The organism is Paenibacillus hemerocallicola, from assembly GCF_006265175.1.
Classification (GTDB): Bacteria; Bacillota; Bacilli; order Paenibacillales; family NBRC-103111; genus Paenibacillus_AB; species Paenibacillus_AB hemerocallicola.
Genome location: NZ_VDCQ01000058.1, coordinates 1 through 57,671, shown reverse-complemented (window position 1 = coordinate 57,671; position 57,671 = coordinate 1). Strand labels below are relative to the sequence as shown.

Below are 57,671 nucleotides of genomic sequence, written 5' to 3'. Positions count from 1 at the left end.
CGATCGAGGCGTCCCAATCGCCGGATTTGCGAGCCGTCTGAATCAAGCTGTAATCGCCATGCTGTACGGCCGCTTTCACACCGATCTTGGTCCATTGGTTTTGCAACGCTTCTCCTAAAGCTTTATCGCCGCCCCAAGTCATCAAGCGCAAGGTTAAAGGATTGCCATCCTTGTATCGGATACCGTCGGAGCCCTTTTTCCAGCCCGCTTCATCCAACAACTGAGCGGCTTTTTCCGGGTCGGACTTGGCGTAAACCGCGTTTTTCGCTTCCGCATATGCGGGGTTGGAGCTTAACCAGGTCGTAACCGGGATACTTTGCCCTTCCGCGGCAAGAACGACCAGCTCGTTCCGATCGAGCGCCCACGACAGAGCTTGCCTGACTTTAACGTCGTTCAGCTGAGGTTTGCTCAGATTGAGATAGATGGTTTGCGTGTTGGCCGCCGGAGTAGCCGATAGCCTTGCCGCCTTGCTATCTTCAAATCGGGCCAAGCCTGTTGCGGGTATATTTAATGTCACATGGCTGCGCCCGCTTAATGCGGACAACACCCTCGTCTGCTCGTCGCTGATTTCCTCAAACACGATTTTGGGGATGACGGGGGCCTTCCCCCAATAGTTTCCGTTAATCTCCAGCGTCATTTTCTGTTTAGGGATAAACTCGACTACTTTATACATGCCGGTAAGATCCATCGTATCCGCAGCGTCATGTTTGGCCTCCGCATTGTGAATAACGGTCTGGTAGTAGGAAAGATTCAGCGGCACCTGCAGGTGGCTGCGTTTGGTCTTGACGCGTATCGTGTAGTCGTCCGACTTCGTAAAGGTCAAATCATCCAGGAAAGGCTTCGCTTGCAGATCGAGGGCTCTCGAGCGCTCCAATGAAGCGATCACCGCATCGGCATCAACCGCTTTTCCGTTCCAGAAGCGCGCTTTGGGTCTTAATTTGATCTGCCATGTAGTCGGATCAATCTCAGTAGCACTTTCCGCGAGCGAAGGCGCGACCGCACCCTTTGCGTCTACTTGAAACAGCGCTTCGGCGGCACCTATATTTCTTAAATAGCTTGAGGTGAGCGGCTTGACCGGATCCAGGCTTGCCGCAATTTCTTGACCCGCGACAACCAGTTGTTGATTTTTCGTATTAATCGTGCCGCTGCTTGTTGTGGCCTCTTTGCCGTCGCAGCCCATTACCGTTATGACCGCACCCAGTAACATGGCGAGGAACACCTTTTTCATCGTAACCTCCACTCCGCAACACTGCGGATGCATGAATTTCATAGATTTGCTATATCGCTTGCGCAATGACCTGCATTCGCGTTCCCAGCATGTCCTGGCTATAGTTTAGCGGTCGATCCGGCTCGTATGCGTCCACATGCGGCGCCGGTTGATCAAAAAGCCGCAGGAGGCGGAAGCCGCTTGAAGATAAATAATGCGCAAGCTCTTGAGGGAACAACAGCCGATGTCTTAAATGCTCGACGATGGGCTTATAGCCCGCAACTGTCCAGCAATAGTCCCGCTCCAGCATTTGATTGGCCGGATCGATACTGAAACGTGTCCGAAGAGAAACGACCGTATCGTTTACTTTTCTATGCTCGACCAGTTCTTCGGTAAGCCAGCGCTGTCCTTCCCCGGTAAGGAAAAAGGCGGCATTTCGCATGTCCAGATAAAGGAGCCCTCCTGCATGCAAATGATTTCGGAAACATTGCAAGCTTGCGAGCACCTCTTCATTCGTGAAGTTGTACAGAAATGTACTTCCTACGCAATAAAGCGCATCAAACTGCCGCTCCAGTGAAAAGTCGGCCTGATCGCCATAAACGAACGGCAATCCGGGATACTGTTCTTTGGCCCAGGAAAGCATCTCTTCCGAGTTATCCAGACCTACAGCTTCGTATCCGGCACGATTCAGATACGCCACCTCGCGCCCCGGTCCGGATCCGATATCCAGCACCTTCTTCCCGGCCTTGTATTCGATCAACAGCGTATGTATGAAATGCGCCATGCTTTGGTCATGCTCCCCGTTAAATGCCAAATAGAGCGAAGGATTCGTATGCAGGAAGTTATCCGTGTCGGTTTTATAATTCATATGCGTCTCCCTTCTCCTTCCCGCTCGTGTAGCAATAGAGCTGCGATGCGGCGGCACTGAACTGAGTGAACGGGAAGGGCTCCGCAATAAGCGCAGTGACGCCTTTACCCATAAATTGCGCCGCAATGGCACTGCCGGTTTGCGCATAGACGATCAGCGGAACCTTTCTTTCCCCGACACGCTCCAGGATGCGGTCAAACGTCCCGTTGCCCAACGTCATGGCCGTGCAAATGACACTGTCGGCACGATCCAGAACTCTCTCCATATCCGGTTCGACAGCTTCTCCCCACTGTGTTTCTTGAAGCTGCAGATCGCAAGGCAAACAAATTCCCCCGCGCTGCTGGATGGCCTCGACCAGAGGATTGACCACGCCAATTAGGGCGACTTGTCGAGATGCTTGAATGTCGGCCATATCCGCGATAAGGGCATCGCGTTGCTTTGCTTTTTCAATGGGCGTTCCCGCGGGAATCTCGAAGACCTCGGTACAATGGTTGGAGTGCGGATAAACGACTCCAAGATAAGCGTCCATTGCCGCAATTTGTACGGGGAGCCTCTCGTCTCGCAGCACCGTATCGAGAAAAAGCCCGGAAAATTGGACTGCAGCCGCCATATCCAGTTGATCCGCCGTATGAGAGCACGCTCCGAAATAAGCTTCCACTCTCAGCAGCAAGTAATAATTGTGATATTTGATCATGGAGGATGGGAACTGGGTGGTTTGGTAAATAGAAGAGGATCCCGTGACCGATAAGATATCCGGCCTGGGGCCAAGCTTGCCTTCCAATATGGCTTCTCGCAAATCGGTCACGGAGTACCGGGCACGCGTTTGCATTCGTTTCACACACTCCCTTTCAGGTATCAAAACTCAGTATCAATCGATCAAGCGCTTTTTCCGCGTACAATCTGGCGTTTAACCCTACTGCGTCCTCCGTAACCACGTGACCCAAGTAGCAGGCATTGTCGATCGGAGTCTCGATAAACTTTCCTGTACAATTCTCAATCTTGTAGCGGACAACATGCTCATCCGACTCGAGCGATTCAATCCCCTGAGTGCGAGTAAGGGTACCGCTTCGAGGGGGGACGAGGAACATGACGGCCGCACTGGCAATACCGCAGTCCTTTGCGGCGAGAACAGGTTCCATGCCTAATGAGAGATCGACGAACGCTTGAAGTAAATCGATGCCCGTGACGCGTTGGATAAGCTCTACGATATAATTCCCGGCCGTTCTTGGATTGATTTCGACGATCCGAGGGCCTTCGGCCGTGAGCTTCACTTCCGTATGGGCGATACCGTGATCGAAGCCTGCGGCTTTCAGCGCGTCCCGAACAAACTGTGTCACCGCTATTCGCGTCTCATCGCTCAGCTTTGCCGGGAACATATGGCCATTTTCGATGAAGTAGGGAGTCCCTGTAACGGATTTGTCCGTGATGCCCAATATCGCCGTCTCGCCATAATACGAAACGCTTTCTACGCTAACCTCCTCGCCATTCATATATTCCTCAAGGAGATAAGTGCAGTCTCTTTGCTGATCTCTAAAATTGAGCGGGAAAGCTTCAAGGGCTTGATAAGCGCCTTGCAACTCCTTGCCATTTTGAATAAGGCTGACAAATGCACTGGAAGCCAGGTCTACCGGTTTTAAAACCAGAGGATAGCCGATGGCGGCAGCAGCTTCTTCCGCTTCAGTCCAACTGTTCGCGAGACGATAGTTCGGGTTTGACAGACCGGCCCGGTCCAGCGCTTGGCGCATGAGATGTTTTTGCCGCACTGTTTTCACTTCGGCCGGGAAAGGGCAAGGGAGGTTAAACGCTTTGGCCACCTCTCTCGCGACCTCGATGTAGTAATCGCAGACCGTAATGACTCCATCGAAACGATAGGGCTTCAGGAATTCGATCAAGCCGGGAATATCGTTCGTTTCGGTGACGAGAACCGAATCGGCATAGCCCAGTACAGGATGCTTCTCCGTACTGTGCGCGCTTTGATAATGCTCGGGCTTGCGGGTAACGAAGGTATACTTGTGTCCCAGCAATTGCAGGAGAGGCGGCAGCAGGTTGCCGCTTGCTCCTACCCAACTCTCGATCATCATAAGATGTGCCATAGCAAACCTCCGGTAAATAATAATGGTATTCATTCTCAATTAGTGCTTCCAAGTGGCAGCCTTCACATCCGGTTCATCGTGTAAACATGTGCAGACCTCCTTTATTCGTAATTTTTACTAATTGAAAAGAATATACAATACAATTCCATCCAGTGTCAATCATTTGCAACAAAGAAAAACAATAGCGAATGAGACTCATAACTTTACCATGTCCTTCATATCGTCTAATAATTTGACGAACTAGGATGTGACAAGCGTTTATGGAAAGCCTCCTCCCTCTTCGAATGAATCTCCTTCTTGTCGCCGTATTCTTCTTTTGGTCGATTACTTATCTATTGATTATTTGGAGAAGCTTCCGCGACCGGACATGCGGTATGCCTTTTGCAGCCCTATGCGCCAACATTACGTGGGAATTCGCTTACTTGTTCGTGTTCACCCACGGTTTTCCCCGAAATGCGGCGACCGCCGTATGGCTTGCTTTGGACTGTGTAATCCTGATTCAATTCGTTAAATATTACCGCGGGATAGGGTCAACGGCTAAGCTCAAGTACGCGGTTCTTGCGTTTTCCTTGTTAATCGCCTTTCTCGTACAAGTTGGGGTGACCGTTGATTTTAATGATCCGGAAGGGAAATATACCGGATTCGGGATTAATTTGATGATGTCGATTCTGTTCATTGGCATGCTGCTCTCCCGGGGAAATGCCGGGCAATCCGTGTCCATCGGGTATGCGAAGATGATTGGTACTTTTTGTGCCTCGCTCGAGTTTTATACCCGGTATCCGGAGTCCGTGCTGCTGACTCTGCTCTATGTGCTGATCCTGCTGCTGGACGTCATCTACATCTATTTGCTCTATACGCGGCCCGGAAAGCCGACGCCAATCATTTGATTATATTTAATCCCATTAATTAAAAAAAGCCGCAATTGCAGCGACTTTTAATGGGATTAAATATTATGCGGACGAACGCCTCAATCTTCCCTTAAGTCTATGGGAATGACCATATTCCATGTATTCCGGATAACGGCGAAGCCCCTTTGTTAATCTAGTTTGTAAACCATTGTTCCATAATACAAAACCATACTTTTTCTAGCCTTGCTATTCAAAAGAGAGGTTGCTGGAATGGATCGTTTTTGTGTGATACAATTTCCCGTATTAGTTACAGATTTTTACTGGGGGAACTTATGAACCATTTAAAAACCGTTCTAAAAGATCATTATGATATAGTAATGACAAACGTCTCGCCTCAGCAAGGCGGTTGGGCGGCGCTCGCTTATAAAGTGTTTGACGGCAATCATGCCTACTTCCTGAAGGTTTATGAAAAAAGCAGGGCTTCCACTCCGAAATGGACGGCACTTATCGATAAGTACGTGCCTATCCTGGTTTGGCTCCTGCATAACAGCGGCTTGACAAATAAAATACCCGTACCTCTTCCAACAAAGAATGGCGAATACAAGTGTGAAGACGAACATGGAATTTACTTGCTGTACGAATATATTGACGGAGAAACAATCGGAGATAAAAATTTAACAGCGGACCAAGTTTGTCAACTCGCGGATATCATAACGGAGCTTCATTCATATGGAGAGAAACTCCCGCTTGAGACGGATTCCATCGAGGAAAATTATGATGTCCCGTATTGTCTGCAACTGAGCGACTTATTGGATAAGGATTATCGAGATCTTCCCGACGAGTTGAAAAAAGCCATACATCCTCATCTTAAACAACTTAAAGATCTGGTTCATACTATCGAAGAGCTGTCCGCACGATTGAAAAAAAGCAATTTAAAAATGGCGTTATGCCATACGGATATTCACAATTGGAATTTGATGCAATCCGATCGACAGCTGATTTTGATCGACTGGGAAGGGTTGAGATTGGCACCTGTCGAAGCGGATCTCATGTTTTTAGTCGACAAGCCTTACTACGAGGAATTCGCAACCCTTTATCGGAAATCCCATAAAAATTTTGAAATCAACCCCGATGCCCTGCAATTTTATAAGGGCAGACGCGAGTTGGAAGATATATGGGAATTTATCGAACAGCTTTTATTCGACAAGCAGGATGATCATCAAAGAGCCGGTACGCTAAAAAGCTTAAAGGAAACGCTGACCCTTCTTTCCTGAGACAATTTGCCGAGAAGCTCCCCGAACGTTCCGCTTCACTGCAAGAAACGATAGAATCACTTCGACGAGCAGAGGCAAATGCCCTCGATTATTATTCGGATAGCGTATTTGAGGGTGAACAGAGCCGGGGGATTTCGTTCCGATTTGAAGAAAGAGAATTTCTCAATAAAACACATTTGAGGCTAAACCTGCAATTACGCTTTCCTGTACTCCCGTGGCGGCATGCCTGCATGGTTCGCGAACACTCTGGCGAAATAGAGCGGATCTTGATAGCCGACCTCACGAGCGACTTCGGACACCGTCAGATCGCTGCTCTGCAAGAGCTGCTTCGCTTTGTCCAGCCTGATCTTCGTAATGTACTGCGTCGGCGTGCAGCCCGCGACCTTTTTGAACATGACGGAGAAATAGCTTGTCGATAGCGTTGCCACTTCCGCCAGCTCCTCTCTTTCCAATGGCTCGGCGTAGTTGCTTTTAATATATTCCATGCTTTTGGCAATGGCGCGGCGGACAAGGTCGCCTTCGTTTCTTTGCGAGTACAGCTTGCGCACCTCGTTGATGATGTCCAGGAACATCAGCCTCGCCTGCCACTCGTAATCCCCGTCCTTCTTATGCCAGACATCGTATAGGCGCTTCATAGGAACGGTAAAGTTCTCGACGTCGGCCGTTTGTGTCACAACAGGCAGAGGCATGCCGCTCTCCTGCGGGTCTAGACAGGTGACGGTGCTGCCGTCCCACTCGATCAGTTTGTAGTCGTAATGCACGGAATAAAACTGCATCGGCTGCTCCGACGTATAGGTGAGTTGGCACCTGCTGCGATGCGGAAAATAAAACACGGAACCGACAGACAGCGGATGATGGACTCCGTTAATGCTCACCATCCCCTCCCCATGGGTGACAACCATGAAATTTCGCAGAAATGTCTTTTCGTACATGACCGAACGAGTCTCCTTGCCCTGTATTTGCCAAAAATTGCGGTCGCGCCACAGCACTCCGATAACCCGCGGATGAAATCGCGAGAAGAAGGCATTGTCCATAAACGATTCCTCCTGTTCCGTAAAACTATTATAGCCGCTTGGCAATGCGGAATAAATAGAATATTAAATCGAAATATGGAAGAATGATTGATGAAATGCGTACCCTGATATCGCTAACTGAAAGGGTGAGGTAGTCAAGGAATGGCAAGAGCTTGATCGAAGCTCCAAAAAAGGTAAGCGCTTCCTCATCCGGAAGCGCCTCTTCCCCGCCCATTCACATATGGCGAAGTCTATTTGTTTTTTTCCCTACGGATCGTTTCGTCGAGCAGCTCATTGTTTTCTCGCAGCACCGTATTGATATCCTTCGATCCTTCCAGCACACCCGAGTACACCTTCGCCAGCTGCGTTTGTCCGAGATCGTCGTAAACCGAAACTTCTTCGTCAGGAAACGGCTTCACGGTTGTAATCGCTTTCGTATTTTTCCCCTTCAATGCCGGCACGCTTTCCCCGAAGACGCCTCTTGCGGCAGCGCTTGTCATCGCGGGAACATAAGCATTTTTGCTGATATAGGTCTGGGCCTCCTCGGAAACCAGGAATGACAGCACCTCGAAGGCCGCCTCCTTCTGCTTCGACGTCGAGGAAATCCCGAGCACGAAAGCCTTCTTCTTCATGCCGAAGCCTTCGCTTCCTTTGAAGTAAGGGTAAGTAACCATATCCCAATTTATCGGGTTGCCGGCCTTCTCCGCCGCGACGATGTTCGACAGCTGATTCCGATACGACAGCACGGCAAGCGAGCGTTCCTTGAAAAAGGCATCCAGCCAATTTTGGGTCGACCACGAGGACGGCCGTTCCGCTCCGGGAATATCGTAGAACTGTCGCATCAGCTTGAACAGATCGAGCCAGCCGTTGGAGGTGAGGCTTGCCTTGTCCGTCTTCGGGTCGACCGGGAGCAGTCCGTTGCCGCCCCAGCGAAACGACGAAGCGTCCACGCCTACATATTGCACGCCGTCCGCTTTGCGGGTAAGCTGTCGGCTCAAGCTGTAGTAGTCCTCCCAGTACATTCCGTCCTTCGGATACGGGACGGCAAGATAGTCGAAAATGTCTTTGTTGTAATAAGTGACGCCTGAAAAATCGGCGTAGTACGGCAGCGCGATCATGCTCCCCTTGCCCATTTTCCGAATATCGTTGATCATGTACGACTCGTATTTGCTCAAGTCGATTTGGTGACGCTTGATGGACTCGGACAAATCGTACTGCACCTCGAGCGGCATGAATCTGCGCTGAAACCAAGTGGCGGATGCAAACATCAGGTCGGGGAAGCTGCCCGACGCGACCAGCTCCTCCGGATTCGAGTCTTTCACCTTGATGACCTGCAGCTTCGTGTTCGGGTATTTTTTGTTGACCAGCTCGACCATCAGCTCGTCGCCGGCTCCGTCGTCGTTCAGCAACGTCAGCGTTTGCGGCATGTCGACCGTTTTCGGCTTGGGCGGATCGGTCTCGACGCCCATTTTCCCTTTTCCCTCCGTCCCGTCACCGTTCCCGGAGCAGGCGGCGAGCAGGAGCAGCGCGGCCGTCGCACCGGCCAGAAGCCATAGCTTTGCTTGTTGATGAGCGTTCATTTCCATTCGAAAATCCCCCTTAACGTATTTGTACAAAAAGTGGATCGTCCCGTGTCGTATATCGCGCTATCGATTCAAGACGATGACGGCGTGCTGCTCCAAGCTGTCCAGCGTGATGCAAGTCTCCGTCTCCTCCCGCTGAATTCGGACTGTTCCTCCGGACGGGGAGTACGCCGTTTGCCAAGACTCGGTCAGGCGGATGGAAATAGGCCGGGTCGGCGTAAAATCTTCGGGATATATGGCGCTATTGCCGTTCGCCGGCAAATGCAGCAAGCTTTGAGGCATATTCAGCAAATGAAACACCGTCCTTCCTTCCTGCTCCCACCTCGTAACGACGACATTCGCCGGAGCATCGGTGCGGAACGGCCGCTCCAAATGCCGGCCCAATATGGCTCCGACGGCTTCGCGCGTACGCAGGCTCGGATGCTCGGCATACCCCGCTCCCACATTGGAGGCGAGCCATACCGCAGCGCCGTTTCCATGCGATTTTCTAACGATAGCGTCGCCACTGTGCAGCGGATTCGTGTTTGCCGCAATTCCGTCCGGGCTCCAGCTGTGCCGCGGCATCGGCTTCCGGTATCGGCCCGCGGCAAGCACCTCGCCCCCCTCCGTCCGCATGAGCATCGCCGTCCCGGTCAACATGCAGCTGGAGGGAATGCCCGAAGCGAGCAGCCCCGGGTCGCGGATATCCAACAGCGGTCTGGAAGGAGCGGTATCTCGCCCTTTTATGCCGAACCATTCATCCAGCGCACCGCGCTTCCGCTCCTCGCCCAGCTCCGTCAATATGCCGCAAGCGCCGGATAGCAGCACAAATCCGCCTCTTTCCACATACTGTTGCAAATGGGCCGCGGAAGCGTCGGACAAACAGCGCACATCCGGGAGTATTACTGCTTTGAACCGGTTCAAAAAGTCCGGTGTAAGCATGTTGTCGAGCAAAATTTCGGTCGGCCAATGAAGCGAATTGAGCAGATTGTGCATGCCGTGCACCGCTTTCCACGTCTGCCATGCATCCGGGCACCCATCATCCTTCACATAGGCGTAGTCCTTCGTCGCCCCTGACAGCACGAGCGCAATGCACCGCTCCGGCTCTCCGCCCACATATTCGGCTATCGGATCCAAAGCCGCCGACAATGCCGACATCAGTTCCGCATACGACGACGGTGGCGCCTCAAACCCGAAGCTGGCGTAGCCCCCGGCCGTCGCGCTGCAGCGCGCATGGAACAGCATGCTGGCCGGCTCCGGCTCCGGTACGTCAGACGCATGCTGGGCCGCGTCGCGGAAATAGTCCCACACCTCCGTCGGGTAATTGTCGTTGAGCGCCCGCAGCGTTCGATGCTGCAGCAGCAGCTGGTAAGGCTTCGAGCAAGATTCCGAGGCGATCATCGCATCCATCGGCATGCGTCTAAGCGGAGAGCCGCTCCTTTCGTCATGACCGATCCGGTTGAAATAGTTCAGCGCGATGATCGCATTCTCCTTACGTTCCCGTATATACCGGCTAAGAGATCGCCAATACGCGGTGAAATCGTCATATCTCCAGTCGGCGAACCGGCGAAAGCCCGCATTCCGGTAATCGACCGTCTCCGGTACGGATTGCCCGGTAGCCTGCCGGTACTTGTCGGTGCAGTAGGAGCAGCGGCACGCCATTCGCCCGCTATGATCGCTGTGCATATAACAGCCGTCGAACCAGATGCCGTCAAAGCCGAGCTCGCCGACTACTTCCAGGCAATATTGCTTCAACAATTCGCCGTAAGGCGAGTTGTAGCAGACGAAATGATCGTCTCTGGTCGATCGGCCGGCCTTCTCCTCTCCGAAATAGCGGAACCGCCACTCCGGATGCTGTGCGGCCGCAAGCGGCGCGGTGTTTAAATATTCCCAGCTGAACATCGCGATGCCCCGGTCGTGCGCTTCCTCCACTAGCCACCGGTACAATTCGGTGTCGGCATCCTCCCGGAACGGCAGCGCTTTGCTGCGAAACAGCGGAATCGATCCTCTTGCCGCCACGCTGTACCACCATGCTTTCACTTTGCGCGCGTACAGCAAATCGAGAACATCCTTCAGCTCCTCTCTTTTGTGCAAATCGCGCTGCGGTCTGAATTCGATCCGGTATGGTGTAAGCGCATACCCGGCTCCGTTTCTTTTTGCCAGAATGTTCATGATCGCTTCCCGCCTTATGGTTATGAAAGTTGTGCCACTACTTCAAGTGTACTCGCGCCGCGTTGGTCTGAACATGTCAGAGTCAACACATCTTTTGTGAAAATCGCTTCTCGGTATTATAATACAAGTAACCAAGAAACCGTTATCACAACGAAAGGAATCGTGGCGCATGACCAATTATTTAAATGGCATGACCGTGCACTTGCTATGGCTGGCCAATAAGATTACGTTCAAAGGCTGGCAGGATATTCGTCAGACGAAGGGCAACCATACGTTTTACTGGGTCTATGGAGGCGAGGGGATTTTCCGGACCGACCAGACGCATCTTGTCGGCAAAGGCATGCTCGTATATATGCCGCCCGGACAAGAGCTGCACATGCAATCGAGCAACGACGACCCGCTAGTCATGATGATCGCCCGGTTCGAATGCATCGTCAGCCGGTACTCGGAGCCTGAGCGAACGTGGATCACGGAGCCGTTGGAACGTCTGGGGCTGCCGTACTTGAGACTTTACGAGGGCGAGCGAGCGATGAAATTCAATCGTCTGTTCGAGGAGCTGGTCCGCAACTGGGTCCCGACCAGGGAGGGAGGCGCGCTGTTGTCCAAAAGCCGATTGCTGGAAATTTTGGAGCTCGCCCACCGCGAAGACCCCGTGGAGCAAAGCGACGATCCGGCATTACGCGCCTTCCAACAGATCAAGACGATATTGGAAGAACAATTTCATACGCCATTGCAAGTATACGAGCTGGCGATAAAGCATTCGGTCTCGCCCTCGTACTTGCGCAAAATGTTCAAAATCCGTCTCGGCCTGAGTCCGAAGGCTTACCTGGAGAAAATACGCAACGATCACGCAATCCGCTGCCTGTCGTATTCCGATGCGCCTGTGCGGATTGTGGCGATGTCCTGCGGATACGGCGATGAATTTCAATTCAGCAAAGCGTTTAAAAAAACGAACGGCTGCACGCCTACCGCGTTCCGTGCAAGGCAGACCGCCCGATTGCAGACGACATGAACGGGAGAAGCGATCGCTGTACCGGAATTGAAAACTAGTTGCGCCCCGTGATCGGGGCTTCCCTGACACAACCGATTTCTGAGCCGTCCTATCGGATAACGCTTGTAGTAGCCGCCTCGAAATCGGCCATGAGCCGATCGGACATCTTGGCGCTCCGCTCCCTATTTCTCAGCGAAAATATTAATTATTGACGGATTGGCCGTTTTCGATTATATATAAGATGGTCATACCATAATACTTTACGTTTTGACGAGCAAGGATACGAAGCGGCAATGTAGTTTTGTTCAGAACTCATTCATTTTTGCGTAATTTCGGGAAAGGGGCTCGATCATGATTGATTCTATGACGGTAAGAGGCGATCGGCTTGTAGAGATACGACTGTCCGATCGGGAACGGGAAAGGCTCATCAGCTGCGAAGCAAGCTATGCGATCGAAGGGGATCCTTGGCGGCCTGCGGCTATTTACCCCGACTTGAGCGGCGATTTCGCGCTCGATGGCAGCTATTACGTTTGGAACCAGGCCGTGACGATGGGGATCGTCCGTTTGACCGCGGACATGGAGGCGATTTACTGGAACTGTTATCTTAATGTCGGCACCTTCACGGGAAACGCTAGACTGAGACTCGTTTTTATGACGGAGGACGGCGAGTACGAGGAGGAACGAAGCGTCAACCTGGAGCAGACGGGCGTCGTTTATTTAAACGATTGGTCTCGCTATTTGGGCAGCGACGGGGTCGAGAGTCCTCGCGAGGGGGATGGGAAATGGAAGATCGGCAAAGGTCGGACCGGTCCTTATGTCGGAATGGCTTTTCACGAGCAGCTCCCTCCGATCCGAATCCCGGTACAAGTCGAAGGATGGTACGACATTTATTTCGGTACGGCGGGCGGCTGGCTGAGATTTATGGCCCGTGCGGGCGATGCCCCCTTCAACCGGGTCATGACGCCGCACCTGACTGCCGGCCACCATGCCGGCAAGGTCGATCAGGAACTGCTCTGGACAAGGTGCTATCTCCGGAACGATTGGATCGAAATCGCCCAGCTCCAAGAGACGGCGGTATCCCATTACGATTTCGGACGAATATCCTATATGAAGCTGGTGCCTGTCGACGCGCCCGTTCTTGCCGGGGCAGGATCGGAAGTGCATTCCGGCCTCCGGGCTGAGAACGGAGCCGGAGCAGATGCCGCCGTTCCCCGCTCCGGAGAGCTGATCCTGTATTACGAGCCCTATTCGTACTCCTTGCACGGCTTTCATGACGGCGCTTCGATGAACGGAGTCATGCTCGAGGAGTTTCTTCGTCTTCGCCCGACCGAGATTTCGTGCCAGACGATCCGTATCGGCATGAAATCGCTGCATCACAGCCGTCATGTGGAAAGATTGAACGAAGCCGCCGTCACCGATTTCAAAACGACGATCGACGATCCGGTGAAGCTGGTGGCGAATTGTGATATTTTACGCGAAACCGCCTCGTATATTCGCGGCCGGAACGTTCGTTTGACGGCGAATATCGGCATGAATCGACCTTATTTGTGGAACAAACCTTTATCCGAGGCTTTTGTCAGGAACAATCCCCGCTTGGTCAAGGATGGCGACCTCGATTACGGCGATCCCGAGGTTCTTCGGTACGCGCTGCTCATTATAGAAGAAATTGTGCAAGACTACGACGTCGACGGGTTAGTCTTCGATTATATGAGGCATTTCAAAAACCAGACGGTCGAATCGCTGGTCGAAACGATCTCCGCCACCAAAGCCTATATGCGACGGAAAGAACAGCTCACCGGCGCCAAGCTGGAGCTAAAAGTAAGAGTGCCTGCCGATCAGGCGGTCTATTACCGCGCGTTAAAAATTTGCGCGGCGCGAGGCGACGTGGACGGCATTATTCCCTCCAATCTGCTGACGAGCGAGCCATTGCCGCCAATCGGCCACTATATGCGGCTAAAGCACGATACCGGGGTTAAAGTCTACGGCTGCATCGACGGCTGGAAGCGCTATTTGGCAAGCGATCCGCGCGCTGGCGCCATGTTGATGCCGCATTCGCCGAGCGACATCGTACGCTATGTCGCTGCATACGACGAGCTCGGCGTGGACGGCATCTTTGTGTACCAAGCCGACGAGCTTACGGGAAATCCGTACTTGAACAAACTGTTCTGACGGCCCTCCCCCGGCTGCACAATCGGAAGCAAGCCCGGCATGGAGCATTTCCGGCCGGGCTTGCTTCTTTATGAGGCAGGCTGTTCAACATTCGGCGCCTGTCATTTCATTGGTGAACATACGCTTGTATTCCTGCGGAGACAGCTTGGCTGCGCTCTCGCAAGCATAATGGAATTGAAGCGCGCGCCGGCGTTTGTCCGACGTGTTGTTCGGCGTTCCGTGGAACAGCAGTCCATGAAAAAATAACGCGCCTCCCGGTTGAAGAGGTACCGCGATATTCCGCTCCACGGGGATGCCGGTGTCGCATAGCTGCCAGTCGCGTATGGCATAATGAGGCGTGGCCCCTTCCCTGTGCGACCGCGGGATGACATGCATGCAACCGTTATCGAGCCCTGCCTCGTCCAGCGCGATCCATACCCCGATTACCGCCTTGTGATAAGCCAGCGCTCCGTATGCCATATCCTGGTGCCACGGCTTCTCCCCGCCGCCGGTCGGCGGTTTGAGCAGCGCCATGTCCTGCACGAGAACCGGTTTCTCCCCCAGCAGCTTCTCCACGATAGCCACAATATGCGGATGGTGCGCGATACGGCGCAGCTGCTCGTTGTGATTCACATACTCGTGCACTTTTCTGACCGTCATCTCGCGCTCGGAATCCGTTTGCAGCTCGGCTTGCGACTTCGTGAACTGGATCTTCGCTTTCGTCTCCCGATCGAATACGATGTCCATGATCGAATCGATCGATTGTTGGACTTCAATGCCAGTGATCAGATCGGACACGGCCAAAAATCCCAATGATTTGTATGCGGCGCGGGCTTCTTCGCCGATGTGCGACGGATTCGGCAACGGTTCGTGAATACCACGATGCCTGTACAATCTTTCATTGATCTTATCCGGGCTTTCCTGCATATTGCTCATGCGCGTTACCTCCTTGTCGGTATAGTCCGAGTATACCGGGAACCGTGTTTCTTCTGAATGGAGTTATGCTAGAATGATTTGTAGGAAAATGCATATCTCGTTTTTCATACGAATCGCATCCCGGCACTTGTGGAGGAATAATGATGAATGTCGATCATAGCTTTCCCTTAATCGGCTTGAATTTCGAGAATGGCGGTAGAATGGGCAAGGCGCGCTGCGAGCCCGGCTGGGGCTGGCGCGTCGATCGCATGCCGGATTACGATTTATGGTACGTCCTTTCCGGCTGCGGGAGTATGAGGATTAATGGCGAATCGTATCCGATCAAGACCGGCTGTTGCTTCATCTTGCGGCCGGACGATCGTGTTCAAGCGGATCAAGATCCGGATGATCGGCTAAGCGTCGTCTATATCCATTTTCGATTATCGGTTGCCGATGGGGCTTCGTGCCCGCTTCTGCCGCGTCTCGTGGAAATCGACGACAAGAACCGTTTCGAGAGCCTGCTCAACCGGCTGCTGGAGCTGGGCGATACGGCTCCCCTTTGGTCGGACACCGAATTCGATTGGACGATCAAGCTGCTGCTGCTGGACATATATCGGCTCGACGGAATGGTCGGAACGAAGGAACGAGCCTCCTACAAGCATAAACAGATCCTCCATCGATTGATCGACCTGCTCAGGCAAAATATCGGAAATCGTCCGGATTACGACGAGTTGGCCGAAGCCGTACATTTGTCCAAACGGTATGTAAGCTTGCTGTTCAAACGGCATACCGGCAAATCGCTCAAACAATATGTGACGAAGCTTAGAATGGACCGGGCGCGCGTGCTGTTGGCGGAGACGACGATGACGGCCGCCCAGATCGCGGAGGCTGTCGGTTATGCGGATCTGTATGTTTTCAGCAAAATGTTTAAAGAGGTGCACGGCGTGGCGCCGACCTATTACAGAAAACGAACGCCTCCCGGCAATTCGCACGGATCGGGCTGAGGCTACGCCCAACCTCCCGCATCCTTCACGATGGATTGCCGAATTTCCCGCCTAATTATCGCAAGAAATTCCGGCAATTGCCCAAACGTTCCTCCGCTTTTGCACATAGTGTGGGTTAGAGTGACTCGCTAAACGAACTTACCAGTCGAATGAGAAGGGATTATTCGCATATGAAGAGACTGATGTGCAAAGGAAAGATCCATCGGGCGACCGTGACCGAGGCAAGTCTCGATTACGTAGGAAGCATTACGATCGATTCCCTCTTGATGAAAACGGCGAACATCCACCCCTACGAAATGGTTCAAGTGACCAGTCTTCGCAATGCGACACGCTGGAAGACGTATGCGATACCGGCGCAGGAAGGCTCGGGGAAAATATGTCTGAACGGTCCGCCCGCCCATTTATTTCAGCCGGGGGATCTGGTCATTATTTTGAGTCTCGGTCTGTTCGATGAAGAGGAGCTGAAGCATCTTGCTCCGAGAGTCGTCTTCGTGGATCCGGATAATCGAATAACCCGGTACGAGGATCATCCATTATTCAATGCCGCGGGGGAAGTGAATTGGCATGAGCTACAACCGAGATAAATTAACGAAGTACAGCTTATTGGCAAAATCCCCCGTTTTGTTTTCAGCGCTTCCGAAAACTCGCTCCATGACAAAGCGCCATTTCCGTTCTCTCATAAAACGGTATGATAAAGTGATCGTGAAGCCTTCCGGAGGCTCCGGGGGAGTCGGCGTCATTTCCGTTTCTTCCAAGGGCCGCAAAAGATTCAAGATCCACCATGGGACAAAAAAGAAAACGATATCCGGTCTTTCGCCCGCTTACTCGTATATCCGTCGCAAGACCAAAGGGGCCTCTTATATCGCCCAGAGAAAAATCGCTTTGGCGCGTGTGAACGGGAGACCCTTTGACGCACGGGTGATGGTACAGCGGAAGAAGGGCTCCGGGTGGGTATTGACGGGGAAATTGGCGAAGATCGCAGGGGCCGGTTATATCATTACGAATATTGCGCGAAGCAAAGGCGAAGTCGTTCCTTTATCTGCTGCTATTCGCAAATCCGACATTCACGGGGCATCCGTCAGCCGCATACAGAGCCGAATGGACAGGATTGCTTTAAGAACGGCCGAGCAGCTTCGAAAATATTACCGGATTCGTACGCTCGGACTTGATGCGGGAATAGATCGGAACGGGAAGGTTTGGATCATCGAAGCGAACTTCTCTCCGTCCAAATCGTTGTTTTTGAAGCTGAGGGACAAATCGATGTACAAGCGGATCGTCGGGTTTCATAAGAAACGAAGTTAATCTTGCTGAACGCAAAGAAGGCTGCCGAAATAGTCGGACAGCCTACTGTCGTTATTCAATTCGATTAGCCCACCACATCATGAATAAATTTTTCCAATGCGGATACTTCCATGATGTTTTTGTTGCAGGCGTCGCTGTTCACACACATATAGTTCCCGATCGCCTTGTAGTAATCAGGCGAAGCGCTAGCCGGTCTCGTCTTCGTGATTGCCGAAAATAACGCGACCTCTTCATGCCGATTGCACAAAAAGCATATGCCTTTCTTATTCGCGGGGGTATATTTCCCTTCGACGCCGACGAGTTGACCGTTCAACCGGTAGACGATGAACAATTTATTCGTCGCGATGTCGGTCCAGCCGACATAAGTGACATAGCGGTAATCGATAGCGTCCAGCTCGGGCACCTTAAGTTTTTTGTTTTTGGGGAACAGCTTCTGAAGCTGTTTTTCCGTCACTTTCTCGAATTCCGCCAAATAAGGTTCCAACGATCGCAAGTATTGCTGGAACTCTGCCGCCGTATTTAACGTCGATATGTTCCCCAACGTTTGCTTCATAAGCTCCGACGCATCCGGGAACGCCTCTAAAACTTTGGATAAGGCGCTATATCTTAACGATTCGACCACTTTCGGATCGGAAACCGTGTTGCAGGCATGCAACAGCAGATCGGCCTGCTTCTTGATCCTATTATATTGATGGTTTCTAATAAATGGTTTGTTCATCGCTTCTCAGCCCCTTATTTTTTATGAAAAGAAATAAGGTGCAAAGCCCATAAATTAGAAACGATATCAGCTCACTCGGGCGACAATATTAACGATAATTGTCCGGCCCCATGCAAAGTATCGCCCCCATACTAGGCTTTGCACGAGTCGTTGCCGATTCCGGCAAAATGATTTGCCACTGCTACCGCCTCCCCTTTGACGACCATTATAAAATAATCCGACCTTATCCGCAACTTCGGTTGGCGGCTCCAACCGAGCGACTGGAGAGCCAAACCAACCATCCGGCTATTCACCGAAACTATCGCTATTGCCGCTTCGTAGCTGAAGAGCCAGCGGCTCTTCTTCGAAAATTCAAACCGATCGAACCGGTCGAATTTCTCCCGATTAATTTGTCAGCAGCACATGGCGGAGGCGTTGTCCATGCAGGCTGGATATAACCATCAGCCTCAATGCCGCTTAGTAGAATAGACTCAACCCGCGCCAACCGATGAGGCTTTGGATTCAAATGGAGTCATCGGCTTGTATCCGTAAGACGTCCCATGGAATAAGTTTATTTCTCGAAGCAGGAATCGGAGCTGATGCTGAAAATTTTCGGCGGGATCAATATCGCCTTCGCGATTCTCGCCGCAATGATTGTCTGGTATTTGCATCAGTTGGCAAGGGCGTTCAAAAATTAAGACGGCGATAAAAAAAGACGGTCGGAACTTGGGCATTCGTTCCGGCCGTCTTATTATTTTTCGACTGATCGCCGCTCAGCGCTCGGCAGGAGCGGAGATGAAACGGCGAACTTCCGACAGCAGCGATTTGTGGTCGAACGATCCTTTCTGGATGACGCTCTTCACATAGCCGTTTAATCTTAGCCGGTCCTCCGATGTGATCGATTTGGCCGTAACGACTACGATCGGTATGGCGGACCAGGCTTCATGCTTGCGGAGCTCCGCAACGAATTGAAAACCGTCCATCTCCGGCATCATCAGATCGAGCAGGATCAGATTCGGCGCTTCTCTGGACATGCACTCCAATGCGATCCGCCCGTTTTGAGCTTGGGCGACCGAATATCCTTCCTTATGCAGCATCTTGGTCATCAATTCGCTCGTCGTCGCATCGTCCTCGATCACCAGGACGGAATGGTCCGTCCGGCTCCCGATATATTTCTCCATCACTTCGATCAGCCGATCCCTGCTTAGCGGCTTCGTCAAAAATTCGGAAGCGCCGAGCGAATACCCCAATTGCTTATCGTTTGTGACGGACCAAATCACGACAGGGATATCCCGAAGCTCCGGATCGTTCTTCAGCGCCGACAATACGCTCCATCCGTCCATGTTCGGCATGAGAATATCGAGACATATCACTTTCGGGCGCAGCTTCTTGGCGAGCGACAGCCCTTTTTGACCGTTCTCGGCAAATGCAAGCGCCCAACCCTCTTTGGCGAGATACCGCCGCATCAATTGCTGGTTGAACGGCTCGTCGTCAATGAGGAGGATGCTCGCCTGATCCATTTCCCCGGTACTGTCGCCGGCCTCTTCAAGTCCGTCCTGGTTATGGTGCTGGCCGGCAGGAACGATCGGAAGCCAGCAAGTAAACGTGCTGCCGCAACCCTCTTCGCTATGTACCGAAATACCGCCGCCCATCATGCTGCAGAACCGTTGACTGATGGCCAGTCCGAGGCCGGTTCCGCCATATTTGCGCGTAGTCGACGCATCGGCCTGCATGAAAGGCTGAAACAGCTTGTCCATCTGCTCGGTCGTCATGCCGATGCCCGTATCGACGACGCGGAAGCAGTAACCGGCAATGCCGTCTCTCGTTTCACTGTACACATCGAAGCCGATTTTTCCGTTTTTCGTAAATTTGCTCGCATTGCTGAGCAAATTGAGCAATATTTGCCTCAGCTTCGTTATATCCGTCGTAATTTTGCCATCCTCGGCATGCACTTCCGTGTAGTTCCCATTGCTCTCGATCAACGGCTTGACCGTCGTCATCACGTCATGAACGATGCCGGACAAATCCGTCAACTCGTAATATACATCGACTTTCCCCGCCTCGATCTTGGAGATGTCCAATATATCGTTGATCAGGGCGAGCAAATGCTTCCCCGCTTTGCCGATTTTCCCTAGATCCTCCACGAATACGGCTTCGCCGAGCTCTTCGGCTTCTTCCATCAGCATTTCGCTATAGCCGATGATCGCATTCAGCGGTGTTCTCAACTCGTGGCTCATATTGGCCAGAAACTGACTTTTGATCATATTCGCCTCGATCGCATCGTCATGAGCTTTCTCGAGCTCCGCCGTACGCTTCCTTACCAAATCCTCCAAATGATCATTCAGCTGCAGCAGCTCTTGGTTTTTCAAATGGATTTCGTTCGTTTTGGCCAATATTTCCGAATCTTTTGAGGAAAGCCGTTTGGAAATAAAGATGCCGAGCATGGATAGACCGAGCGTAAACAGCGTACCGCCGGAAATGAAATACGCAAGCCATTTTTGGTCCAGCACTTTGCCCGACATTAATGCAAACCTGTCGCCCAGATGAAAATCCGCGGCGTACATCCCCGTATAGTGCATGCCTACGATCGCGGCGCCCATAATCAGTCCGCTGCCGAGCTTCTTCCACGCTTCGCCGCGATCTCCGTCCCTCCGGAAATAAAACGACAGCCACAACGCCGCGATCGAGGCGATTATTGCGATCACGATGGAGAGTGTGAAATAGATCGGATTGTACGAAATATCGATGATCATCGCAGCCATGCCTATGTAATGCATCGCAGAGATGCCGCAAGCTAGCAACAATCCGCCGACGAGCAGCCGACTTGGCGTTAATCGGTTCCGGCCGACCATATATAAAGCGACGAACGAAGCGACGATTGCTACTAGCACCGACAGCAAAACCGTCGGCAAGTGATAGGCGACCTCAACGGGCAGCGAAAAGGCAAGCATCCCGACGAAATGCATCGACCAGATGCCCATCCCCATTGCGCATGCGCCAAATAAGAGCCATAACAATCGGCTTCGTCCGCTGGTAGCGCTAATTCTGCCGACCAGATCAAGCACCGTGTACGAAGCCATAACGGCCACTACATACGAAAAAACGACCAGAACGATATCATGGGATCCATGAACGTGTTCCATTGCACCCACTCTGCCCACACCCCTGCTTCTATTAATTCCTTCGACCTAACGCCGTTCATTCAAGAATACTAAATAAGCCCTATACTGACCAGCGGTTTTTGAAAATAAATTGTCGCAATTAACCGTAATTCCCCGAATTCTTCTAGGTCTAATAAGCGAATACGCAAAAACACCGCCGGGGAACGCGGCGGAACAACCTGAAGGTTATCCGTACTGTTCCCGGCGGTGCCGTTCGATTCAGAATCGCGTTATTTCGAGATGGCCCCCAGACTCGTGAGCACGCGCAGCAGCAATGTCGCGGCCTGGGCGCGGTTCGCCTCGCCGAGCGGCTTCAGCTCGGTCTCCGTCATGCCTTGCAGCCAGCCTTGACTCACGGCCGCAGCCACTGCCTCCTTCGCCCACGCGGAAATATTCTGTGCATCGGCGAAACGGTCGAGCGAAGCCGATGCCGCCGAGCTCGAAGCTTGCGGGATGCCTTGCAGTCCGGCAAAGCGCCGGAACAGGACGGCAAGCTCTTCGCGCGTAACGGCGTCGTTCGGCCGGAAGCGATTGTCCGCTCCTTCCGCCAGCCCGATCCGTACCGCTGTCGCTACGTATGGCGCATACCATGCATCCCGGGATACGTCCACAAAAGCGGAGGACGACTCATCTCGCGCGGAAAGCTCCTCTTTCCCTTGACGGAGCGATTCCACCAGCAGCTTCGTCACTTCGGCCCGCGTAATCGGGCGGTTCGGCTCGAAGCGGTCGGCGCTTGCTCCATCCACGATATGTCGGCTAACAAGAACCTCCACATCGCCTCGGCTCCAGTGGGTATTCAAGTCGATGAACGGACGGGAGTACAGCAGGATCGCATATTCGCCATAGGACGATATGTCGGCGGCAACAGTACGGCTGTCCGTGTCGACAATCCCTCCCGCGTAAGTCCAACCGGCCGATGAGGCCGTTTCCTTCTTGTAGATGCCCAGCCTCCGCTCATCGACATTCCCGATCTGAGCCGGATCGAACTTCATGGTCAGCTTCAGCGGCTTCAAAGGGACCGCGCCAACGGCAGAGATCGTTACGGATTTGGACATTCTGGAGTATCCGGCGGGCAATTCGCCATCCGATCCGTCTTGCCGTTTGAGCGTCAGCTTGGTTTCGGCGGGGAACGCTCCCATCGCTATTTCCAGTAAAGCCCATCCGTCAAACGCTCGGAAGGCGCCTCCGTCCGGACCGGCTTTCACTTCAGACGTATTCGGATCAGCTGCCGGTCCGCTTGCGGAACCGCCGCCGTACCCGCCATGGCCCCCTCCTGTGCCGGGATCGGACGCGGCTTTCGTCCGTACTTGAATCGCAGCAGCCGACGATTCGTTGCCGCTGCGATCGGCGGCGACAATCGAAACGACATATGCCGTATCCGGCGCAAGCGCGGTTAGCGTAAACGTACCCGCCCCAGGCCGGACATCGCCGGAATGAACGTCGTCAGGAGCGGCTTCCTTCGCCCACGACAAACGCAGCTTAGCCAAGTCGGAGGAAGTCGGGTCGGTCCAGCCGAGGACGATCCGATCCTCATGGAAGGCATTCGCCCTCAGATCGGCGACGGCGAGCGGCGGTGTCCAATCTTCCGCAACTCCCCAACCGGCTGCAGTCCCCTGTGATTCGTTGCCGGATTCGTCGACGGCCGTCACCTTGAACTCGTATCCCGCCGCTTCCGGCATCCTTGGAATTTGCGTCCATTTCACACCCTTGGCTACCTCGACCGACTCTCCGAATGCCGGATCTCCGGCTTTCTTCCATCGAATGCGCGCCTTGGCGTAATCGTCGTCGTCCGGTTCGTCCCATGCGACTGTCGCGACTCCGAACGTCACCCCTACTGTTAAATCGGCAACGTCGCCGGGAGGCGTTTCGTCCCTTCGAACAACCGTGATGACCCGTTCCGCGTCGCTTCCCAACGCTACCCCGGCGTAGCTTGCCAGTGAACCCGAGACCGTCAACTTGTAGGTGCCGTCAGGGATCGGATCGGCCGGCGTATAACGAATCGCTTCGGTCAGCGTCTTACCGTTCGCCTCGATCGGCTCCTTTGCCCGCACCGAACCGGCAATCGCGGATCCGGCTGAGGCGGAGACGAGAATGGAATCCGGCTGAATCGAACCGACATCGATCGGCTTGCTGAAATACACGTCCACATGCGTGCCGCCGACAGCGCTCTTAACGGTTCTCACCTGAGGCTCGGAATAAGACACCATCGGGATATTGACTTCCAGCTGCGGCGGCGGTACGTCCAGCTCGTCGCTGTAAGTCGTCTCGTAGCCGTCCTTCTCGTATTTGACCTTCCATTTGCCTTGCGGAACGTCCCACGCATATCGGCCTTGACCGTCGGTCGTGAGCGGGTTCGTCTGACCGTACCATTCGGCATCCCATACGTTCCAAGCGCCTGTTGTCATATCTTTCTCCAACACGGTCGTCGTAGCCCCCTGCACCCGATTGCCGGGAATCCCTTCGTAGACATAACCGCTCGGATCCCATATATATTTCGGATCGGCAATCGGCTTCTCCGGCGGCTTCTTGTAGCATTTCAGCTCGCTGTTGTAGTTTCGCAGATGATTTTCCAGCTCGGTCAGTTCATTATTGGCTACTTCGTCCAGCTTCTGCCCGATATAATAGCCTTCGCCCCAGAAGGCGATTCCACCCAAGCCGGAACCGAAATACGTACCGAGAACGCCGACCGCGGCTTTGACCTGTTCGTGTACGAAAATGTCCGTTTTGACCTCCCAGGCGAAATTCAAATAGTATTCCCGCGCCTGCGGATCGCAAATTTTCTCGGCCATGTCGATTGCGCGATTGATACGCCGCATGAAGTTGTCGGGATCGGCGGCGTCCATCGCTCCGGCGATTACGTCGCGGAAGCCGAGCGCCTGGCCGATCTTGCCGATCGTGAATTCGATCGTCTTCTTGACCAGCTCTTCCTTGGCCGCCAGCGCGACGACGTTTTTGCCGGCGCCGCCGGCGATTTTCTGCGAGGCTGATCCGTCCGGTACATACCCGGAAATTTTCACCGTAATTTGCGAGTCATTTTTCGTCGTACTGACCGCAAAGCCGTAGACGGGAACGCCCGATCTCTCGGCCAACTGCCGGTCCCTATCATCCGGAATGTATGCGCCTGCCGGTTCGCTGCGGATGCTCATCTGTCCCCACAAGCTGCTGCCATGCTGAAGTCGCACGGAAGCCGAGCCTTCGGGCATCGTCGTTCCGTCAGGCGTCCTTTCCCCGGGACCCGCGATCCAGTCCACGCCATAGTCGGCCAGATAGGTCGGCAAGCTGCGGCGGAACTCCTCTTCATTCGGCACCGGTCCCGGCGACTCGCCCGGATCTCTTTTCGTCCTGTACTCCACGCTGACCGGTCCCAAGTTGGAAGTAACCGGCACGCTCGCCTGGTACTTTCCGTTTACGAGCTGTGCCTGGGCTACGCTGTCTCCTACTTGGACGACGACATCGTAGACGCGGGATACATCGCGGAATTTCATCTCGAACACGAACGGATACCCCGGCGCGACGACATAAGGGAATACCGCCACACCGTTATTCGGATCGAACTCGAAGACGCGGCCGTCGTATTGGCGCATCACTACGGAGGAGAGCCCGGGATCGTTCGGATCGTACTCTACGAAAGCCCGTTCGCCGTATGTGCGCACGCCGTTTACCTCCGCTTCCGTCGTCAGCCGGTGCTTCCGCGAATTTTTATCGGAGAGCTCGATGGGGAGCACCCATGTTCCCGCCGGAGATACGGCCGTTTTGCCAAGCGCAATTCCATTGTCGTATACGGTTACTTGCGATCCGGCCGGCGCATAGCCGCTCACCTTGAATTGCGGATCGGCTACCGTCTCGGGAGCCCGTATCGTGACCGGTACGATGCCGATGACGGCCGTGCCGAATAATTCCTCTCGCGGAGAAATATCCGTATACCGGATTTTCCCGACCACCGCTATCTGCGATCGGCCAGGCTGCTCCCGGACTCGCAGCTGGAGCTGTACATTGCCCGACTCGTTGCGCTTTACGGCGCCTACCGGAATTTCAAGGGATCGGCCCGTTATTGTCGGTTGTACGGCGGCACCGTTCAGTACGAGCGTCCCCGGGACGTATTCCGCCTCTTGGGGCAGATCGATCGACATGACGCCATCGCGGGCTTCGTTCTGATCGTACCCGCCGCCATTTTTGTAAATTCCGCGCAGCGTTATGCGACCATTCGGGGTCGCCCAGTCCGACGCGCTTTCGAGGCCGTTGCCCGGTCCGTAGAATCGTCCCGGCGGCTGAAGGACAATATCCCCGAGCTGGACGAGACCTCCGGGCATGGCCGCGAAATCGACCGTGGCGACCATATCCCCGTTCGTCGATCTCACCGACAGACGATGGTTTCCGCCGCTGCCGATCGGCACGACGAACTGCTGTCTTTCTTTATCAATGGATAAATACGTTTGGTTCGTGGAATTGTCGTCCAACTGATGAAGCAGCAGCGAAACGTACGTCAACGGAGTTCCGTCCGGGCGGACGGCCCTGAACGTCGCTTGCCCGCCCGTGTTTTCCAGCCTGATCTCTATCGTGGCTTCGTTGTTGTCGCCGATGACCGCTTCTTGGCATTTGGCCGGCAATCCCGCCTCTACTCCGTCGACACATATGCTGACCGTATCGCCGGCTACCGCCATCGCGCGGTATTCATCGCCTTGTTGACTCATGACGGAGAACGATTTTCTCACATGAAAATGAACGGAGGTCCGCCAGTCCAGCTCGATCGGCCCGGCCCAATCCCCTCCGAGCAGCTTCGTGTACAGTCGAAACGTCACCTTCGCGTAATCGAACAAAGTCAAATCGATTGTCTGATCGCCCGTAACATTCCATTTGCGGCTCGGAGTCAATCGTCCCGCACCGTACTGGTTCGTCGCCCGAAGCTCTACTTCGCCTACGGGGACGAGCAAGCTGTATGAGCCGTTTCTGTCGGTTGTCGCCCTGAACGTCTTGGAGGTGCCTCCCCTTTCGATCGTGGCGGTCACTGCGCTGCCGGCGGACGGCGCGCCGTCCGTGCCGAACACTCGGCCGAGCAGCAGCGCTTCGGGCTTTTTGTCGATCGGAATATCCATAATGACGGTACTCGAATCGGCCAGCACCTCGACCGTCTTCGCCTCGTAGGACGGGTCTGACGGAACGATCGTCAATTGCAGTCGCTCGATGGACGAGCTGCCTCGAGGCAGCTGAACGGTCGCGGGAACCGAATCGTATCCGCTGCCCTCCCACGCGACGGCGCCGTCGGACATGTTTCGCAGCGTCGCTTTGTACCACATGCTCGGCATACCGTCCCTCTTCATGTTCCAGCGAAAACTGAAATTGAATACGGGAGTTATTGTCGTCTCGGCAATCTGCCCGTATCCGCGCGAAGCCGCCGTATATTGCACCGCCTTCAACGATTGCGGGCGCAGCACGAGCGAATACTCCGAGAAAGCGTACGGCACGTCGAATGTATAAACCGGCGCTTCTCCTCCGAGCGTTTTCCTATCCGAATAAAACGCATTCGGGCTGCCGGAAGCAAATACGTCCAGTGTTCCGGTTTTCAGCTGCGCGGACCATTCCGGGTCGGCAGGTACATCGAGCTTGACATGAAGCCGGCTCGCCACGTTTTTCCGGATCGGATGGGCTTGCGCGAACAAAATGCCGTCCGCCTCGAACGTCAGCTCGTTCAACCTTGCCGTTCCTTCGGCAATCGTCAAACTCCCGGTATAGACTCCCGCATATTCCGCCGATTCGGTCAGCTCCAGCCATTCCTCTTGAGCCGCCGGCGTTTCTCCGCCGTTCCACACCTCCTTGGCGAGCTTCACGCGGAGCGCAATGCCGCTTTTCGCGTTGGCCGTGACGACGGCATTGCTGCCGATCACCGGGGCTTTCGCCGATCCCGTGCCGACCTCGCGGGAGAACTCGATTTTATGGCTGTTCACCGTATCGCTCCATTTTTCCAACGGAACTTGCAGCGATTTGCTCCCGATTCCGAGCGTAACCGTCTGGTCGGACGGAGCCGAATATTCCGGCGAAGGCGCGACCGATACCGTAATCGACTCGCCGGCCTGCCGTCCGTCCAGCACGGCTCTGCCTTGCCCATCCGTAGCCGCGCTGCCGATCGCAATGCCGTTTTTGTCCTTGTACGTCACTTGCGCGGTTACCGGCGTATCGCCATATAGGACTTGGACGGACAAAGAGGCCGGGATGACCGGGTTCAATCGGGTCGAGGTCGTTGCGCCTTTGCCCACGGCCAAACCGCTTTGCCGTGCGTATACGGCCGAGCTGCCCGCATCGCGGATCTCAATGACGAGATCGGGGGCTGACGGCCAAAATAAGTCGTAGTGCGTTTTCCCCGCGGCAAGCGGCTTTATCGTCGCGCTGGCGCCCGCGCTTTGCAAAGCGAACTGCAGCGCCCCGAGCACATCGGGATATGGAGCGGTTACGTCTATCGACAGCTTGCCGGCTATGTTGACCGGCAAGCGGGCCGCATGCTTGGAGCCGGTCCCGTCTGCCAGTCTGGCCTCGATCGAATCGATTTGCGTAATGCCTTCGGCTACGGCGAACGTGGCGCGATACAAGCCGGGAGCGGCCGGCGTGTCCGTCATCGCCATCGTTGTCGTTGTCGTTCTTCCGCGGCCCGGGTCTCCTTCGATCATCTCGCGATAAGCGATCTCCGAGACAACGGCGTTGCCAGGCTTGCCGATCGCCTGAATCGTCACGATACTGCCGGGATTCAGGCTGCCGAACGTCTCATCGCCGCTCGCTGCCGACCATGTCACCGATTCAATGGCGTCGGACGGCTGGTTTTGCCGGCACTCTCCGTAACAGAACGTATACAGGCCGCCGTCTCTGCCGTATAGAATGCGATTACCGGCATCGTCGATGTGGGCGAATCGGGAATTGAAGCCGGGGTTCCCGACAAAGTCGACTTCGCCCGTATCCCGGTTGAACCGCTCGGAATAACGGATCGTATTAATGTTTCCTGAAGGGTTATAGTCGTGCAAGGAAGCTACCGCATATTTTCCGTCCCCGCTTACCGACGTTCCCTCATAAGCTTTGTCCTTCTTCCCGTTCGTTGGCCGGTTGTCCGGGAACAAATCGTCGCTCCAGTTGGCGCTGTTATCGTCTCTCATATCGAGAGCGCGCACTTTGGCAAAACCTCCGCCACTCCCCCGGTACACGACATATTTGCCGTCCCCGCTTATGCTCGGATTGCGGCCCGACCCGTTATTGCCGCTCAGCCATACATGCCGATCGGATGCGATATCGTATACGGCTATTGCATTTGCGCTACCGCCTCCGGCTGCCGGCGCCCCTTTCAGATTCGTCGAGGTCGTTTCGTAGGCGATCCGAGTACCGTCCCCGCTTATACCCGGCGAAGCGCTGATTCCGTTCCCGGTTGAACCGTCCTCCGTTTTGCTCACCAAGCTCTTGACCTTGCCAACCCTATCGTATAAGTAAATTTGATTGCTCTCGGCAAATGCCAGAAGTCGGCCGTCGCCGTTCAAGGACGGTTTGCCCGCTCTGTTCGCCGGCAACGATACGAGCTCGAGCAGCTCCGTATCCGCATCATAGATGTATACGGAAAGCTCGGAACCGCCCGGAGGCTTCGCAGCCCGCAAATTGGTCGCATCCGACGAGAAAGCGAAGACCGAGCCGGTCCGATTGACGGTCAAATCGCGGATTTCGCCGTTCGGAGCTTCTCCATCCATCGTCAGACTTAACCGCCTTTTTTCTCCGGACATCGTATCTACGCTATATAACCGGTACACTTCATCGGCATATAGAGCGGTACTTCCGTCCCCGCTCAGCGCCGGCGGAATCTCGGAAGAGAGGTCGGCCAGCTTGACCTCGCCCGACGGAGAAGTGCCTGCGAATATCGCCTCGTAATCGGATTCGTTGCCGGCTGCATCGACGGCCCGGACCCGGTATTGATACAAGCTGGCCGGCTCCAGATTGCCGAATATGGCTTCTTTCTCGGCTGTTTCTTGAAGCGGTCTGTTCTCCTTATCGTAGATGTTATAGCGTGTTACCGAAGGATCGGGCATTGTCCCTCCCTGGCCGTCCGATACGAGCGGCGGCGTCCATTGCAGCAAAACCGTTGTATTGGACGGATACAGCAGCCTCCAGCTCGCGTTCTCCACGCTTCCCGGAGGAGTTCGGTCCGCCGTTACGACCGACGGTGCGGAGCGGTCACTGGACACGTCGTTTAGTCGGGCGACCGCAGTTATCCGGTATACGCCCTCGGCAGTCAACGGCAGGTCGAACCGGAATTTCCCGGAAGCGTCGGCGGAAGCGCTACCCGCTTCGTTCTCGCCGCCGTTGTTCAGGCTGTAATCGATCAGAACGGTAGTCCCCGCAGCCGTGGTTCCCGTTATGGTTATGCTCATAGCGTTCGAATAGGCGGGCAGCGGGTCCAGGATCGGCGCAGCCGGCTTCTCAGCGGCATATACGGATTTGACGACGCCCTGAGCGTCGGTGGCCAAAACGCCAAGCTGCCGCTTGACGAGCGGATCGGCGTTCGTCTCCGACGCGGCGGGAATCGACGTAAGCGCCTCCGGCGTCAGCTCGCTTAGCAGGCTGCGCAGCATTGTCTCCGAAGCCGTCCCCTCGGCCCTCGACGCAGCCGAGACGATGCCCGTCTGCGATAGCAAGCCTGACAACGGAATTGCCAACGCGAGCGTCAGGCCGAGCGTTTTGCGCAATATTCGAATGCGGTTCCCCATTGCATTGCTCCTTTTTTCAATTCGCTGAATGGTCAATTGCCCAGCATCGGCTCTCCGACAATGCTCTTGTCGCCTTGTACGGTGACCCATAACGTTTTGACGTCCTTGATATCCGCCTCGAGCTCGTTCAATGTGCCCGATTTGACTTTCATTTCCTTGACCGTCACCTGATTTTCGTCGAACAGCTTGATGATCAGATTATCGGCCTGATTCGAATCCTGCACCCAGATGCTCGCCTTGAACTTGCCGTTCTTGAAATCGTTCTTCACCTCCATCGTGACGGAGCGATAACCGCCCGTCACATAACCGTGGCCGAACGATACTTGATCCGACGGCTTCAGCTCCTCCGGCGTCCGGCTGGACAGCCGGTAAATGGTGTTCCCGTTGTAGACGAAATCGGGCGTGAGCTTGATGTAGCTCGTCTCGCCCTGCGCCACTTGTCCGACGACCTCGCCCAAATAGGCGGTGTTCGTCTTGTCGTCCCACGCCACCTGCATCCCTGTCGCCTCGGCCACGGCTCTCAGCGGCAAATACGTGCTCCCTCTGTACGTGATCGGAACGAGACGGGTTCCGTCATCAGGGTCCGCAGGCTCGAATGATTTGCCATTCAGCATCACCTTGATGCCCGTGTTCAGAAATACTTTCACCTCCGTCAACGCATCCGCCCCGGATACGTTCATCGAAAGGCTGACAAACAGAGCCCCCGCCAGCAAGGCGCTTAAAGTCCCTTTCGGCTTCGGGCGTGTACCGATCTTCATTTGCTGTTCCTCCTCGTTATGGTTGCAGTCGCTTCAGTTTTTACCTACTTCATTATCGGGAAAGCGCAAACGGCGTCATAGCTGCCAACGGCCCATATCTCCGGCCGCCTTGTCACCACTTCTGTCAGGTGCATGACAACGAACCGAGCTTAATCACGCACAGAAGTGCATGAATCAAATGATCGATGAAGGCTAGCAGTCTTTTGCCGACGCTCGCGAGACCGCGAGTCCATAAAATAGCGGAACTCGCGTATCTTATTGCCCCTATTGCCAGTGTCGATAGCAACATAACGGAACACCGCTCCGCTATTCCGCTATTCACAATCATTTTCACTCCGAAAGTTCGGAATAGCGGAAGCCTGTGCCGGTATCCTCGGGAGTGCGACGAAATTCGGAACATTAACGGAAATCAGTTCCTCTATTGCAGAAGCATGTCGATCCCGCTCATCAGATGACCTCCAATTGTATGCGGAAACTCAGCCCTCTTAACTGGCGAAGCTGCGGCCAGAGCATTTTCAGTCAGCCATGCGCTTCCCCGGCTTTGCGGTTCGCTCGGGACTTTCACCAGTTAATACGATGCGTCGCCGAATGCACAAAAAAAGCCTACAGTCGCCTGCAGGCTTTTCATCCGAACCTTACTTCAATTTTTGCAATTCTTCCGCAATGACTTTGGTCATCTTCTCGTCGGCCTCGCGCAAGACGGTATTCACGTCTTTCCCCGCATACAGCAAATCCGTAAATGCGGCAATCGGGATTCCGGCAGCGCTGCCGACCGGCACGAATCCGAAGGGCTTCAGCACGGCTACCTTCGGCTTGGTAAAGGCAACCACATTTTTGGATGCCAGCTCCGGAGTCGCTTTACCGAACTGGGCATTGATTTTCGGATCCTTCAGCACGGACGACTGCAAATTTTTGGTCATTTCGGTCTGTACTTCATCCGACAAAATGACGGAAATGATTTGCATCGCCGCATCCTTCACCTTGCTCGTGCTCGTAATCGACATCATGGGCGAGTCGACACGTTGACCTACGCCCGGAGCCACTTTGTTGGACGGATAGGTGACGACGTCCCATTTCAAATCCTTCATCGCCAGCAGATCCGGCAGTTGACCTGAATAACCGGAGAACATGGCGATTTGGCCGGTTTTGAAGCCGTTGACCGTATTCATCTCTTTCGGCATGATCGGGGCGCCGGGGAACGTGTAGAGATTGTACCAGAGCTGGAACAAATTTTTCCACTCGTCGGTTTGGAATACCGATTTGTTGTTTTTCAGATCGACGAACGGCAGGCTCGCCTGGTATGCACCGCGATACACGTTATCCGGGAAAATCCCGTAGTATTGAACGCCGCCGTCATTACGGGTCAGTTTTACGGCAACTTCCCGCACTTCATCCCAAGTCATGCCGTCCTTCGGATAAGGTACGCCGAATTTATCGAATATATCCTTGTTGTAATAGAGGGCGAACGTATTGTTGTTCATCGGCAAGCCGGTGTAATAATTGAATCCGTTTACAACCTTGATCGACTCCAAATATTCCGGACTGATCCGGTTCAGATCGATGCCATGGGTTTTAATGAGCGCGTCCATATTGAAATCGATGCCGAGCTTCGTCAAATCGGTCAAATTGTACGGATAGTTGATCACCATATCCGGCGTCGCATTGGAGGCGACCAGTTCGTTCAGGCTTGAGCCTTTATCGGCAACGTTTATTCTTTCGATCGTAATATGCGGAAATTTCTGCTTCACGGGATCGATGAAATACCGTTTTAAATCGTTGTCGTTCAAAAGTCCGGCGTGGACGGCAATTTTGACGGTCGCCGGTTGGTTGTTCGCCGCAGGCTTCGGCGTAGCAGGCGGGGTCTGATCCGCGGGTTTGGTCTCGCCACCTCCGCAAGCGCTTACAAAAAAGATGAGCGATAAAATCGCCAAAGCAGAAATTTTTCGTGGTTGCTGCATATGAAACACGCCCCATTCGATATTTTTGTAAGAGCCTCATCATGACCAGATCTGCATATGGGAACCAAGCTTCAGGAGTTGTTCCCCATGGATGGATAGGAAAAATAAATTTCATGCCGGCAATGGCGGAGATTTCGTTCCGATTGGAGAAGAGGTCCGATGAATATGCATTGGGAGTTTTGCGCGTTACTATTGAAGAAGAAAAGCGGCCCCCGGTCAGACGTACAACTATGTTCTTGCCGGGGGTCGATCGTCGATTAAAACGTTGAAACTTTCGTAGTAACGGGGCACCAGCGCGCAGTCTGTAAATAAGGCAGCAGCACGTCCAATGCTTCATCCGTTCTGATTCGCTGAAGTGCCGTCGCCGCTATTGCCGAAACATATCTGGCGCCCTGATCCGCTTTCGAGGCAGGCAGCATAAACGTAGTCGCATCCTCGGCATGCAAAGCTTGCTCCAACGCGGGTACTGCCGCCCCCGCTTCCGGCCCTATCCGAGCCAGCGCCAAGCCTGCACTAAAGCGTACATATTGCGTTTTGTCCTGCAGCGCCTTGCCTAGAGCGGGAACAATAAGCGCACTCGGCTGCTTGATCATCCCCAGCGCTTCGACGACATGCTGACGGATGAATGGCGAATCTTCCTGCATGATTTCGATTAATTTAGGAACGGCCGGCGATGCCTGTTCCCCGATTTCCCCCAAAGCGAAAGCGATTTGACCCCGCACATCCGGATTGTCGTACTTTTCATTCAAAGCCTTGATCAGTGCGGGAACCGCCGGAGCTCCTGCCGCGGCCAGTCCATGTGCGGAAAGTCTCGGTATCGAGAAGCTGTACGGGTCGACTACTCCGGGATCCGAATGCTTCAGACCGTCGACAAGCGCCTGGATTCCTTCCGTACCCTTGGCTGCCAACGCGTATGCGGCATTGAGCGCTTCGTTCTCGTCGGCGCCGACAAGAGCGCTTGCCAATTCGTCGATCCCCCGGCTGTCCGTTGCGGCTGCGGGACCGTCTTGCCGCTCCGTCCGACCTTGCCATGACGGAGATCCGGACATCCAGCTCCATACGTGCTCCCATAATTGACGGTTCTCTTTGATCGGATGCATCTCTTTCGGCGGCTGCCAACCTCTTCTTTGATTGTTCCATTCCGGCTGCGTAGGCGCTTTCAGACGGAAGAAGAGAAATTTAAGCATGTACCTGTCGTTAAGCGAGCTGTTTGCCGACGCTCTATGCCATATGTCGTATGAAATCAGGGCAAACGTTCCCGCTTTGCCGACGACAGGCAAATTAAGCTCTTCGTTTTTATTGAATTTATACCGGTTCTGCGAGCCCGGCACGATGCCGGTCGGCCCCATATCGGGCGTAACGTCTTGAGGGTAGTAGAAAATCATGGCCGACCACGGGAGGTGATTTCTGGTCTTCTCGTTGCCCCAATAATTGTCCTTATGCCATCCCCCGTCGCTGGTGCCCGGACGGTTGTAATGACCGTGCCGATGGGCGTGCATGACGTAATCGGGCCCGAGAACGCTGGTGAGAGCGCCCTTTACGGTCGGATGGTCGAAAAGTTGTTGGATTTCCGGTATGCGGGGCACCAGATTATTGCCCGGATTCCCTTCGTTCGTATACACTTCATTCATTTTTTGCAGAACGGTTTTATAAAATTGCTCTGAGAAATCCGTCCGTAGCTGCACATAACCATGAGCGATAAATTGTGCCATCTGATCGTCGCTTAACAAATATTTGGAATCGAACAATGAATGAACCCTCCCCATTTGATCAGTACTGCCCCTTTGAAGTACATGCCCAAACGATCATTGCATTGTGACTGATCGGTATGCGTGTATGTTGTTAGCCTTTTAATCGCATTTTGTGCTTGATCGGCATCACCACCGCTTTCCATCTCTATATTATATATAATATACTCAATATATATGTAATGTCAATCTCAAGTTCGACTGCTTGCGTAAAATGGAAAAACCGCCGTAAACCCAAGCAGGACAAGGGAATCGGCGGTTTTCGGACCCGCTCTCGCAGGGTTTTATTTCAATCCGAACAGCTTGATGGCATTCTCTCTTGCGATCTTGTTAAACACGACCTCGCTAATTTTCTTGGTGTCGCGCCACTCGATAAGCAGATCGACCAACGGAACCGGCATCGTTACCGTGCATATATCGGTGCCGAAAAATAACCGATCCTGGAATTCGTCCAAAAACTTCGGGCCGTACTGCGGATCGCGGGATATGGCGTTATGAGCGGTATAATCGGATAAATCGCCGTATAAATTCGGATATCTGCGGAACAGAATGGGCACGACGCCCTCTTCTTGAATCGGGCCGCTCGGCAATCGCCCGACTTGTCCGCCGTTCAGATCGAAAATGATCGCCCTCTCGCCCGGTGTCTGCAACCGACCGATTTCAGCCCAGAATACCGGCCCGTGCCCGAAAATGATCAGATTCGGAAACCTTTGCAGCGTATGCTCCAATTGCGGCAATCCCGGATCGTCATATAATCCGAAATCTCCGCCGATTTGGTCGGAGCCGTCGAAAACGACGGGAAGACCGACGCGCTCGGCATGACGAAACAAATTTTGCACCATCGGATGCATGAGCGGAACGTTGAGCATGATTTCCCCAAGCCCCTTGCAGCCTTTATCGCGGTAATAGGAGAGCAGTTTGTCGAGCGGAGCATCCGCCGAATTGCTCAAAGCGCGCGGGTCGATATTGCAGTACGGAATCAATCGGTCCGGATATAGTTCGGCCATATCGAGAATATCTTCATTCGCCTGAGGCAAGTACACTTCCGGACTGACGATAGGGAGAATCACTCCCTTCTCGATCCCCAACTCGTCATAACGTTGGATCAATTGCTCCGCCGTGCAAAATTGGACGACGAACGGTACCGGCTTTCTATAAGCATGCGCATGAATATCGATGAACACTTTCCACTACCTCCCGCTTCATTCAAAATAGATATATTACATATCATATATTATATTTATGAAAGGTCAACGAGATTCACAAAAGAAAACCGCCGAACCATTTCCGGCAGTCGTTTGACTCGAGCTCGAATGTCAAGCATATACGAATTTTTTTTGCACCCAGTAGCTGAACAGGAAGATCGACGCTTCGGTCAGCGGCTTCGCTATCGCCAGTGGGATTCCCCAGCTTTCGTTATAAAGACGAAGCACTCCGTAATTCAATAACAACTTCGAGCATTGGGGCCGGATACCCCCGCAGGCCGGTCTGCGTATCCTGAACGCGGGTTCCGGTCGTCATCGCGAAGACGATCCGGGTCAAGCCGTTGCCCAACCGGCTTCGCAGAGGCACTTTGCCGGTAAACCGTCTGCTGCCCATCACAACATGCCGCTCGCGCCCGTCAAGAGCTTCCGCGATTTTCATAATATCCTCCGGCAAATGCTGTCCGTCGCTATCCGCACAAACGACGCCTCCGGCCTCTCCGGTATCCTTGATATATTGAAAGCCTGTTTTCAAGGCCGTTCCTTTGCCCCGGTTGCGCTCGTGCGTCAACACCCGGCAGCCTGCATCCGCTACAGCCTTGAAGATCGGCTTGCAAGCCTCTCCGCTGCCGTCGTCCACGATGACGATCGGCAGATCGCACATCGACTTCAGCCGGCCGACAAACTCCGGCAGCCTTGCGTCCGGTTCGTAAGAGGGGATCAAGACGAACGTCATTTTCCGTCACCTCTCCCGATGTATATAATATCGCTCACGCCGCGTTCGTCCTGCTTGCCTAGCGGATTGTTCACGACCCGTCCCATAAAATACATCGTGGACGAGCCGCCGCCGTCCAAATTATACGCATCCGTACACCCGAGGTCGGCGAACAGCTTCGCAAATTCGGATAAAGTCAAACCTTTGCTGTAATTTGCCATTCGTCCGTCCACGACGACAAACTTGTAATGATTGGGAGCAACGAGCCCGATGCCGGTTCTCGGGTTCGAATCCTGGATCGACCGGTTCCCGAAGTTCGAATCGATTTTGACGCTGGCGAAATCGCCGACGGCTTGTCCGTTCTCGACCAAGGCCGGTCCGAACGAGAATGTCTGGGCGACTCCCCGGGCCAGCAGCGAACCGGAGGAGAGCTGCTGCTCGTCGTATGATTCCATCGTCCCGTCCCGGAATAAAGCCAGTCCGGTGCGAGCAGGCACATCCCTATAAACGGTACCGTTGCGAATAATGACGCCATCGCTGCGGAACCCGTAATAATCGCCGTTTATCGCGAATATCGCTTGGTGGTCGGATGCGATTTTGGATGTATCTTCGATGATGTTTCGTCCGAAGGCGTTTTTGGCGAAGGCGGACTGCAGATCGGACGAAGACTCGAGCTTGACGTCGGCTACGTAATAGGTGATCTTGCCCGCGCCGGAGCCGGCTTCCACTTTATCGATATGAATGTCGATATCGTCGCTGCTGTAGTTCCAATCGTCATACTCCGCCTCGCCCGTCGTCGCATCGGCCTTGTCCGGATCGGCTTGTTCGTTCGTGACGACGCCCTCGACATGCTCGATCAAGTACCGGTCCGCAAGGCTATACAAAGTAATGCCTATAACCGCAATTAATATGGCAGCCGCGAATACAACCCGTCTCCGTCTCCTCTTCCCGGTATTAATCTGCGTTCACTCCCTTCCGCGTTCATACGGTGCCGGAGCCCGTCTTCGATTTGCCCGGTATTGTCACATTGCCGACCAGCTGCTCCAAAACGGTCCGGACCGTAGAGGTCGGTATCGCGAAGCCGATGCCTTGCGCTTCGGAATCGACAGCGGTGTTGATTCCGATCACTTCCCCGTTCATATTCAACAAAGGACCTCCCGAATTTCCGGGGTTTATCGCCGCATCCGTTTGGATCAAATGCTCGTAATTACGCGTTCCTCCCTCGTCGCGAATGCTGATCGGACGCTCTTTGGCGCTGAGCAGACCGGCCGTAACGGTATAGTCGAACTCATACGGATTGCCGATCGCGACAACCCAATCCCCAACGTTGGCTTCCCCGGAATCGCCTATAGGCAAAATAGGGAATGGTTGCTCCCCTTCGATTTTGAGCACGGCCAAATCCTGCTTATGGCTGCTCCCGATCAGCGTCGCTTTAAACGGCTCGCCATACCCTTGAACGCTCACCTCGATTTCGTCCGCGGCTGCGATCACGTGCTCATTCGTCAAAATATAGCCGGAAGCTTCGAATAGAAAACCCGAGCCCATTCCCGCGGCCTCCGGCTCCCCGCTGTTCTCTTCCGATTGTCCCGGCTGCTGCATGCCGAAAAATTGGCGGAAAAACGGATCGGCTTCCATCGAACGTGCCGAGGAGGACTGCCGGCTTACTTTCGTCTCGATCTTCACGACGGCCGGATTCGCTTGCTCGGCCAAAGACGCAATGCTGTTCGTTTGCGTCGTCGTGACCGAAGCGGTCGTCGCTCCCCCGTTATTGCCTGATGTTCCGGAAGCCGCCGGCGCAACGCTCGATACAGGGACTGCATCTCCCGTAAATAAATCGAATTTATCGGCCGCGAACGACAAGCTGCCGACCATCAAGGCGCCTGCCATAAAAGCGGCGAATTTCCCTTTGACCGATCCTGCTCTTCGTGTTGCGTTCGGGCGTTCAGTTGGTATGGGAGCCTGTATAGGCTGATCGATTGTAACGGGTCGAAGCTCTTTGTCGTTGTTCGTTTCCATTGCCTTATCCCTCCATGCCGCATAATTTTTGTATCGCTCTACAGTTTGGATTATAGGCGGTGAATCTGAACCGTTCTTGAGCGGCAGCTAAATGTTTGCTGAAAATGACGGCGAGGTTTTGGCGCTTTTGCGAAGATAAACTTTCCGGATCGTCAAGAAAAAGGCCCCCCCCCCTATGGGACGACCTAAATCGAGAGATGGCCGTTCGGATCCAATTGCGCTTTAGCTCGTCCTGCTTCTTTGAATGACGCGGAAGCAAAAACAAGCAAAAGATGTTAAAATAACGTTGTGAATCAAGAAAGGCGGAGAAACTATGGTCCATGCGTTTATCATCGAACCTATCGCGTATAATGCCTTCGAAGACGAGACGGCACAGCTCGAGCAATGCAAGGAATGGGGGCTGCTGTCCGAGAAAGCGATCCGCACGAAATCGTTTTTGTATAAAGGAAATGGCGCGAATCTGACTTGCAGCATCGTCGGCTACGTGGATAAATTGACCGCGGTCATCGAGCTTGACAACGGGCAGCGGCACTGCATCCACCCCGCTTACCTGAAGGAGATGCAAGCCTCGTCGTTCGGCCGAAGAATAACCGCCGCCGCGGAGGCGGAGACGGAGGATGCGGAGCCGGACGTTGTTCTGGAAGAGGCTTCCACTCCCGAAGAAGCCAAGTCGGAACCGGCTACGGTCGACGAAACCGAGTCTGAAGCAATGAATACGGAAGAGGTTCAGGTCGAAGAGGCTCCGAAAGGGAAAACGTCGAAGAAGAAGGCGGACAAGCTCCAGCTTCCCGAGGATAAAGTTAAAATGACCGCCACCGTGCAAGAGTTTACTACGGTACCGAACAATTTCTCGGACAATGACGACGAAGTCATCATCTATGAGGCGGTTTCCATCGCAGATCCGGAAATCGAGGTCGGCGTTGCCTGGTCGAGCCACAGCGCCACGCTCAAAAAGCTGGAGCTGGCTGTCGGCGACACGATCACCTTTGAAGGAAAAATCGTTGCGAAGAAGCTTACAAAGCATCCCGTGCCATACAAAATCAACAATCCCGCGAAAATACAAAAGCAGTCCACTTGACGCTTCGTCTTGCTAAGCGGCCGAACGTGAAGATCATAAGAAGAGCAGAGGCCAGTCGGCCACTGCTCTTTCTTGTTCCCGGAAAAATCCGCGCATGCTCGATCTTACTCGGATGACAACGCAGGCAACGTTCCCCTCCGCTCCCAACAATGATTAAAACGTTCGCCTTCCGCACATAGTAAATGCAATCACAATGGATGGAAGGTGCGGATTGTGAACTTCTTGAAACGGGCTTGGCACACCTTGTTCGCGAAACATCCGGCTCCCGCTTCCGAACCGGGAACATCCGATCATTCCGGGAAACCGACTCTATCCTATATTTTGCGCGAATTTCATGATTGTTCGGATCTTGTCCATCGAACATATCCGCAAGTTAAAGCCGATCTGCTCTATTTCGATCATCTAGTCGACCGCGACAAGCTGTTCAGGGACGTAATGAATCCCCTTTTGAGCGTACAGGCCGACGAAATGTCCGAATTGTTGTCAGAAGCCCAATTTTCCGCCACGGCCGCTTCGAAAGAGCTGGTGCTCGGCATTTTATCCGGCAAAGCCGCCGTTTTTTATAAGCAAGTCGCCTACCTCGTCGACGTGTTCGGGTTTCAGAGCCGTCCCGTCTCGCAATCCGAAACGGAAACGGTTATTACCGGCCCGCACGATGCATTCACCGAGCAAGCGGGAGTCAATCTGGCGATGATCCGTCAGCGTGTCAAAAGCCCGCATTTGAAAGTGGTCAAGCTATCCGTCGGCGAAATAACAAAAACGGACGTATACATTTTATACATAAAAGATATTGCCAATATGCAATACGTGGATGAGGCTATCGCCAGAATAAGAAACGTCGAAGTCGATTCCATCTTCGATACGAATATGCTGCTGCAAATGATCGACGACTCCCCGTACTCGGTCTTTCCGCAATTCCTTACCTCGGAACGCCCCGACGCGATCGGCTCCAAGCTGGTTTCGGGCCGAGTGGTCGGCATTGTGGACGGCAGTCCCTCGGGGTTTTCCGCACCGACTTCCTTCTTCGAATATTTCTCCTCTTCCGACGATTACTACCAACGTTGGTTATTGGGGAGCGCAAGCAGATTACTGAGATTTCTTGCTCTGTTGATTACGATCGGGTTTACGGCTCTATATGTATCCGTGACTACGTTCCATTACGAGATGATCCCGGAAAATTTGCTTCTCACTCTGACGGAATCGAGAAGCCGGGTTCCGTTTCCCCCGCTTTATGAAGCTTTGTTTTTGGAAACGACCATCGAATTGCTGCGCGAGGCCGGAGCCCGTCTGCCCACCAAGATCGGGCAAACTATCGGTATCGTAGGAGGTATCGTGATCGGACAAGCGGCCGTGCAAGCCGGACTGACAAGCAATATATTGATTATTGCCGTGGCCGCCTCCGCGATCGCGTCGTTCGTCACTCCCGCCTACGTCATGAGCGCTTCCATCCGGTTTCTCCGCTTCGGTCTGATCGTATTGGCTGGTATATGGGGCAATTTCGGACTTGCGCTCGGCATTACCGCCATCGTCATTCACATGAGCGGCCTTACGAGTCTCGGTTCGTCTTATTTGACTCCGGTCGCCCCTTTTCGCCTGAAGGATTGGAAAGATACCTTTATCGTGGCCCCATTTAAATTTTTGACGGATAGACCTACGCAGATTAAATCGCCGAACCGGGTAAAGCACAGGATGAAAAAGTGAAGGTGTGGGAAGCATGCAGGAAAAATTGTCGCCGTTTCACTTGACTATATTCATTTACATGATTCAAACGGGGATTGTCGTATTCACGCTCCCTCAACTGTTGGCCGAAAATTTCGGGACGAACGGATGGCTCATCCTGATCGTGATCTCCCTGATCGTATCCCTGAATATCGGAATGATTTCAGTCGTCTTCCGGTTGGGAAACGGAAAATCCATGTTCGCGATTATGGAGCAATCCATCCCCAAGGCGCTGCTCTATCCGTTCTATACTTTACTCGTTTGCGTATGGTCCATGTTCGGCTGCCTCATAACCAAAAATTATGTGCTCATCTTTCAGATGATCGCATTTCCGACAACGCCTCCGATGCTGTTTAAGCTTGCGGTCGACGTTCTCGTGTTCTTATTGATGATCAAGACGGTATACAACATCTCCAAGGCGGCAACCGTCTTCTTCTGGATGATTATTTGGATGGTGTTGCTTCTCTTTTTCTTTTTCGGCGACTTCGAATGGGCCCGACTGACTCCCTTCGTCTTCCAAAACGGACAACCGTCAATCAAAGGCTTCGTTACGATATTCACTTCATTTCTGGGCTACGAGCTAAGCCTGCTGCTAATGCCCTATTGCGACCGCAAGACGAAGTTCGCCAGATCGGTGCTGGCCGGCAATGCGATTCTTGCATTCAATTATTTATTTTTCAGTATCGTCGCCTTCGGATTTTACGGATACGAGTCGTTGAAAAATCTGGAGTTCCCGCTACTGAATTTATTGGCTTATGTCCAACTTCCGTTCATTCAGGCGATAGAAAATTTGATGTACGGCGGTTTTCTGTTCCCCATCATCATTACGACGGTCATGTACTGCTGGTCGGCCAAAGAAACGCTTCAACAAATGATTCCGGCAAGCGGCAAGCTGCTCGCCTTCCTGATCGTGTTCCTGGTGTATTGGATCTCTTATATTCCCGAAGTGCTGAGCGAGGTCCAGCGGTGGATCGGCTATTTGAGCTATGTCGAGCTTGCCGTATCCTTCGGCCTGCCAGCCGTTCTCATTGTGCTGCTGTTGGTCCAGAGGAGGAAAGGTGGCGTTGCCGATGCATAGTCCGCGCACTCTGTCCTTGTTTCTGATCACGTTATTCCTGCTAACCGGTTGCGGCGATCGTAGAATATTGGAAAGGACGGGCTTTATCCAGTCGACGAGCCACGACCTGGAAGCGGACGGGAAAATCAAGTACGGGATAACGATGCCTCTCTCCAATACCGACATCAAAACGAACAGCAAGTTTCTCAAAACGGATGCGGACAGCGCCAAAGAAGCGCGAATCATTCTGGCCAGAAAAACGAATCTGCTGCTGGTCAGTGGCCAGCTGCGGACCGCATTGTTCGGCCTGTCGCTGTCCAAGCGGGACATATGGGAGCATATGGATACGTTGATTCGCGATCCGACCATTTCCGATCAAGTAAAGATTGTCGTGATCAATGGAGATGCCGCAGATATGCTCGCCAAAAACTTTCCCGAAAGCCCGCGAACGGGCAAATATATCGATCGGTTAATCGAAAAAGAAGCGAAAGGACAAACGATTCCGGAAACGACGCTGTATTCATTCACGAGAGACTATTATGACGACGGAATCGATCCCGTGGCGCCGGTTCTGAAGGATATTGGAGAAAGCATTATCGTCGACGGGATCGGACTATTCCAAGGCGGACGGTACGTGGACAAAATCGAACCGAAAGATTCGCTTGTTTTCGCATTTTTGCGAGGCAACTTCAAGCATGGCGAGCTGAGCCTCGATTTGTCGAAATCCGATATCGGCAGCAAAAGCGTCATGCTCAGTTCCTTGAACAGCTCCAGGTCGGTTGACGTTGCCGGAAAAGGCGGCGAGCAGCGAAGCGTACAGATCGATGTCAAAGTGAAGGCATCGGTTCTGGAATATATCGGCAAATTAAGACTGAGCGACGATAAGGACAGGGAGGCGTTGGAACGGGCCATGTCCGACCAATTGACCCAGCGCGGCAACGAGCTGCTGCAATTTCTGCAGGCAAAGAAAACCGATAGCCTGGGCATCGGCGCCCATGTAAGAAACAGCATGCCGTACGCTCAGTGGAAAGCATTGGCTTGGCAGGATGAATATCCGCGTCTAACGATAAAATGCAAGATCCGTATCAAAATCAAAGATTACGGCTTCCGTCGCTGACGGGGAGTTATTTCCGTTCAAGCACAGCTTTCAAAGCATTCAAATCGATCGCCACATTACGGGCGTCGTCGGCATACTGTTCATCCGACATGCCCGGCCGTTTGAATAAGGTGAACAACACCTCGCTGCATGTTCCGTTCGCGATCACGCGCATCGGATTGTATATGCATTCTCCCGACATCAGAGTCACGAAGTGGTCGGCGACCCCGTACTCATTGCGCCCGACGAAGCGAAATTTCATCGGTTCTTCCGATGTTTCCACGATCAGATCGTCTCCGGAACGTTGGACAGATTCGGCAAATGACGGAATCCATTGCTGAAGATTGTCCGGATTCATGATGAATGCATATACTTCCTCCGGCTGGCGTTCGATTGTCACGCTTATCGTTTCCAAATGCATATATGTCCTGCCTCCCATACGCCTTTTTATCGATTATACCGGCTGGCGGAACGGAGATATAGAACAAATCGGACAATCGCTATTTAAATCGTATTCGGTAAATCCGGTCAGTCCCACTCCTCGTAAATCCGGTTCTTCATCGCAAACCGGTCCCCGGTCTTGACATCGGCCAACATCCGTTTGCCCATGTATGCGATAACCGGCTTGCCTTGCTGCACCCGCGCTTTTTCCGTACCCTTCCAGCCCTCTTCCCCCCGCAGCAGCGTAATGTCCGTGCGGAATACGAGCTTGTTGCCGCTCAGTCGAGGATCTCGGATGTAATACGGGGAAGGCTTCTTGTAGCCGTCTCCGGAAATAAACCCTACGGAACCTGGAAACTGTGACGAATCCGGAATGCCTTGGCCAAATTCCACCCCGATCTGCCTGCGGTCCACATCCACGTCCGTAACGATGCCGTGCCACACGGCATGCGGCTGGCGGACTCGCAGCCCTCCCGAATCGATCGCCGTGAAACCGAGCGCCTCCAAACGTACTGGACGATCACCGCGATACCGGATAAACAGCGACTGTGCATCCGTCGTATGCTTCATTCCCGTCTCGTCCCGAAACGTAACCGATTGGCCGACGTTCTTGTTGGAGATCAAGATGTCCCTGCTGCCGTCCGGATGGGTCACGCAAACTCCTACCGGGGGAAATACGTCGCTCTTCCCCTCGATCAGCTCCATCGCTTGAACGGATTGCAGAAACGGTCTGCTCTCGTAAGGTTCCATGACCGCGAGGAAGCTGGCGGCGTGCCCTGCCGGATCGGCCTGCTCGTCCCTCAGCAGCACGTAAGCGTCCCAGGAAGACTTTTTCATTTCTTGTCCGCCCTTCTCGCCCAGACAGCAGATGAGCTCCATCTCCTCCGTGTTCAACGCGGTAATTTTCAACGAACTGTCCCCGTAAGGATAAGTCCAGGACACCCGTTTGCTCGCCTTCGCTCTACGCACCGCTTTCATCCAACCGTAGCCGGGCTGTCCGTACAGCGGAACATCCTCTCCGGCCAACGTGCCCTGCATCTCTTCCCACTGCTCGACGCCCTCGAATTCGACACGTTCCAACGGTACGTCCAGTCCATGCGTATTGTAATCGAAGCGGGAACCTTCCTTTACGAAAAACTGATCCAGCACATAAGCATTTTCCCCGTCGGGAGCTTGAATAAGCCAGGCCCATCTCTCGTAATGGCTGCCGGGGTAAGCTTCCTTATTCTCCATCCCCGCCACTTGCATCAGGCTTCCTTCGTAATGCTCGAGCTGAATCGAGCTGGATGGCGCCTGATTTTTGCCGTCTACGAGAACGACGTTGCACGACGCGGAGTGCAGCTCCCATTGCGATATTTTCGGTCCGATCCAGATATACGGATAGTGGCCCCCGAAGGCGAGCTGGTGGACGCCGAATGCTCCCAGCCATAGGCCGAGCTTGTCGCCGTGCGCATGCGGCAGCGTCGGCTGCCCGTATAAGACGAGATGCTTGCTGTTCCTTGCGGAGCTGCCGCTTCTCAGAATGCTGACCTCCGAATCCTCCAGCAAAAAGGAAGGCTGTATGCCGGGAGACGCCTTTCCGCGATACGGCTGCAAATCCTCATCTGCAAGGGCATTCGCCAGCACGAGCAGCGACTGGTTGCCTCCCCGTCCGTTTTCGGTGCAAGCTTCCACCCGCAGGCGGGCCAGCTCCTCCCGATCGTATTGGCTCAATGCAGGACCGATCACATCGCGTGCGGAAGGCATTCTGCGGAACACGGTTTCGCTCAATGCCAGATATGGCGTCATTCCGCTTTTGCGCTTGTCCGAGATAGGCAGCAGGTTATCCGTCGGCGTATCGCCGAATGCGGCCGATAAACTTCCGCACCGGTACCGGTAATAAAAAGAAATGATTTCCTTTATGCCGAAACGCGGATCCTCGAACAGGTTGAAAGGTTGACGGAACTGTCCTTCGTCCTGGAACAAGTATGTCCAATTCGGATAATTCATCATCGCGTAAGACATCATTTCCACGTAGCCGGAAGAATCGTACGCATATTTTCCGTCTCGGTAATAGCCGTTCTTCAGCTTGGAGAACAAGCTGAAGGCGGAATCCGTCAGCACTCGGTGGAGCAGCTCCCCGTTCTGGATCAAGGCGGCCGCCTCCATCTCGAGCTCCAGCAGTCTCATCGACCAATCGCTTGCGCCGCTTCGTTCCAGCTCGCAGGTATAAATCACATACGGGATCATTTCCTGCTCGACCGCTCTCCGCAAATCGAACGGCACGTCTCGCTGCCGGTTCTCGGCATCGGGCTTTCGACTGAACAATGCGGTCAAATCGTCGTGGAACGAATCGATACCGTCAAAAATGAGATCGTACGCCTCCAGTACGTTTTTCTTCCATTCCGTGCCCGTCGTTGACGGCTCCGACAGATGCACCGTGTCCGAGTAGCTTCCGTCATGATACCCGCCGTTCATATAAGGGTACAGCTCGGCAATTCTGCCGATCAGAATGGCCGCTTTGTAGGCATAACGAACATCTCCGGACAATATGTAGGCATACGCCAAATTCGGAATGCCACCGGCGTACTTCGTGCCGCTCGTTTCCGGTACGACATCTTTATCGGTGATCGAGGGGCAATACGGAGCCGCCATAGCCATCGCCAGCCTATAGTTGCGGGTTGCGGCTACGAGCATGCATCGGGTGTACGGGTTCGGAAATCCTTCCGGGATCAGGAAGCCTTCGCCGTTATCCTCTACGACGACTTCTTCCCCCGTAGTTGGGTTCGTCAACCTTTTGCCCGGGTACCACCATTCCCCCGTTTTTTCGTTAATAAATCGGAACGGCGTTTCCAGGCACGTTTTCAGCGTCAGCCGGTTTCCCCCGGTGAGCGGATCTCCATAAAACTGGCTGGGCGTCATCGCGCGGGGATTGCCCGGTATGATGAAGTCGAACAATTCATCGTCCGATTTGGACGCCCAATAGTCCGCCACCTCATAGATGCGTCGGGCAATTAGGGCGCCCCACTCCGTTTCGCGGGCGTTCATCCGGGCGCGTTCCGCATCTTCCCTTTTGATGCGCAGCGAAAATCCCGATTTTTTGGCACGAACGTGACGCAGCATGTCCGGAGGCAGCTTTTGCTTCTCCCATTTCGTATAGGCGGTGTTGCTGTCCTGAACCGCGCGCTCGATCCAATCGTTCAATTGATCGGACGACAATCCCTCGGCAAATAGGAGATCCCCGATCCCCTGCAAGCAATGAACCGAGATCTCACCCGGCAGCCCCGACCATTTGGAGGTCGAATGGCCTTTGCGCACCCGGATCACGTTAAGACCGATATACGGTCTGGTCCCTCTGCTCTTATATACGAGATCCAACGGCAGCTCGACCGTTATTTCCCACACACCGTTTTTCAGCTCGGAACGGCTTTGCACGCCATCGACCGGCGTGAAGCGGACAATGTCGTATTCCATCGTTTCCGCTCTCGTCGAACCGTCGGATTCTACGAATACTTGCACCACATTATGAGGTCGTCGACCCGAATGGTCCGGATCGAAATTGAGCCGTATCGTTTCCGCGCACTGCTGGTCGGCGTCATGGCACCACACGCGGATGTGAAGCTTGCCGTCGCGGGTATAAGCGGCGAATTCGGTCTTCAAGGAAGCGGTATTCATCGTATCTCCTTGCAGAAAACGACCCGCAACCGGCAAGCGGTCGAAATGATCTGCCTCATGGACTACATAATAAGGGTATAGCTGCTTCAAGTCGTTGTCCCCCTCCACAACATGCATTTTGCATTCATCATAACACGAGGAAAGGGACCGGATTGTTATTAGTCAAGTAATTGACATGTCTATAAATCCTATTGGGTCAGCAGCCATTTTTCAGCTTCGGCACTATCGGCAAAACGTTCAAGCCCGAACAGGAACTGTTCGCGGGCCGTTTTGACAAGGCCGAGATTGAGGTGAGATTGGGTGAACTGAGAGATGCTTACCCCGGACTGCGCATACGGATTCAATAAAGCTTGGAAAAAACAACTATCAAATGTTTTCGGTACGCTTATCGGCATGGAACTGTGGTAAAATTGCGAATCAAACGTAAGCTCCGTGCAAGGAGTATGGATGTTCCATGCAAGTATTTCGAATAAGAAAGGTGAACCCATGATCCAACTTGAAACTTCCCGGCTGCTGCTAAAAACGCTCGATCTCGAGCTTATCGAGGCGGCTGCGCGGCGTGATAAGCGGGCGATCGAAGCTTTGGGCTACAAAACCGACGGTGAATGGCCCGGCCCCGATTTTTATGAAGCATTGCCTTACTTTCGGGAGCTGCTGATCAAAAACGGCGGAACCAAAGGGTTCGATTCTTGGATTATTGCGGCGAAGGAGTCCCGGGAAATCGTCGGCGGCATCGGCTTCATAGGCGACCCCGATCCGGACGGCTCGATCGAAATCGGTTTTGCCATAAATGAAAGCCATCAGCGTAAAGGGTATTGCCATGAAGCGGCGCAAGCTTTAATAAACTGGGCCTGGAATCAAGCTTCAGTCGCCAGTATCGTCGCCAGATGCGAAGCGGATAACATCGCATCCAAGCGCGTATTGGAAAAGTTGGGATTTCAAAAGGACCATAGCGATGAGCAATTGCTTTATTGGAAATACGGCAAGGTGAAATAGCTTCCTTTCCAGTCAATGCTCTTATATCCATGTGCAATCAATCGGTTGAAATGCAAACAACTCTCCCGGGCCGGAGAGTTGTTTTTTTCGGCATATAGCGTACTAGAGCGGCTTGCGCGGAACGTTAGCCAGGACACTCAATAAATCTGCTCTTGCGACCATTCTCCGGGCAAAGGGGCGTCCGGCAAAATCGGCAGCTTCAAAGCCTCCGCCGCTTCCTGCAAGTACCGCTTCTGAAAGGCAACCCCCGTGCCGACCGCCGTTCCGCCCTGAAGCTCTCTCTCCCGCCTGCCGCTTACCCGGTTCAACGTTTGCAGATCGCGGCTGTAAAAAGAGGCGTCCCAGCGAATTTGCGGCAAAACCAGACTAATGACGGATACGGGAAAACCGCTCGCCTGATGGACAAGAACGGCAGCCCGCTCCGGCTGGCGGCGAATGAAGGCATGGGCGCGCAGATGCGCCTTCAGGTAGGCGATTACGATGTCCTCGTTCCCCTCGGCCCAATTGCCGTCCGTCATAAGTCCCGTCAAGTAGTCTTCTCCGATTCCTGCGGAAACGATCGGCGCCCCGGCCCCGAGCAGCTGCGCCCAGCTCAGGTAAGGCTCCCACAGGACGGCCGCTCCCGTGCTCCCCTCGACGAGCCCGCTCAGGCAGTCTCCCATACTACGATGGGTGATTGGCGCGGAATCGAAGCCGAAGACGCCCATATATTCCTTTAACCGATACGAGGCGCTGGAATGGCCGACCGTCGATATCGACACCTCGGCAAGCTCCTCCGGCTTCCGGACCCGACTTCCCGGAGGAACGACCAGAGAGATGCCCCCGCCGCTGCGGGTTTTGCCGTCAAAAGCGAGCATCAACGGGCGAAAACGCGGCAACAGCAGTCCGAGCTCGCGGCTGGCCGAGATCGGATAATCTCCGACGGACACGATCTGGGCGCGTCCGGAGATCAGCTCCTCTACAAGCTCCATGCCATTGGATGCATTCGTCCATCGCACCTCGTATTCCGTAGCCGGACTTATCCTCTCCAGCTCCTGCTCGAACAAGCCCAGCTGCTTCATGATGAGCGTGCTCCAGAGGAGAGCGGCTCCGCTCTGATACCCGACCGTTACGGTCCGGCGGTCCGCCGTCTCCCTGGGCCCCTTCTCCTCCGGTTCCTTCAGGGCATGCAGCTGCACCCAGTCATGCAGCTTCTGCTTGTTCACCCATACTTCCTTCCCGATCTTGATGTATGGAAGCTGCTTCTCCTTGCGCCAACGATCGATCGTCGCCCGGCTGACGCCCAATATATCCATAGCTTCCTGAAGAGTCAATAGATCAAAGCGTTCCCTAGACATAGGCTGCACCCCGCTGCGACCGAACGTTAATACCCATTAATTCTATTGGTATTATATGATATTTTTATCATCATAGTCTATAGCTTTTTAAAGTTCAACTTATCAATGTTCGTTTCCGCGAACTTATTCCTCATTCCTCCTCATTGCTCCTCATGTGTGCTCATTGTATTGACACTCCAATCGGTTGGTGGTAATTTCGGTGTTAATAAAACTAAGTAATTCAATTGGAATTATTAGTTTTGAAAAACAATCGATCAGAGAGGCAGTGAAGCAATGAAACAAACAGCGGGGACTTCCAAACAGGGCATGCGCATAGCGGCGGCTATCGTCTTATCGATGGCGCTATGGTTATTGTCCGCATGCGGCTCCGGATCAGACGCCAAGACAGGCGCAAGCGCCCCGGCAGAAGGCGCCAAATCCGCGGATGCGAAAAAAACGGTGAAGATCGGCTACCAGAAATATGCGTCGGTCAACATTTTGAAAGAAAAGGGCGGTCTGGAGGAAGAGCTCGCCAAGATCGGTTACGCGGCGGAATGGATCCAGTTTCCCGGAGGTCCGCAGCTCCTTGAAGCGATGAACGTAGGCAGCGTCGATTTCGGCAACGTCGGGGAAGCGCCCCCCATCTTCGCCCAGGCAGCGGGTACCCCTCTCGTTTACTTGGCACGCTCGCCGGAGAGCCCGAAAGCGGAGAGCATACTCGTGCCGAAAAACTCGGCGATTCAGAAAGGCGCCGATCTGAAGGGCAAGAAAATCGCCCTGAACAAAGGCTCCAACGTCCACTATTTGCTCGTTAAATATTTGGAAAAGGCCGGTCTGAAATACAGCGATGTCGAGGTCGTCTTTCTTCCGCCGGCAGACGCGCGGGCTGCATTCGAGAAAGGCAGCGTGGACGCCTGGGTCATCTGGGAGCCGTTCTATTCCGCCGCGCAGCTGGCAACCGAAGCGAAGGTGCTGGCCGACGGAGACGGTCTAGTCAGCAACTACGAGTTTTATTTGGGCTCCCGCAGCTTTGCCGAATCGAACCGCAAGGCGGTTGACGTTATTCTCAAGCAATTGGAGATTTCCGACAAATGGGCCAAGGACAATCAGGAAGCCGTCGCCAAGCTGCTGGCTCCGGGACTCGGACTCGACGTCCCGTCTCTCAAGCAGGCGCTGTCGCACCGCGGCTACGGGATACTGCCGATCGACGACAAAATTATTGCCGAGCAGCAAAAGGTGGCGGACGCTTTCTTCGCCCTGAAGCTGATTCCCAACAACATTGACGTGAGCAAGGCCGTACTGAAATAACCCCTGCCTACGAAGGAGTGGATACTGTACATGGAACTGTTCTGGTTTATACCGTTGCATGGAGACGGCAACTATTTGGGCACGACGACCGGCGCTCGGGCGGTGGACTTCGATTATATGCGGCAAATCGCCCAAGCGGCCGACCGGCTCGGCTATCACGGCGTACTCGTTCCGACGGGCAAAGCGTGCGAGGATGCCTGGGTTGCAGCTTCCTCGCTGTTTCCCTCGACCCGGCATTTGAAATTCCTCGTGGCCGTCCGGCCCGGACTGATGTCGCCTTCGACCGCTGCCCGGATGGCCGCAACGTTCGACCGATTGTCCGGAGGCAGGCTGCTCGTCAATATCGTTACCGGTGGAGACCCGCACGAGCTGGCCGGTGACGGCATCTTCTTGTCCCATCGGGAGCGGTATGAGCAGACGGACGAGTTCATGACGGTATGGCGGCAGCTGATGCAGGGAGAGGTCGTTTCCTACAATGGAACCTATGTGCGCACCGAGAACGGAGAGCTGCTGTTTCCCGCGCTTCAGAAGCCTTATCCGCCTCTTTATTTCGGCGGCTCCTCTCCGGCCGCGCAGAAAATCGCCGCCGATCATGTCGATTATTACTTGACTTGGGGCGAGCCTCCCGAAGACGTGGAGAACAAGCTCGAGCAAGTGAGGAAGCTTGCCCGCGCCGCCGGAAGAACGGTGAAATTCGGCATCAGGCTGCACATGATCGTCCGCGAGACCGAGCAGGAGGCTTGGGATGCGGCGAACCGGCTGATCCGCCATGTGGATGAGAAGACGATTGCCGAAGCTCAACGAATTTTGGCCCGATACGATTCGGTCGGGCAGCAGCGGATGGCCCAACTGCATAACGGGGACAAATCGTCTCTCGTTATCGGCCCGAACCTGTGGGCCGGCATCGGTCTCGTCCGCGGCGGCGCCGGCACAGCCCTTGTAGGCGACCCGGCTTCCGTGGCGAAAGCCATGAAGCGATACGCCGAACTTGGCATCGAAACGTTCATCCTGTCCGGCTACCCCCATTTGGAGGAAGCCTACCGCACCGCCGAGCTGCTCTTCCCGCTGCTGCCGATCGAGCCGCGGCAGCACAAGGAAGCGCCGGCCATTCCCCCGTCCGGGGAGCTGATCGCGTACAACAAGCGCCCCGAGCCGGGCGGCGGCACACCAACTGGAGGAGCTCCGCATGAATTGGTTCCATAAACGACTGAATCGTCCATACGTTCCGGCCATATTGCCCATCCTTATTGTGGTGGTGTGGCAGCTGCTCGGTCAATTCGAATGGATTTCCACCCGCACGCTGCCGACTCCGCTGAAGGTGGCCGAAGCCGGCCTTGCGCTGATCCGCAGCGGCGACATTTTCCATCATATCGGCATCAGCACGAAGCGCGCTTTTATCGGACTCGGCATCGGTGGCGGCATCGGCTTTCTGCTCGGCTTGCTGAACGGCGTCTTTCCGGCGGCCAACCGGCTGCTCGACAGTACGCTGCAGATGATCCGCAATGTCCCCCATCTCGCCCTTATTCCATTGGTCATTTTATGGTTCGGCATCGGGGAATCGGCCAAAATATTCCTGGTCGCTCTCGGCGTGTTTTTCCCAATCTACATGAACACGCTGCACGGCATCCGCTCCATCGATCCCGGACTGATCGAGATGGCCAAAGTATACGGCCTTCGCGGACTCGCGCTGTACCGTCATGTCATCATGCCGGGAGCGCTGTCCTCGATTCTCGTCGGGCTGCGCTATGCGCTCGGGTTCATGTGGCTGACGCTGATCGTGTCGGAGACGATATCCGCGAGCTCCGGAATCGGCTATATGGCGATGAATGCCCGGGAGTTCATGCGGCTCGATATCGTCGTGCTGTCGATCTTGATATACGCGCTGCTCGGGAAGCTGTCGGACAGCATCGCCAAATGGCTGGAGCACCTTTTGCTCAAGTGGCATCCGAGCTATGCCAAACGCTGACGCAAGGAGGAATATGAAGATGGCCAATCACCGGAATGGAGCCCGGATTATGATCGGCGGCGCCGGCAAAGCGTTCGGCGACAAGCAAGTGCTGACCAACATCGAGCTGGATATTCCGTCCGGCCAATTCGTCGCGATCGTCGGGCGAAGCGGCTGCGGCAAAAGCACGCTGCTCCGGCTGATGGCCGGGCTGGACCGACCGACGAGCGGCGCGTTATCGATCGATGGCAGCGAAATAACGGGCATTCGCGAGGATACGAGGATGCTGTTTCAGGATGCGCGGCTGCTGCCCTGGAAACGTGCGGTGGATAACGTTCGCATCGGGATCGGCAGCGGTTCGCGGCAGCTCGCGCTTGACGCACTGCGGGACGTAGGTCTGGAGGACCGCGCCGGCGAATGGCCCGGCGTATTGTCCGGCGGCCAACGGCAGCGCGTCGCCCTGGCCAGGGCGCTAGTCGGGGAACCGAGGCTGCTGCTGCTCGACGAGCCGTTGGGCGCTCTGGACGCGCTGACGCGAATCGAGATGCAGCGGCTTATCGAGCGGCTGTGGGACGAGCAGCGTTTCACCGCGGTGCTGGTCACTCACGATGTGAGCGAAGCCGTTGCGCTTGCGGACCGGGTAGTGCTCGTCGAGAACGGCCGCATCGCGCTCGATATTGCGATAACGCTGGAGCGCCCCCGCGAAAAGGACGGCGGCTTCGCCCACTTCGAGAAGCTGATTCTCGATCGCATTCTCGAACGGGACGAACGCAAGCCGTACCGGGAGAAGCAAGTCTCTTATTCGATTTGAGACAAGACGGAAGGAGCGGACTCCGCAGAGTACCGCTCCTTTGATTCATCACCCGGGATTATGCTTTGCACCACTCCAACAGTTTCTCCGCATTGCGGTAGGCGACCTGTTCCACATCCTCCTGGGCGGCATCGGTATATTTCAGCTTCGACAGGACCGCCTCCGGAATGAAGAACGGCGCATGCGAGCCGAACAAGATCCGGTCGAGCGAATACAAGTTTTTCAGCAGCAGCGTAATATCCACATTTTCGAGCGCCGCAAGCTCCACGTACACGTTCTCGACCGAGTTCAGCACTTGGGTCAATTCGGCTATGACCGGATAGCCCAGTACGAACGGCTGCTCGGGAAAATAGGACAGCGTCTTGACGACGCGGACGATATCGGGTTCTTCCACGTTCAGCAGCGGATACATGCCGCGCTTGTCCTCGACCCGCAACTGAAGGCCGATCAGCAGCTTGTGACGCTGCGCAAGCTCGACCAGCGGTTCCAGCACCCGTTCGCTTATTTCATACATATGGTAGCTTGGAAGCAGCTTCACCATGCGCACCCGGCCATCATTTGCGGCCAGCTCCACTACCTCCGTCCAGTTGGCATACGACAAATCGACAACCGGCACCGGCGAGAAGAAATCGTCGCCTCTCGTTGCCTCGAGCAGAGCTTTGTTCGCCCGCATCGGATCTTGCTCGAGAATGGCTTCAATCGGCGCTACGAATGCCTGCTCCACGTGCAGCGACTGCAATTTCCCCTTCAAGGCGGACAATTCCGCATAGCGAAGCTTCAGAAAGGGCCAGTTCCCCGTCCAAGTCGCCATATCGATCACTTTGTTCAACGGCTTCTCCATCGTTTATGCCCCTCCTTTGCGGAAAAATCTCAATGCGTTTCGGTACAGCACCTTCTCCCGGTCTTCCTGAGACATCGATACGGAATCGATACGGGCAAGCTGCGTGGAAAATGCGCGGATCGGATAATCCGAGCCGAACAACACCCGATCGGCGCCCAGCTCCTCGATCGCCCTCTCCAAATAGCCGTCCTCCGGCTGCGAGCCCGACGTGTCCAAATATACGTTTGGCAGCGCTTTAATATCTTGGATGCCGCGCAGCTTCGCTCCCGTCAAGTGCGCCATCAAAATTCGCAAGGACGGATGCTTTCGCGCCATTCTCGCGATATCCGCAGGTGTCGATTCGAACGTCGTCCGCTGTACCGTTTTGTACCAGCTGTGGAACAGCAATGGAATGTCATGCCGCTCCAGAAACGCATAGATCGGCTCGTACCGCTCGTCGTCGGCGATCATCGAGATGTGGAACTTCGCCCCGACCAGATTGCCTTTCACAATATGCTTCTCCATCAGCTCCAACGTGAACTCGCTCGGCAAGGACGGGTTGATGAACAGCAGCGGCAGGAATAGATCCGGATGCGCCTTCGTAATTTCCGCGAGCGTCTCCGCCTGAAATGTCATGTCGGCCTGATTCGGATATATATTGCCGGCAAATTGCGGATGCGGCATCAAGCATGTTTTGTCGATCCCGACCGAACGCATATGGTGCAGCGTTTTTTCTACAAGCGGTTCCCAGCGGTTTTTTCTCGTAAACAAAAGGTGGAGATGGCTGTCGATGATCATCCGGGTGCGGCTCCTCTCTTCAGGACTAGCCTGAACTTGCTCTTCATTTCTATTCGTCAATTCATGTAAACAACCTGTATTCAAAAGTGCTTACTTGTATTCTACAGACGCTTTGCAAACGCTGTCAATGCTAAACCGTTTATTCGTCAACCTTCCGGCGGATCGGAAATCCGGCTCCCCCCTCAACATCTCGCACCTTCCGTACGGTGGAGTAATAAGATAGAGCATGCACCATGACATTTGCCCAGAAAGGCGTGACCGAGATGACGGGAAGCATCCGAAACTTTTATGCGTGCGGCAATACCGCTCATGGCTTTGCCAACCTATTCGATTCGTCCCTACAAGGACTTGAGCGTCTGTTTATCGTGAGCGGAAGGCCGGGTACCGGGAAATCGACTCTCATTCGGGCTATCGGAGAGCATATGGAGAAAAACGGGTACGACGTCTGGCTCATTCATAGCCCCTCCGACAACGGCTCGCTCGACGGTTTGATTGTCCCCGAGCTAAAGGCGGGAATTGTTGATGGGTCGGCGCCAAGAGTCATACGGCCGCAGCAAGCTGGGATTGATTTGAAATATGTCGACTTGGACGTCGCCTGTAATACGGATAAGCTGATCGGTTCTACGTCGGCTATCGAACGATTGAACGATGAAATCGATCAGGCCTATGAACGCAGTTATGCCGGCTTTGCCGAGGCGCTCCGCATCCATGACGAATGGGAATCGATCTATATCGCCAATATGGATTATCAAGCCGCCGATCGGTTAACGAATGAGTATATAAGCCGATTATACGGCGACTCCGATCGCAAGGGCGACAAGCACAGCCGGATCGACCACCGGTTTCTGGGAGCCGCCACGCCGAAAGGCGCGGTCGATTTCGTTCCGAACTTGACGGAAGGCTTGAAACGTTATTTCGTCAAAGGCCGTGCGGGGTCGGGCAAATCGACCATGCTGAAAAAACTGGCGGCTGCCGGAATCGAACGGGGTTACGATGTCGAAATGTATCATTGCGGCTTCGATCCGAACAGTCTGGATATGGTCATCGTGCGGGAGTTGGGCTTCGCGGTATTCGACAGTACGGCGCCGCACGAATATTTCACCGAACGTCCCGATGACGAGATTATCGATATGTATACAAGCTGCATCAAGCCGGGAACGGATGAAGCGCATGCGGAAACGATCGGCGAGATCAAGCAACGGTATTCCGCCAAAATGAAGCAATCGATTCAACAGCTGACGCACGTTAAGTCTCTGCACGACGAGCTCAAGGACATTTATGCAAAATCTATAGACTTCCGCATTGTGGATCAGATTGCAGCCGATGTATTGCTGGAGTTTTCCGGGCTGGCTGCACTCCAATAACGTTAAGAAGCCCTCCTGGCGAACCGGACTTTGCAGTCCGTATGACAACCGGAGGGTTTTCGTTTTCCATTCGCCTTGCTTCCCAATTCATGTTCGTCGGACCGGCAAATGCCATTCCACCATGCCTGACGGTTGGAGCTCGGGGGAGAACCGTTCGAACCTGGGCTTCGTCAGGTCAATGTTATAGCTGGCCTGATTTTCGTTACTGCAAATGTTGCTCCAGAAATCGCCGATATGCTTCTTTTCGAATCGAAACACGACATAGTCGTCCGCGGGGATCGTATACGCGATCATTCCCAGGGGCACTTTCCCGAAAGAGCCGGCCTCGACTCCGACCACCGGGCGGAAATCCGGAGTGATGACCAAGTAAGGATAGCTGTTACTTTTCGTATCGATTTCATTCAATCTCGACTCTAGCCCTCGGAACAATTCGTGTTGATCCTCCAGGCGAACGCCTTGAAGTCCGATCAGACTTATCGCTTTCTGTTTGACCTCCCGCACTTGCAAGATATCCGCCAACACCGTTTTGTTGCCCGACATAGTCAATCCTCCCAACACCCGATAAATGAGCTGTCCAGTCCTCACTTATTTCCCCATATACTCCCGTTTTCCTGCCGTCTGGTGGGAAGATCCCGGCTAGCATTATTCTTCTCCGCACCCCGCCCCTGCCCTTCGCTGTTCAAGTATCATTCCGAGGGTTAGTAAACCAAATTTGCTTGTTAGTGAACCCGGTTGTTACTGCTTAGGCCGGCTTGGTCCGCCGATGAAGCAGGAAGATAGAAATAAGGTTGAAATGGGCATTAAAGTCGGCGCAAAACGGGCAAACGATGCGGATAGTGCTGAAACTGCTCTTCTGTCAATAAAGTAGACACCATTAATTTAAGCTG

The 57,671-nt window shown here is 54.0% G+C and carries 42 protein-coding genes (1 of these 42 running past the window's edge); 17 read left to right on the top strand and 25 right to left on the bottom strand.

Features of this window, described 5'->3' with window-relative positions:
- From FE784_RS30510 to FE784_RS30495, 4 genes are all read right to left on the bottom strand, one after another.
- A protein-coding gene (locus FE784_RS30510; protein ID WP_246132263.1) for an ABC transporter substrate-binding protein crosses the window boundary here: on the bottom strand, positions 1-1,228 show its 5' portion. 317 nt of this gene lie to the left of the window's left edge; the window shows 1,228 of its 1,545 coding nt (coding positions 1-1,228); it begins with the start codon at positions 1,226-1,228; the stop codon falls past the left edge of the window.
- A gap of 49 nt (positions 1,229-1,277) precedes the next feature.
- Positions 1,278-2,075 (bottom strand): class I SAM-dependent methyltransferase, encoded by a 798-nt coding sequence (locus FE784_RS30505; RefSeq protein WP_139606045.1) that lies wholly within the window; start codon positions 2,073-2,075, stop codon positions 1,278-1,280.
- Positions 2,065-2,856, bottom strand: coding sequence for a Rossmann-like domain-containing protein (locus tag FE784_RS30500; RefSeq protein ID WP_246132262.1), 792 nt, complete (start codon positions 2,854-2,856; stop codon positions 2,065-2,067). Before FE784_RS30500 ends, FE784_RS30505 begins: the two co-directional genes overlap by 11 nt.
- A 67-nt stretch (positions 2,857-2,923) precedes the next feature.
- Complete coding sequence (locus tag FE784_RS30495; RefSeq protein ID WP_246132261.1) at positions 2,924-4,201, bottom strand: ATP-grasp domain-containing protein; 1,278 nt, start codon at positions 4,199-4,201, stop codon at positions 2,924-2,926.
- A gap of 227 nt (positions 4,202-4,428) precedes the next feature.
- Between FE784_RS30495 and FE784_RS30490 the strand changes: the two genes are divergently transcribed.
- Together FE784_RS30490 and FE784_RS30485 are read left to right on the top strand one after the other, a co-directional pair.
- Positions 4,429-5,055, top strand: coding sequence for a transmembrane-type terpene cyclase (locus FE784_RS30490; protein ID WP_484217486.1), 627 nt, complete (start codon positions 4,429-4,431; stop codon positions 5,053-5,055).
- A gap of 293 nt (positions 5,056-5,348) precedes the next feature.
- The gene (locus FE784_RS30485; RefSeq protein ID WP_139606042.1) at positions 5,349-6,290 is read left to right on the top strand and encodes an aminoglycoside phosphotransferase family protein; all 942 of its coding nucleotides are present in this window, start codon (positions 5,349-5,351) and stop codon (positions 6,288-6,290) included.
- Positions 6,291-6,484: 194 nt separating this feature from the next.
- Here the strand turns inward: FE784_RS30485 and FE784_RS30480 are convergent, their stop codons facing one another.
- The 3 genes from FE784_RS30480 to FE784_RS30470 form a co-directional block, all read right to left on the bottom strand.
- Complete coding sequence (locus FE784_RS30480; RefSeq protein WP_139606041.1) at positions 6,485-7,324, bottom strand: helix-turn-helix domain-containing protein; 840 nt, start codon at positions 7,322-7,324, stop codon at positions 6,485-6,487.
- Between the two features lie 230 nt (positions 7,325-7,554).
- Positions 7,555-8,889: an ABC transporter substrate-binding protein gene (locus tag FE784_RS30475; protein WP_139606040.1), complete on the bottom strand. Its 1,335-nt coding sequence runs from the start codon at positions 8,887-8,889 to the stop codon at positions 7,555-7,557.
- A 60-nt stretch (positions 8,890-8,949) separates the two neighbouring features.
- Positions 8,950-11,037 carry an alpha-amylase family protein gene (locus FE784_RS30470; RefSeq protein ID WP_139606039.1) on the bottom strand — a complete coding sequence of 696 codons (2,088 nt, stop codon included), beginning with the start codon at positions 11,035-11,037 and terminating at the stop codon, positions 8,950-8,952.
- A gap of 169 nt (positions 11,038-11,206) precedes the next feature.
- Here FE784_RS30470 and FE784_RS30465 point away from each other — a divergent pair, with 169 nt between their 5' ends.
- Both FE784_RS30465 and FE784_RS30460 read left to right on the top strand, forming a co-directional pair.
- Positions 11,207-12,049: an AraC family transcriptional regulator gene (locus tag FE784_RS30465; RefSeq protein WP_139606038.1), complete on the top strand. Its 843-nt coding sequence runs from the start codon at positions 11,207-11,209 to the stop codon at positions 12,047-12,049.
- A 330-nt stretch (positions 12,050-12,379) separates the two neighbouring features.
- Positions 12,380-14,197, top strand: a complete 1,818-nt coding sequence (locus FE784_RS30460; protein ID WP_139606037.1) for a hypothetical protein — start codon at positions 12,380-12,382, stop codon at positions 14,195-14,197.
- Positions 14,198-14,281: 84 nt separating this feature from the next.
- Here FE784_RS30460 and FE784_RS30455 read toward each other — a convergent pair whose 3' ends face one another.
- Positions 14,282-15,112 carry a phytanoyl-CoA dioxygenase family protein gene (locus tag FE784_RS30455; RefSeq protein WP_139606036.1) on the bottom strand — a complete coding sequence of 277 codons (831 nt, stop codon included), beginning with the start codon at positions 15,110-15,112 and terminating at the stop codon, positions 14,282-14,284.
- A gap of 143 nt (positions 15,113-15,255) precedes the next feature.
- On the opposite strand from FE784_RS30455, the gene FE784_RS30450 reads away from it, so the two are divergent.
- From FE784_RS30450 to FE784_RS30440, 3 genes are all read left to right on the top strand, one after another.
- Entirely contained in the window at positions 15,256-16,095 is an 840-nt protein-coding gene (locus tag FE784_RS30450) for an AraC family transcriptional regulator (RefSeq protein ID WP_176706640.1), read from the top strand.
- A 170-nt stretch (positions 16,096-16,265) separates the two neighbouring features.
- Entirely contained in the window at positions 16,266-16,679 is a 414-nt protein-coding gene (gene panD, locus FE784_RS30445) for an aspartate 1-decarboxylase (RefSeq protein WP_139606034.1), read from the top strand.
- Entirely contained in the window at positions 16,660-17,397 is a 738-nt protein-coding gene (locus FE784_RS30440) for a YheC/YheD family protein (protein WP_139606033.1), read from the top strand. Before panD ends, FE784_RS30440 begins: the two co-directional genes overlap by 20 nt.
- 64 nt (positions 17,398-17,461) lie before the next feature.
- Here the strand turns inward: FE784_RS30440 and FE784_RS30435 are convergent, their stop codons facing one another.
- The 10 genes from FE784_RS30435 to FE784_RS30390 all read right to left on the bottom strand — a co-directional run bounded on the left by FE784_RS30435 (position 17,462) and on the right by FE784_RS30390 (position 38,381).
- A complete protein-coding gene (locus FE784_RS30435; RefSeq protein WP_139606032.1) occupies positions 17,462-18,115 on the bottom strand; it encodes a FusB/FusC family EF-G-binding protein in 654 nt (217 codons plus the stop codon).
- A 752-nt stretch (positions 18,116-18,867) separates the two neighbouring features.
- A complete protein-coding gene (locus tag FE784_RS30430) occupies positions 18,868-21,237 on the bottom strand; it encodes a hybrid sensor histidine kinase/response regulator (RefSeq protein ID WP_139606031.1) in 2,370 nt (789 codons plus the stop codon).
- Positions 21,238-21,485: 248 nt separating this feature from the next.
- Positions 21,486-29,984 carry an S-layer homology domain-containing protein gene (locus FE784_RS30425; protein ID WP_139606030.1) on the bottom strand — a complete coding sequence of 2,833 codons (8,499 nt, stop codon included), beginning with the start codon at positions 29,982-29,984 and terminating at the stop codon, positions 21,486-21,488.
- Between the two features lie 32 nt (positions 29,985-30,016).
- A complete protein-coding gene (locus FE784_RS30420) occupies positions 30,017-30,742 on the bottom strand; it encodes a stalk domain-containing protein (RefSeq protein ID WP_139606029.1) in 726 nt (241 codons plus the stop codon).
- A 635-nt stretch (positions 30,743-31,377) separates the two neighbouring features.
- Complete coding sequence (locus FE784_RS30415; RefSeq protein WP_139606028.1) at positions 31,378-32,700, bottom strand: ABC transporter substrate-binding protein; 1,323 nt, start codon at positions 32,698-32,700, stop codon at positions 31,378-31,380.
- Positions 32,701-32,957: 257 nt separating this feature from the next.
- A complete protein-coding gene (locus FE784_RS30410; RefSeq protein WP_246132260.1) occupies positions 32,958-34,448 on the bottom strand; it encodes a HEAT repeat domain-containing protein in 1,491 nt (496 codons plus the stop codon).
- Positions 34,449-34,732: 284 nt separating this feature from the next.
- The gene (locus FE784_RS30405) at positions 34,733-35,632 is read right to left on the bottom strand and encodes an amidohydrolase family protein (protein ID WP_139606026.1); all 900 of its coding nucleotides are present in this window, start codon (positions 35,630-35,632) and stop codon (positions 34,733-34,735) included.
- 232 nt (positions 35,633-35,864) lie between these two features.
- The gene (locus FE784_RS30400; protein WP_139606025.1) at positions 35,865-36,386 is read right to left on the bottom strand and encodes a glycosyltransferase family 2 protein; all 522 of its coding nucleotides are present in this window, start codon (positions 36,384-36,386) and stop codon (positions 35,865-35,867) included.
- Positions 36,383-37,225: a phosphodiester glycosidase family protein gene (locus FE784_RS30395; protein WP_246132259.1), complete on the bottom strand. Its 843-nt coding sequence runs from the start codon at positions 37,223-37,225 to the stop codon at positions 36,383-36,385. Before FE784_RS30395 ends, FE784_RS30400 begins: the two co-directional genes overlap by 4 nt.
- A gap of 121 nt (positions 37,226-37,346) precedes the next feature.
- A complete protein-coding gene (locus FE784_RS30390; protein WP_139606023.1) occupies positions 37,347-38,381 on the bottom strand; it encodes a trypsin-like peptidase domain-containing protein in 1,035 nt (344 codons plus the stop codon).
- 313 nt (positions 38,382-38,694) lie between these two features.
- Between FE784_RS30390 and FE784_RS30385 the strand changes: the two genes are divergently transcribed.
- The 4 genes from FE784_RS30385 to FE784_RS30370 all read left to right on the top strand — a co-directional run bounded on the left by FE784_RS30385 (position 38,695) and on the right by FE784_RS30370 (position 43,352).
- The gene (locus FE784_RS30385) at positions 38,695-39,459 is read left to right on the top strand and encodes a hypothetical protein (RefSeq protein ID WP_139606022.1); all 765 of its coding nucleotides are present in this window, start codon (positions 38,695-38,697) and stop codon (positions 39,457-39,459) included.
- A gap of 213 nt (positions 39,460-39,672) precedes the next feature.
- The gene (locus FE784_RS30380; RefSeq protein WP_246132258.1) at positions 39,673-41,160 is read left to right on the top strand and encodes a spore germination protein; all 1,488 of its coding nucleotides are present in this window, start codon (positions 39,673-39,675) and stop codon (positions 41,158-41,160) included.
- 13 nt (positions 41,161-41,173) lie between these two features.
- Positions 41,174-42,256: a GerAB/ArcD/ProY family transporter gene (locus tag FE784_RS30375; RefSeq protein ID WP_139606020.1), complete on the top strand. Its 1,083-nt coding sequence runs from the start codon at positions 41,174-41,176 to the stop codon at positions 42,254-42,256.
- A complete protein-coding gene (locus tag FE784_RS30370) occupies positions 42,249-43,352 on the top strand; it encodes a Ger(x)C family spore germination protein (protein WP_246132264.1) in 1,104 nt (367 codons plus the stop codon). The genes FE784_RS30375 and FE784_RS30370 overlap by 8 nt, the downstream gene beginning before the upstream one ends.
- Positions 43,353-43,359: 7 nt before the next feature.
- Here the strand turns inward: FE784_RS30370 and FE784_RS30365 are convergent, their stop codons facing one another.
- The 3 genes from FE784_RS30365 to FE784_RS30355 form a co-directional block, all read right to left on the bottom strand.
- Positions 43,360-43,752 carry an SRPBCC family protein gene (locus tag FE784_RS30365; protein ID WP_139606018.1) on the bottom strand — a complete coding sequence of 131 codons (393 nt, stop codon included), beginning with the start codon at positions 43,750-43,752 and terminating at the stop codon, positions 43,360-43,362.
- Positions 43,753-43,859: 107 nt separating this feature from the next.
- Positions 43,860-47,516 (bottom strand): heparinase II/III family protein, encoded by a 3,657-nt coding sequence (locus tag FE784_RS30360; RefSeq protein ID WP_139606017.1) that lies wholly within the window; start codon positions 47,514-47,516, stop codon positions 43,860-43,862.
- A 98-nt stretch (positions 47,517-47,614) separates the two neighbouring features.
- Positions 47,615-47,914 carry a hypothetical protein gene (locus FE784_RS30355; RefSeq protein ID WP_139606016.1) on the bottom strand — a complete coding sequence of 100 codons (300 nt, stop codon included), beginning with the start codon at positions 47,912-47,914 and terminating at the stop codon, positions 47,615-47,617.
- On the opposite strand from FE784_RS30355, the gene FE784_RS30350 reads away from it, so the two are divergent.
- Positions 47,913-48,422 (top strand): GNAT family N-acetyltransferase, encoded by a 510-nt coding sequence (locus tag FE784_RS30350; RefSeq protein WP_139606015.1) that lies wholly within the window; start codon positions 47,913-47,915, stop codon positions 48,420-48,422. The two genes, FE784_RS30355 and FE784_RS30350, sit on opposite strands and share 2 nt — an antisense overlap.
- A gap of 137 nt (positions 48,423-48,559) precedes the next feature.
- On the opposite strand, the gene FE784_RS30345 is transcribed toward FE784_RS30350, so the two are convergent.
- A complete protein-coding gene (locus FE784_RS30345; protein ID WP_139606014.1) occupies positions 48,560-49,759 on the bottom strand; it encodes a helix-turn-helix domain-containing protein in 1,200 nt (399 codons plus the stop codon).
- 273 nt (positions 49,760-50,032) lie between these two features.
- Here FE784_RS30345 and FE784_RS30340 point away from each other — a divergent pair, with 273 nt between their 5' ends.
- The 4 genes from FE784_RS30340 to FE784_RS30325 are packed head-to-tail and all read left to right on the top strand — an operon-like array spanning position 50,033 to position 53,802.
- On the top strand, positions 50,033-51,046 hold the full coding sequence (locus FE784_RS30340; protein WP_246132257.1) for a sulfonate ABC transporter substrate-binding protein: 1,014 nt from the start codon (positions 50,033-50,035) through the stop codon (positions 51,044-51,046).
- Positions 51,047-51,076: 30 nt separating this feature from the next.
- On the top strand, positions 51,077-52,249 hold the full coding sequence (gene ssuD, locus FE784_RS30335; RefSeq protein ID WP_139606013.1) for an FMNH2-dependent alkanesulfonate monooxygenase: 1,173 nt from the start codon (positions 51,077-51,079) through the stop codon (positions 52,247-52,249).
- Positions 52,233-53,012 (top strand): aliphatic sulfonate ABC transporter permease SsuC, encoded by a 780-nt coding sequence (gene ssuC / locus FE784_RS30330; protein WP_139606012.1) that lies wholly within the window; start codon positions 52,233-52,235, stop codon positions 53,010-53,012. Before ssuD ends, ssuC begins: the two co-directional genes overlap by 17 nt.
- 19 nt (positions 53,013-53,031) lie before the next feature.
- Positions 53,032-53,802, top strand: coding sequence for an ATP-binding cassette domain-containing protein (locus tag FE784_RS30325; protein ID WP_139606011.1), 771 nt, complete (start codon positions 53,032-53,034; stop codon positions 53,800-53,802).
- A 58-nt stretch (positions 53,803-53,860) separates the two neighbouring features.
- On the opposite strand, the gene FE784_RS30320 is transcribed toward FE784_RS30325, so the two are convergent.
- Both FE784_RS30320 and FE784_RS30315 read right to left on the bottom strand, forming a co-directional pair.
- On the bottom strand, positions 53,861-54,643 hold the full coding sequence (locus FE784_RS30320; RefSeq protein WP_139606010.1) for an amidohydrolase family protein: 783 nt from the start codon (positions 54,641-54,643) through the stop codon (positions 53,861-53,863).
- A 3-nt stretch (positions 54,644-54,646) separates the two neighbouring features.
- Positions 54,647-55,420, bottom strand: coding sequence for an amidohydrolase family protein (locus FE784_RS30315; RefSeq protein WP_139606009.1), 774 nt, complete (start codon positions 55,418-55,420; stop codon positions 54,647-54,649).
- Positions 55,421-55,683: 263 nt separating this feature from the next.
- Between FE784_RS30315 and FE784_RS30310 the strand changes: the two genes are divergently transcribed.
- Positions 55,684-56,784, top strand: a complete 1,101-nt coding sequence (locus FE784_RS30310; protein WP_139606054.1) for a PRK06851 family protein — start codon at positions 55,684-55,686, stop codon at positions 56,782-56,784.
- Positions 56,785-56,871: 87 nt separating this feature from the next.
- On the opposite strand, the gene FE784_RS30305 is transcribed toward FE784_RS30310, so the two are convergent.
- Positions 56,872-57,324: a GyrI-like domain-containing protein gene (locus tag FE784_RS30305; protein ID WP_139606008.1), complete on the bottom strand. Its 453-nt coding sequence runs from the start codon at positions 57,322-57,324 to the stop codon at positions 56,872-56,874.
- Positions 57,325-57,671 lie beyond the last annotated feature (347 nt).

What these genes read in the sequence shown, in the direction of transcription:
- FE784_RS30315 (WP_139606009.1), bottom strand. Translation starts at nt 55,420, where the DNA reads ATGATCATCGACAGCCATCTCCACCTTTTGTTTACGAGAAAAAACCGC.
- FE784_RS30475 (WP_139606040.1), bottom strand. Translation starts at nt 8,889, where the DNA reads ATGGAAATGAACGCTCATCAACAAGCAAAGCTATGGCTTCTGGCCGGT.
- FE784_RS30495 (WP_246132261.1), bottom strand. Translation starts at nt 4,201, where the DNA reads ATGAATACCATTATTATTTACCGGAGGTTTGCTATGGCACATCTTATG.
- FE784_RS30470 (WP_139606039.1), bottom strand. Translation starts at nt 11,037, where the DNA reads ATGAACATTCTGGCAAAAAGAAACGGAGCCGGGTATGCGCTTACACCA.
- FE784_RS30310 (WP_139606054.1), top strand. Translation starts at nt 55,684, where the DNA reads ATGACGGGAAGCATCCGAAACTTTTATGCGTGCGGCAATACCGCTCAT.
- FE784_RS30320 (WP_139606010.1), bottom strand. Translation starts at nt 54,643, where the DNA reads ATGGAGAAGCCGTTGAACAAAGTGATCGATATGGCGACTTGGACGGGG.
- ssuD (WP_139606013.1), top strand. Translation starts at nt 51,077, where the DNA reads ATGGAACTGTTCTGGTTTATACCGTTGCATGGAGACGGCAACTATTTG.
- FE784_RS30425 (WP_139606030.1), bottom strand. Translation starts at nt 29,984, where the DNA reads ATGGGGAACCGCATTCGAATATTGCGCAAAACGCTCGGCCTGACGCTC.
- FE784_RS30385 (WP_139606022.1), top strand. Translation starts at nt 38,695, where the DNA reads ATGGTCCATGCGTTTATCATCGAACCTATCGCGTATAATGCCTTCGAA.
- FE784_RS30365 (WP_139606018.1), bottom strand. Translation starts at nt 43,752, where the DNA reads ATGCATTTGGAAACGATAAGCGTGACAATCGAACGCCAGCCGGAGGAA.
- FE784_RS30415 (WP_139606028.1), bottom strand. Translation starts at nt 32,700, where the DNA reads ATGCAGCAACCACGAAAAATTTCTGCTTTGGCGATTTTATCGCTCATC.
- FE784_RS30450 (WP_176706640.1), top strand. Translation starts at nt 15,256, where the DNA reads ATGAATGTCGATCATAGCTTTCCCTTAATCGGCTTGAATTTCGAGAAT.
- FE784_RS30370 (WP_246132264.1), top strand. Translation starts at nt 42,249, where the DNA reads ATGCATAGTCCGCGCACTCTGTCCTTGTTTCTGATCACGTTATTCCTG.
- FE784_RS30345 (WP_139606014.1), bottom strand. Translation starts at nt 49,759, where the DNA reads ATGTCTAGGGAACGCTTTGATCTATTGACTCTTCAGGAAGCTATGGAT.
- FE784_RS30420 (WP_139606029.1), bottom strand. Translation starts at nt 30,742, where the DNA reads ATGAAGATCGGTACACGCCCGAAGCCGAAAGGGACTTTAAGCGCCTTG.
- FE784_RS30480 (WP_139606041.1), bottom strand. Translation starts at nt 7,324, where the DNA reads ATGGACAATGCCTTCTTCTCGCGATTTCATCCGCGGGTTATCGGAGTG.
- FE784_RS30305 (WP_139606008.1), bottom strand. Translation starts at nt 57,324, where the DNA reads ATGTCGGGCAACAAAACGGTGTTGGCGGATATCTTGCAAGTGCGGGAG.
- FE784_RS30325 (WP_139606011.1), top strand. Translation starts at nt 53,032, where the DNA reads ATGGCCAATCACCGGAATGGAGCCCGGATTATGATCGGCGGCGCCGGC.
- FE784_RS30350 (WP_139606015.1), top strand. Translation starts at nt 47,913, where the DNA reads ATGATCCAACTTGAAACTTCCCGGCTGCTGCTAAAAACGCTCGATCTC.
- FE784_RS30505 (WP_139606045.1), bottom strand. Translation starts at nt 2,075, where the DNA reads ATGAATTATAAAACCGACACGGATAACTTCCTGCATACGAATCCTTCG.
- FE784_RS30375 (WP_139606020.1), top strand. Translation starts at nt 41,174, where the DNA reads ATGCAGGAAAAATTGTCGCCGTTTCACTTGACTATATTCATTTACATG.
- FE784_RS30400 (WP_139606025.1), bottom strand. Translation starts at nt 36,386, where the DNA reads ATGACGTTCGTCTTGATCCCCTCTTACGAACCGGACGCAAGGCTGCCG.
- panD (WP_139606034.1), top strand. Translation starts at nt 16,266, where the DNA reads ATGAAGAGACTGATGTGCAAAGGAAAGATCCATCGGGCGACCGTGACC.
- FE784_RS30440 (WP_139606033.1), top strand. Translation starts at nt 16,660, where the DNA reads ATGAGCTACAACCGAGATAAATTAACGAAGTACAGCTTATTGGCAAAA.
- FE784_RS30490 (WP_484217486.1), top strand. Translation starts at nt 4,429, where the DNA reads ATGGAAAGCCTCCTCCCTCTTCGAATGAATCTCCTTCTTGTCGCCGTA.
- FE784_RS30460 (WP_139606037.1), top strand. Translation starts at nt 12,380, where the DNA reads ATGATTGATTCTATGACGGTAAGAGGCGATCGGCTTGTAGAGATACGA.
- FE784_RS30465 (WP_139606038.1), top strand. Translation starts at nt 11,207, where the DNA reads ATGACCAATTATTTAAATGGCATGACCGTGCACTTGCTATGGCTGGCC.
- FE784_RS30430 (WP_139606031.1), bottom strand. Translation starts at nt 21,237, where the DNA reads ATGGAACACGTTCATGGATCCCATGATATCGTTCTGGTCGTTTTTTCG.
- FE784_RS30390 (WP_139606023.1), bottom strand. Translation starts at nt 38,381, where the DNA reads ATGGAAACGAACAACGACAAAGAGCTTCGACCCGTTACAATCGATCAG.
- FE784_RS30455 (WP_139606036.1), bottom strand. Translation starts at nt 15,112, where the DNA reads ATGAGCAATATGCAGGAAAGCCCGGATAAGATCAATGAAAGATTGTAC.
- ssuC (WP_139606012.1), top strand. Translation starts at nt 52,233, where the DNA reads ATGAATTGGTTCCATAAACGACTGAATCGTCCATACGTTCCGGCCATA.
- FE784_RS30485 (WP_139606042.1), top strand. Translation starts at nt 5,349, where the DNA reads ATGAACCATTTAAAAACCGTTCTAAAAGATCATTATGATATAGTAATG.
- FE784_RS30435 (WP_139606032.1), bottom strand. Translation starts at nt 18,115, where the DNA reads ATGAACAAACCATTTATTAGAAACCATCAATATAATAGGATCAAGAAG.
- FE784_RS30340 (WP_246132257.1), top strand. Translation starts at nt 50,033, where the DNA reads ATGAAACAAACAGCGGGGACTTCCAAACAGGGCATGCGCATAGCGGCG.
- FE784_RS30355 (WP_139606016.1), bottom strand. Translation starts at nt 47,914, where the DNA reads ATGGGTTCACCTTTCTTATTCGAAATACTTGCATGGAACATCCATACT.